This window comes from Pantoea dispersa, assembly GCF_019890955.1.
GTDB lineage: Bacteria > Pseudomonadota > Gammaproteobacteria > Enterobacterales > Enterobacteriaceae > Pantoea > Pantoea dispersa.
The window spans coordinates 972,375-1,030,045 of record NZ_CP082346.1; the positions used below are offsets into that span (position 1 = coordinate 972,375).

The 57,671-nt window shown below is 56.0% G+C and carries 49 protein-coding genes, 7 tRNA genes, 3 rRNA genes and 1 other annotated feature (2 of these 60 cut by a window edge); of the genes, 35 read left to right on the forward strand and 24 right to left on the reverse strand.

Annotation, left to right across the window (positions count from 1 at the left end; translation table 11 throughout):
• On the reverse strand, positions 1-814 hold the 5' portion of the coding sequence (gene mutS / locus K7H94_RS04400; protein ID WP_058759752.1) for a DNA mismatch repair protein MutS. Its footprint begins 1,730 nt before the window's first position; only the first 814 of its 2,544 coding nucleotides appear in the window; it begins with the start codon at positions 812-814; its stop codon lies off the left edge, out of view.
• A 472-nt stretch (positions 815-1,286) separates the two neighbouring features.
• Here mutS and mltB point away from each other — a divergent pair, with 472 nt between their 5' ends.
• The 17 genes from mltB (at position 1,287) to luxS (ending at position 14,272) form a co-directional block, all read left to right on the forward strand.
• Positions 1,287-2,369, forward strand: a complete 1,083-nt coding sequence (gene mltB, locus K7H94_RS04405) for a lytic murein transglycosylase B (RefSeq protein WP_031279678.1) — start codon at positions 1,287-1,289, stop codon at positions 2,367-2,369.
• A gap of 86 nt (positions 2,370-2,455) precedes the next feature.
• On the forward strand, positions 2,456-2,791 hold the full coding sequence (locus K7H94_RS04410) for a zinc ribbon domain-containing protein YjdM (protein ID WP_088516493.1): 336 nt from the start codon (positions 2,456-2,458) through the stop codon (positions 2,789-2,791).
• A 213-nt stretch (positions 2,792-3,004) separates the two neighbouring features.
• Positions 3,005-3,781: a trans-aconitate 2-methyltransferase gene (tam, locus tag K7H94_RS04415; RefSeq protein WP_222951714.1), complete on the forward strand. Its 777-nt coding sequence runs from the start codon at positions 3,005-3,007 to the stop codon at positions 3,779-3,781.
• Between the two features lie 102 nt (positions 3,782-3,883).
• Positions 3,884-4,378: a nicotinamide-nucleotide amidase gene (gene pncC / locus K7H94_RS04420; protein ID WP_010616727.1), complete on the forward strand. Its 495-nt coding sequence runs from the start codon at positions 3,884-3,886 to the stop codon at positions 4,376-4,378.
• 93 nt (positions 4,379-4,471) lie between these two features.
• On the forward strand, positions 4,472-5,542 hold the full coding sequence (gene recA, locus K7H94_RS04425) for a recombinase RecA (RefSeq protein ID WP_021507334.1): 1,071 nt from the start codon (positions 4,472-4,474) through the stop codon (positions 5,540-5,542).
• 107 nt (positions 5,543-5,649) lie between these two features.
• Positions 5,650-6,165: a regulatory protein RecX gene (locus K7H94_RS04430; protein WP_245001399.1), complete on the forward strand. Its 516-nt coding sequence runs from the start codon at positions 5,650-5,652 to the stop codon at positions 6,163-6,165.
• Positions 6,166-6,300: 135 nt separating this feature from the next.
• Positions 6,301-8,928 carry an alanine--tRNA ligase gene (alaS, locus tag K7H94_RS04435; protein WP_141496288.1) on the forward strand — a complete coding sequence of 876 codons (2,628 nt, stop codon included), beginning with the start codon at positions 6,301-6,303 and terminating at the stop codon, positions 8,926-8,928.
• A gap of 249 nt (positions 8,929-9,177) precedes the next feature.
• Entirely contained in the window at positions 9,178-9,363 is a 186-nt protein-coding gene (csrA, locus tag K7H94_RS04440; RefSeq protein WP_058759760.1) for a carbon storage regulator CsrA, read from the forward strand.
• Positions 9,364-9,670: 307 nt separating this feature from the next.
• A tRNA-Ser gene (locus K7H94_RS04445) sits at positions 9,671-9,763 on the forward strand.
• A 9-nt stretch (positions 9,764-9,772) separates the two neighbouring features.
• Positions 9,773-9,849, forward strand: a tRNA-Arg gene (locus K7H94_RS04450).
• 233 nt (positions 9,850-10,082) lie between these two features.
• A tRNA-Arg gene (locus K7H94_RS04455) sits at positions 10,083-10,159 on the forward strand.
• A 58-nt stretch (positions 10,160-10,217) separates the two neighbouring features.
• Positions 10,218-10,294 (forward strand) — tRNA-Arg (locus K7H94_RS04460).
• 192 nt (positions 10,295-10,486) lie between these two features.
• A tRNA-Arg gene (locus K7H94_RS04465) sits at positions 10,487-10,563 on the forward strand.
• Positions 10,564-10,978: 415 nt separating this feature from the next.
• Complete coding sequence (gene yqaB / locus K7H94_RS04470; protein WP_058771641.1) at positions 10,979-11,545, forward strand: fructose-1-phosphate/6-phosphogluconate phosphatase; 567 nt, start codon at positions 10,979-10,981, stop codon at positions 11,543-11,545.
• Positions 11,542-11,970 carry a YqaA family protein gene (locus K7H94_RS04475; protein WP_021507330.1) on the forward strand — a complete coding sequence of 143 codons (429 nt, stop codon included), beginning with the start codon at positions 11,542-11,544 and terminating at the stop codon, positions 11,968-11,970. The genes yqaB and K7H94_RS04475 overlap by 4 nt, the downstream gene beginning before the upstream one ends.
• 31 nt (positions 11,971-12,001) lie before the next feature.
• Entirely contained in the window at positions 12,002-13,606 is a 1,605-nt protein-coding gene (gene gshA, locus K7H94_RS04480; RefSeq protein WP_021507329.1) for a glutamate--cysteine ligase, read from the forward strand.
• Between the two features lie 150 nt (positions 13,607-13,756).
• Positions 13,757-14,272, forward strand: a complete 516-nt coding sequence (luxS, locus tag K7H94_RS04485) for an S-ribosylhomocysteine lyase (protein WP_010617126.1) — start codon at positions 13,757-13,759, stop codon at positions 14,270-14,272.
• A gap of 57 nt (positions 14,273-14,329) precedes the next feature.
• Here the strand turns inward: luxS and K7H94_RS04490 are convergent, their stop codons facing one another.
• Both K7H94_RS04490 and K7H94_RS04495 read right to left on the reverse strand, forming a co-directional pair.
• Positions 14,330-15,616 (reverse strand): HlyC/CorC family transporter, encoded by a 1,287-nt coding sequence (locus tag K7H94_RS04490; protein WP_222951715.1) that lies wholly within the window; start codon positions 15,614-15,616, stop codon positions 14,330-14,332.
• 13 nt (positions 15,617-15,629) lie between these two features.
• Entirely contained in the window at positions 15,630-16,424 is a 795-nt protein-coding gene (locus K7H94_RS04495; RefSeq protein WP_010617128.1) for a cytochrome C assembly family protein, read from the reverse strand.
• 166 nt (positions 16,425-16,590) lie between these two features.
• Here K7H94_RS04495 and ffh point away from each other — a divergent pair, with 166 nt between their 5' ends.
• The 5 genes from ffh to rplS all read left to right on the forward strand — a co-directional run bounded on the left by ffh (position 16,591) and on the right by rplS (position 20,103).
• Positions 16,591-17,952, forward strand: a complete 1,362-nt coding sequence (ffh, locus tag K7H94_RS04500; protein ID WP_021507327.1) for a signal recognition particle protein — start codon at positions 16,591-16,593, stop codon at positions 17,950-17,952.
• 142 nt (positions 17,953-18,094) lie between these two features.
• Positions 18,095-18,343 carry a 30S ribosomal protein S16 gene (gene rpsP / locus K7H94_RS04505; protein ID WP_007893313.1) on the forward strand — a complete coding sequence of 83 codons (249 nt, stop codon included), beginning with the start codon at positions 18,095-18,097 and terminating at the stop codon, positions 18,341-18,343.
• 18 nt (positions 18,344-18,361) lie between these two features.
• On the forward strand, positions 18,362-18,910 hold the full coding sequence (gene rimM, locus K7H94_RS04510) for a ribosome maturation factor RimM (protein WP_021507326.1): 549 nt from the start codon (positions 18,362-18,364) through the stop codon (positions 18,908-18,910).
• 35 nt (positions 18,911-18,945) lie between these two features.
• Positions 18,946-19,710, forward strand: a complete 765-nt coding sequence (gene trmD, locus K7H94_RS04515; protein WP_021507325.1) for a tRNA (guanosine(37)-N1)-methyltransferase TrmD — start codon at positions 18,946-18,948, stop codon at positions 19,708-19,710.
• A 42-nt stretch (positions 19,711-19,752) separates the two neighbouring features.
• The gene (gene rplS, locus K7H94_RS04520; protein WP_021507324.1) at positions 19,753-20,103 is read left to right on the forward strand and encodes a 50S ribosomal protein L19; all 351 of its coding nucleotides are present in this window, start codon (positions 19,753-19,755) and stop codon (positions 20,101-20,103) included.
• A gap of 57 nt (positions 20,104-20,160) precedes the next feature.
• Here rplS and K7H94_RS04525 read toward each other — a convergent pair whose 3' ends face one another.
• Positions 20,161-20,682 (reverse strand): GNAT family N-acetyltransferase, encoded by a 522-nt coding sequence (locus tag K7H94_RS04525; protein WP_127834475.1) that lies wholly within the window; start codon positions 20,680-20,682, stop codon positions 20,161-20,163.
• 303 nt (positions 20,683-20,985) lie between these two features.
• Here K7H94_RS04525 and K7H94_RS04530 point away from each other — a divergent pair, with 303 nt between their 5' ends.
• Positions 20,986-22,065 carry a 3-deoxy-7-phosphoheptulonate synthase gene (locus K7H94_RS04530; RefSeq protein ID WP_021507322.1) on the forward strand — a complete coding sequence of 360 codons (1,080 nt, stop codon included), beginning with the start codon at positions 20,986-20,988 and terminating at the stop codon, positions 22,063-22,065.
• Between the two features lie 6 nt (positions 22,066-22,071).
• Positions 22,072-23,193 (forward strand): bifunctional chorismate mutase/prephenate dehydrogenase, encoded by a 1,122-nt coding sequence (gene tyrA / locus K7H94_RS04535; protein ID WP_021507321.1) that lies wholly within the window; start codon positions 22,072-22,074, stop codon positions 23,191-23,193.
• Between the two features lie 33 nt (positions 23,194-23,226).
• On the opposite strand, the gene pheA is transcribed toward tyrA, so the two are convergent.
• The 4 genes from pheA to bamD all read right to left on the reverse strand — a co-directional run bounded on the left by pheA (position 23,227) and on the right by bamD (position 25,970).
• Positions 23,227-24,390, reverse strand: coding sequence for a bifunctional chorismate mutase/prephenate dehydratase (pheA, locus tag K7H94_RS04540; RefSeq protein ID WP_222951716.1), 1,164 nt, complete (start codon positions 24,388-24,390; stop codon positions 23,227-23,229).
• Between the two features lie 22 nt (positions 24,391-24,412).
• Positions 24,413-24,537: a sequence feature (Phe leader region), on the reverse strand.
• Positions 24,489-24,536 carry a pheA operon leader peptide PheL gene (gene pheL, locus K7H94_RS04545; protein WP_121497579.1) on the reverse strand — a complete coding sequence of 16 codons (48 nt, stop codon included), beginning with the start codon at positions 24,534-24,536 and terminating at the stop codon, positions 24,489-24,491. (Overlaps the previous feature by 48 nt.)
• Before the next feature lie 97 nt (positions 24,538-24,634).
• Positions 24,635-24,961 carry a ribosome-associated translation inhibitor RaiA gene (gene raiA / locus K7H94_RS04550; RefSeq protein WP_021507319.1) on the reverse strand — a complete coding sequence of 109 codons (327 nt, stop codon included), beginning with the start codon at positions 24,959-24,961 and terminating at the stop codon, positions 24,635-24,637.
• A 268-nt stretch (positions 24,962-25,229) separates the two neighbouring features.
• Complete coding sequence (bamD, locus tag K7H94_RS04555; RefSeq protein WP_058759616.1) at positions 25,230-25,970, reverse strand: outer membrane protein assembly factor BamD; 741 nt, start codon at positions 25,968-25,970, stop codon at positions 25,230-25,232.
• A gap of 129 nt (positions 25,971-26,099) precedes the next feature.
• Here bamD and rluD point away from each other — a divergent pair, with 129 nt between their 5' ends.
• The 9 genes from rluD to K7H94_RS04600 all read left to right on the forward strand — a co-directional run bounded on the left by rluD (position 26,100) and on the right by K7H94_RS04600 (position 37,799).
• On the forward strand, positions 26,100-27,080 hold the full coding sequence (gene rluD, locus K7H94_RS04560) for a 23S rRNA pseudouridine(1911/1915/1917) synthase RluD (RefSeq protein WP_021507316.1): 981 nt from the start codon (positions 26,100-26,102) through the stop codon (positions 27,078-27,080).
• Positions 27,077-27,805: a purine nucleoside phosphorylase YfiH gene (gene yfiH, locus K7H94_RS04565; protein ID WP_222951717.1), complete on the forward strand. Its 729-nt coding sequence runs from the start codon at positions 27,077-27,079 to the stop codon at positions 27,803-27,805. Before rluD ends, yfiH begins: the two co-directional genes overlap by 4 nt.
• 125 nt (positions 27,806-27,930) lie before the next feature.
• Positions 27,931-30,504, forward strand: coding sequence for an ATP-dependent chaperone ClpB (gene clpB / locus K7H94_RS04570; protein WP_088517859.1), 2,574 nt, complete (start codon positions 27,931-27,933; stop codon positions 30,502-30,504).
• Positions 30,505-30,976: 472 nt separating this feature from the next.
• Positions 30,977-32,518, forward strand: a 16S ribosomal RNA gene (locus K7H94_RS04575).
• 74 nt (positions 32,519-32,592) lie between these two features.
• Positions 32,593-32,669 (forward strand) — tRNA-Ile (locus K7H94_RS04580).
• A 116-nt stretch (positions 32,670-32,785) separates the two neighbouring features.
• A tRNA-Ala gene (locus K7H94_RS04585) sits at positions 32,786-32,861 on the forward strand.
• Between the two features lie 202 nt (positions 32,862-33,063).
• Positions 33,064-35,967: ribosomal RNA gene (locus tag K7H94_RS04590) — 23S ribosomal RNA — on the forward strand.
• A gap of 203 nt (positions 35,968-36,170) precedes the next feature.
• Positions 36,171-36,286 (forward strand): 5S ribosomal RNA (gene rrf, locus K7H94_RS04595).
• Together the 16S, 23S and 5S rRNA genes with 2 tRNA genes alongside form the textbook arrangement of a ribosomal RNA operon.
• A 211-nt stretch (positions 36,287-36,497) precedes the next feature.
• On the forward strand, positions 36,498-37,799 hold the full coding sequence (locus K7H94_RS04600; RefSeq protein WP_021506458.1) for an MFS family transporter: 1,302 nt from the start codon (positions 36,498-36,500) through the stop codon (positions 37,797-37,799).
• Here the strand turns inward: K7H94_RS04600 and K7H94_RS04605 are convergent, their stop codons facing one another.
• The 5 genes from K7H94_RS04605 to trxC all read right to left on the reverse strand — a co-directional run bounded on the left by K7H94_RS04605 (position 37,800) and on the right by trxC (position 43,528).
• Positions 37,800-38,120, reverse strand: a complete 321-nt coding sequence (locus tag K7H94_RS04605; protein ID WP_136547940.1) for a YfiM family lipoprotein — start codon at positions 38,118-38,120, stop codon at positions 37,800-37,802.
• A gap of 3 nt (positions 38,121-38,123) precedes the next feature.
• Positions 38,124-39,482, reverse strand: a complete 1,359-nt coding sequence (gene pssA, locus K7H94_RS04610; RefSeq protein ID WP_176428114.1) for a CDP-diacylglycerol--serine O-phosphatidyltransferase — start codon at positions 39,480-39,482, stop codon at positions 38,124-38,126.
• An 83-nt stretch (positions 39,483-39,565) separates the two neighbouring features.
• Positions 39,566-42,253 (reverse strand): bifunctional acetate--CoA ligase family protein/GNAT family N-acetyltransferase, encoded by a 2,688-nt coding sequence (locus K7H94_RS04620; RefSeq protein ID WP_222952022.1) that lies wholly within the window; start codon positions 42,251-42,253, stop codon positions 39,566-39,568.
• 86 nt (positions 42,254-42,339) lie between these two features.
• On the reverse strand, positions 42,340-43,032 hold the full coding sequence (locus K7H94_RS04625) for a tRNA-uridine aminocarboxypropyltransferase (protein WP_222951718.1): 693 nt from the start codon (positions 43,030-43,032) through the stop codon (positions 42,340-42,342).
• Between the two features lie 76 nt (positions 43,033-43,108).
• Entirely contained in the window at positions 43,109-43,528 is a 420-nt protein-coding gene (gene trxC, locus K7H94_RS04630; RefSeq protein ID WP_021313847.1) for a thioredoxin TrxC, read from the reverse strand.
• A gap of 156 nt (positions 43,529-43,684) precedes the next feature.
• Here trxC and K7H94_RS04635 point away from each other — a divergent pair, with 156 nt between their 5' ends.
• Positions 43,685-44,827, forward strand: a complete 1,143-nt coding sequence (locus K7H94_RS04635; RefSeq protein ID WP_222951719.1) for a tRNA/rRNA methyltransferase — start codon at positions 43,685-43,687, stop codon at positions 44,825-44,827.
• Positions 44,828-44,869: 42 nt separating this feature from the next.
• On the opposite strand, the gene emrB is transcribed toward K7H94_RS04635, so the two are convergent.
• The 11 genes from emrB to K7H94_RS04690 all read right to left on the reverse strand — a co-directional run bounded on the left by emrB (position 44,870) and on the right by K7H94_RS04690 (position 57,413).
• The gene (gene emrB / locus K7H94_RS04640) at positions 44,870-46,405 is read right to left on the reverse strand and encodes a multidrug efflux MFS transporter permease subunit EmrB (protein WP_021506464.1); all 1,536 of its coding nucleotides are present in this window, start codon (positions 46,403-46,405) and stop codon (positions 44,870-44,872) included.
• 17 nt (positions 46,406-46,422) lie between these two features.
• A complete protein-coding gene (gene emrA / locus K7H94_RS04645; protein ID WP_222951720.1) occupies positions 46,423-47,595 on the reverse strand; it encodes a multidrug efflux MFS transporter periplasmic adaptor subunit EmrA in 1,173 nt (390 codons plus the stop codon).
• Between the two features lie 149 nt (positions 47,596-47,744).
• Positions 47,745-48,275 (reverse strand): transcriptional repressor MprA, encoded by a 531-nt coding sequence (gene mprA, locus K7H94_RS04650; RefSeq protein ID WP_021506466.1) that lies wholly within the window; start codon positions 48,273-48,275, stop codon positions 47,745-47,747.
• Positions 48,276-48,988: 713 nt separating this feature from the next.
• The gene (gene proX, locus K7H94_RS04655) at positions 48,989-49,984 is read right to left on the reverse strand and encodes a glycine betaine/L-proline ABC transporter substrate-binding protein ProX (protein ID WP_222951721.1); all 996 of its coding nucleotides are present in this window, start codon (positions 49,982-49,984) and stop codon (positions 48,989-48,991) included.
• A gap of 63 nt (positions 49,985-50,047) precedes the next feature.
• Positions 50,048-51,226, reverse strand: coding sequence for a glycine betaine/L-proline ABC transporter permease ProW (gene proW / locus K7H94_RS04660; protein ID WP_222951722.1), 1,179 nt, complete (start codon positions 51,224-51,226; stop codon positions 50,048-50,050).
• The gene (proV, locus tag K7H94_RS04665) at positions 51,223-52,419 is read right to left on the reverse strand and encodes a glycine betaine/L-proline ABC transporter ATP-binding protein ProV (protein ID WP_021506469.1); all 1,197 of its coding nucleotides are present in this window, start codon (positions 52,417-52,419) and stop codon (positions 51,223-51,225) included. Before proV ends, proW begins: the two co-directional genes overlap by 4 nt.
• A gap of 596 nt (positions 52,420-53,015) precedes the next feature.
• Positions 53,016-53,975, reverse strand: coding sequence for a class 1b ribonucleoside-diphosphate reductase subunit beta (gene nrdF / locus K7H94_RS04670; protein ID WP_058758447.1), 960 nt, complete (start codon positions 53,973-53,975; stop codon positions 53,016-53,018).
• Positions 53,976-53,983: 8 nt separating this feature from the next.
• Complete coding sequence (gene nrdE, locus K7H94_RS04675; RefSeq protein ID WP_245001411.1) at positions 53,984-56,065, reverse strand: class 1b ribonucleoside-diphosphate reductase subunit alpha; 2,082 nt, start codon at positions 56,063-56,065, stop codon at positions 53,984-53,986.
• A gap of 35 nt (positions 56,066-56,100) precedes the next feature.
• Positions 56,101-56,505 carry a class Ib ribonucleoside-diphosphate reductase assembly flavoprotein NrdI gene (gene nrdI / locus K7H94_RS04680; RefSeq protein WP_021506472.1) on the reverse strand — a complete coding sequence of 135 codons (405 nt, stop codon included), beginning with the start codon at positions 56,503-56,505 and terminating at the stop codon, positions 56,101-56,103.
• Between the two features lie 4 nt (positions 56,506-56,509).
• Positions 56,510-56,752 (reverse strand): glutaredoxin-like protein NrdH, encoded by a 243-nt coding sequence (gene nrdH / locus K7H94_RS04685; RefSeq protein WP_021506473.1) that lies wholly within the window; start codon positions 56,750-56,752, stop codon positions 56,510-56,512.
• 343 nt (positions 56,753-57,095) lie between these two features.
• Positions 57,096-57,413, reverse strand: a complete 318-nt coding sequence (locus tag K7H94_RS04690; protein WP_021506474.1) for a DUF883 family protein — start codon at positions 57,411-57,413, stop codon at positions 57,096-57,098.
• A gap of 149 nt (positions 57,414-57,562) precedes the next feature.
• On the opposite strand from K7H94_RS04690, the gene K7H94_RS04695 reads away from it, so the two are divergent.
• Positions 57,563-57,671: the start of a DUF2002 family protein gene (locus tag K7H94_RS04695; protein WP_021506475.1), read on the forward strand. Its footprint extends 230 nt past the window's final position; 109 of the gene's 339 nt are visible here — the first part of the coding sequence; its start codon is at positions 57,563-57,565; its stop codon lies off the right edge, out of view.

Consider the following 57,671-nt stretch of genomic DNA (forward strand, 5'->3'; position numbering starts at 1 on the left):
TGCGCCGGGTAGCCGCATCCATAATGACGCTGTCCTGCTGGCGCTCCATACTCAGCGAACGAATATGCGGCAGCGAAGTGCGCTGCGTATCTTTGACATATTGCAGCAGACAGCCCGCCGCGCGCAGCGCCAGATGCGCCTGCTCGACGCCAAAGCCGCTGAGATCGCGCGTGCCAAACTGCAGGTTCAACTGCTGACGCGCGGTGTCGATTTCAAATTCCCACAGCGGACGCCGCCGCAGCCCGCGGCGCTGATCAATCAGCGTCATGGCCTGCAAATCCTCTGGATAGAGCAACTCTGCCGGATTGGTGCGCTGCAGTTCGGCCGCCATGGTCTCGACATCGCCCGGCTCGCTAAGGCGGAAACGCCCGGAGCTGATATCCAGCGTGGCATAGCCAAAACCGCGCTGGCTCTGGAAGATGGCTGCCAGCAGGTTATCCTGGCGCTCCTGCAGCAACGCTTCATCACTGATGGTGCCGGGCGTTACGATGCGCACCACTTTACGCTCAACCGGACCTTTGCTGAGTGCCGGATCGCCAATCTGTTCACAGATCGCCACCGATTCGCCCAGCTGCACCAGCTTCGCCAGATAGCCTTCAACGGCATGATAGGGCACGCCGGCCATCGGGATCGGTTCACCGGCGGACGCACCGCGTTTGGTCAGCGAGATCTCCAGCAGCTGCGATGCGCGTCTGGCATCGTCATAGAACAGCTCATAGAAATCGCCCATGCGATAAAACAGCAGGATGTCAGGATGATCGGCCTTCAGGCGCAGGTATTGCTGCATCATGGGGGTGTGGCCACTGAAGTCCATTTGCTCTGCTCCTTTCATCTCATTCTCACTCAGGATTCACTCTTTTGATTTCCGCTGGCTGGACAGGGGCAGCCGGGGATGGATGGTTATCACACTGGCGGATAACGAAAGGGCAGATGTTAGCATTTTTGCGCAGCCCGCTTCATCCGCCAGCCGATGTTTCTGGCTGGCGACCATATCAAATTGCGACAGGCGGTAAAAAGCAAATTTTACGCGGCGGGGAAAACTGTGGAGCCAGCGCGCAAATCCGGCGCTTAGCCGCGGCCGGGCGAGGCCGCTGCCGCGCTACATGTAAGTGTCAGTTCGGTCAGTGCACCCCTTACCTCAGCGGCGTTTTCATTACCTGGCCAGAGATATGGCTGGTCATAACTGCAGAATCACAACGGGCGTAAATTTACGACATTGCTCTGTAAGTCGCTTCGTTGAACGATTACCATGAGCATTCGTGTTTCATCTGGCTTATGGATATCCGATGCGTTTTAAGGTTGCTCTTCTTCCGCTTATTTGTTTGCTTGCTGCCTGCAGCAGTAAGCCTGCCCCCCAGCAGCAATCCGCCGTTGTGCCTGCACCGAAAGGGGGGTTTTTACTGGAACCTTCTCACGCCATTCAGCCGATGTTTGGCGACTTTGCCGGTAATCCGGCGGCGGAACAATTTATCGACCAGATGGTGGCGAAGCACGGCTTCAATCGCGACCAGCTGCATGCGGTCATTGGTCAGGCGAAGCGACTGGATTACGTGCTGCGCCTGATGGATCAACAGGCGCCGAGCTATACGCCGCCGAGCGGACCGAACGGCGCGTGGATTCGCTATCGCAATAAATTCATCACCCCGGATAACGTGCAGAACGGCGTCGCCTTCTGGAATCAGTATCAGGATGCGCTGCAGCGCGCCCAGCAGGTGTATGGCGTACCGCCGGAGATCATCGTCGGGATTATCGGGGTGGAAACACGCTGGGGTCGGGTAATGGGCAAAACCCGTCTGCTGGATGCGCTGGCGACGCTCTCGTTTAGCTATCCGCGCCGTGCCGCTTACTTCAGCAGCGAGCTGGAGACCTTCCTGCTGATGGCGCGCACCGAGCAGGACGATCCGCTGGATCTGCGCGGCTCTTTCGCCGGTGCCATGGGTTACGGCCAGTTTATGCCGTCCTCCTATAAGCAGTATGCGGTCGATTTTAATGGCGACGGCCATATCAATCTGTGGGATCCGGTGGATGCCATCGGCAGCGTTGCCAACTACTTCAAAGCGCACGGCTGGCGTTCCGGTGAAAACGTCGCCGTGCCCGCCAGCGGTCAGGCACCGGCGCTGGAGAACGGTTTCAAAACCTCTTATTCAGTGAATACGCTGGCGGCCAGCGGTCTGGCACCGCAGGGTTCGCTGGATGGCAACAGCCAGGTCAGCCTGCTGCGGCTGGATCTCGGCACCAGCTATCAATACTGGTACGGTCTGCCTAATTTCTACGTGATCACGCGCTACAACCACAGCACGCACTATGCCATGGCGGTATGGCAGCTGGGGCAGGCGGTCGCCCAGGCGCGTCAGGGCAACATGCTTTAATACTGTCCTTATAAAGTATGAGGGTATAAGATGGCGCCCGTTTTGCGGTGCCTTCTTCATCGCATACCGACCACTGAGGAATATGTATGACGACTTTACCTGCCTGCCCGGCCTGCCAGGCAGACTACACCTGGCAGGAGGGTGATAACCTGAACTGCCCCTCCTGCGGCCATATCTGGTCCGCCAGCGCGGATGACAGCAGCGAAGGGCTGGTAGTGCGCGATGCCAACGGTAACCTGCTGGCAGATGGCGATAGCGTAACCGTAGTGAAAGATCTCAAGGTGAAAGGCAGCTCTTCCACCCTGAAAATCGGCACTAAAGTGAAAAGCATCCGTCTGGTTGAAGGTGACCACAATATCGATTGCAAAATCGACGGCTTCGGTCCGATGAAACTCAAATCTGAGTTTGTGAAAAAGAACTAATTGCAGGACGGCGATGCGCCGTCCTGTTGCTTTTCCCCGCAGGATGCGGAAGTAATGACATCCGCGCCCGTGCGCGCTATCACCTCGCCTGAGCCTGCAGCACCTGACTCCGCTGCGCCATCCACACTTTTTCGGCAACCGCACTTTTCTCTTCGCACCTCGCGCAGCAAAACAGGTAGTGTGTGACTCTTCCACACAGACAGGAGCGTTGCTATGCAAGACTGGAATCCCCAGCTGTATCGTCAGTTTGAATCTGAGCGTACGCGTCCGGCACAGGAGTTGCTGGCGCGTATTCCCGTCAACGAGGTGCGCTTTGCTACGGACCTGGGATGTGGCCCGGGCAACAGCACGGAACTGCTGGCGCAGGCCTGGCCGCAGGCGCACATCACCGGCATCGATAGCTCTGAGGCGATGCTGGAACAGGCGCGGCAACGCCTGCCGGACTGTGATTTTCTTCAGGCCGATATCCGCAGCTGGCAGCCTGAGCAGCCGCAACAGGTCATTTATGCCAACGCGTCACTGCAATGGCTGACCGACCACGAAACCGTGTTGCCGCATCTGGTAAACCAGCTGGCACCGGGCGGTGCACTGGCGGTGCAAATGCCGGATAACCTGCAGGAGCCGTCGCATCGTCTGATGCGTGAGGTGGCCGCCAGCTCACGCTGGCAGGCGCATATTTCGCCTCAGGCGGCAGAGCGCAAACGCCTGCTGAGCAGCGATCGCTACTATGATTTATTAGGCGATGCAGGCTGTCAGGTCGATATCTGGCGCACCACTTACTATCATCCGATGGCGGATGCGCAGGCGATCATCAGCTGGCTGCGTGCCACCGGGTTGCGTCCGTTCCTTGCCGCGCTGGATGAGGCGCAGCAGGCGGACTTTTTACACGACTATCATCAGGCGCTGCTGCCCGCTTACCCGACGCGCAGTAATGGACAGGTTTTGCTGGCCTTTCCGCGTTTATTTATGGTGGCGGTGAAAACGCGCTGACCCTGCCGGAACGCAGCGCGCAAAATGCGACGGCGGCGGTTGAAAAGGGCTTGTTGCCGCACCATTTACTGCTAACGTGAAGCGCCACAACAGGAGAAGGCGATGAACGACGAACAACTTCAGCAGCTCAGCCGACGTATTGGCGAACAGCTCAGGCATCGTCAGGCGACGGTGACGGCGGCGGAGTCCTGTACCGGCGGCTGGATTGCCAAAGTGTTTACTGATATCAGCGGCAGTTCGGCGTGGTTTGAGCGCGGCTTCGTTACCTATAGCAATGAGGCCAAGCAGCAGATGGTTGGCGTGCAGGCGGCGACGCTGGCGCAGCACGGTGCCGTCAGTGAGCAAACGGTACGCGAAATGGTGACCGGTGCCTGTGCCGCAGCCGGTGCTGGCTATGGTATTGCGGTGAGCGGCATCGCCGGACCGGATGGCGGCACGGCAGAAAAGCCGGTCGGTACCGTCTGGTTTGCGCTGGCAGGTCCGGAGGGCCGCGTGCTGGCACAGCGCCAGCAGTTTACCGGCGATCGCGATGCTGTCCGGCGTCAGTCGGTCAGCTGGGCGCTGCAGGCGCTGCTGGATGAATTTCTGACAAATTAAACTTGATACTGTATGACTATACAGTATAATTAGCGGCAACAGAACGAGCAGGCATACACGGTGCCCGCTCACCCGGCATGATTAGGAGTGGAAATGGCGATTGACGAGAACAAACAGAAGGCTTTAGCTGCCGCGCTGGGCCAGATTGAGAAACAATTTGGTAAAGGCTCCATCATGCGCCTGGGTGAAGACCGCTCGATGGATGTTGAAACCATCTCTACCGGCTCCCTGTCGCTGGACATCGCGCTGGGCGCAGGTGGCCTGCCAATGGGCCGTATCGTTGAGATCTACGGACCTGAGTCCTCCGGTAAAACCACGCTGACCCTGCAGGTCATTGCTGCTGCGCAGCGTAAAGGCAAAACCTGTGCCTTTATCGATGCCGAGCACGCGCTGGATCCGGTATACGCCAAGAAACTGGGCGTCGACATTGATAACCTGCTGTGTTCGCAGCCGGATACCGGTGAGCAGGCGCTGGAGATCTGTGATGCGCTGGCCCGTTCGGGTGCGGTAGACGTGATCATCGTTGACTCCGTGGCGGCGCTGACGCCGAAAGCGGAAATCGAAGGTGAAATCGGTGATTCGCACATGGGTCTGGCTGCGCGTATGATGAGCCAGGCGATGCGTAAGCTGGCTGGTAACCTCAAGCAGTCCAACACGCTGCTGATCTTCATCAACCAGATTCGTATGAAGATTGGTGTGATGTTCGGTAACCCGGAAACCACCACCGGTGGTAACGCCCTGAAATTCTACGCCTCCGTGCGTCTGGATATCCGCCGTATCGGCGCCATTAAAGAGGGCGACGAAGTGGTGGGGAGCGAAACCCGCGTTAAAGTGGTGAAGAACAAAGTGGCAGCACCGTTTAAGCAGGCTGAGTTCCAGATCATGTACGGTGAAGGCATCAACACCTTCGGCGAGCTGGTTGACCTCGGCGTGAAGCACAAACTGGTGGAAAAAGCCGGTGCGTGGTACAGCTACAACGGCGATAAAATCGGCCAGGGTAAAGCGAACGCCACCAACTTCCTCAAAGAGAACCCGGCGATTGCCAATGAGCTCGACGTTAAGCTGCGTGACATGCTGCTGACCGGTGCAACGGCGGAAGCGGCGACAGCGGATAGCGCGGCTGATAAATACGAAGAGGCCAGCGAAACCAACGAAGATTTCTAACCATACTCACGGGAGCAGCAATGCTCCCGTTTTGCTTTTTCCCGCCCGTGCTTTTCCTCTCTGCCTTCTTGCTTTACCCTGCGCAACAGTCACAACAAGGTAATCCTATGTCATCGACCTCATCACAGGCTCCGGAGCCAACCTTTTCCCGGGTACTCGATCGTGCCATGCGTATTTTGTCGCAGCGCGACCATAGCCGCGACGAGCTGAAACGCAAACTGCAGCTGAACAATCAGCGTGCGGCCTGGCTGCAGCAAAAGGAGAGCCAGCCGATACCGGAAGCGCTGCTGGAGAAAGTGCTCGACTGGTGTCAGGAGAATGGCTGGCTCAACGACCAGCGTTTTACCGAACGCTTTATTCAGAGTCGCGCGCGCAAAGGCTATGGTCCACAGCGGGTGCGCATGGAGCTGCAGCAAAAAGGTATCGACCGCGATGAGATCAACCAGGCGCTATTCGATAGCGAGGTTGACTGGAGCCAGTGCGCGGCCGAGGTCGCTAAACGTAAATTCGGCGAACCGCTGCCGCAAAGCTGGGCGGAAAAAAGCAAAGTCCAGCGCTTTCTGATGTCGAAAGGCTTTATGATGGAAGACATTCAGGCGATTTTCAGAAATATTGACGACTGAAAGGCGATGGGATTTTACTTCCCATTGAAGAAAATTTATCTTATTCCCACTTTTTGTTCCTCAGTCAGTGGCGGGCCGGGCGCATGCGGTTTGCCAGCGAAAGGGAACGTTCGTTAGCGTGATTCCAGGAATTTTATGAGCAAGAGCACTGCTGAGATCCGTCAAGCGTTTCTCGACTTTTTTCATAGCAAGGGACATCAGGTTGTAGCCAGCAGCTCCCTCGTACCAAACAACGATCCGACGTTGCTGTTTACTAACGCCGGCATGGTGCAATTTAAAGACGTTTTCCTTGGTCAGGACAAGCGCGATTATTCGCGTGCCACCACGTCGCAGCGCTGCGTGCGTGCCGGCGGTAAGCACAATGACCTGGAAAACGTCGGCTACACCGCGCGTCACCACACCTTCTTTGAAATGCTGGGCAACTTCAGCTTTGGCGACTACTTCAAGAAAGAAGCCATTGCCTACGCCTGGGAACTGCTGACGGGCGAGCAGTGGTTTAAGCTGCCGAAAGAGCGTCTGTGGGTAACCGTATACGAAACCGATGACGAAGCCTTTGAAATCTGGGCTAATGACATCGGCGTACCGCGCGAACGTATTATCCGCATTGGCGATAATAAAGGCGGCGCTTACGCCTCTGACAACTTCTGGCAGATGGGTGACACCGGCCCTTGCGGTCCGTGCACCGAAATCTTCTACGATCACGGCGACCATATCTGGGGCGGCCCTCCGGGCAGTCCGGAAGAGGATGGCGATCGCTATATCGAAATCTGGAACATCGTGTTCATGCAGTTCAACCGTCAGGCCGACGGCACCATGCAGCCACTGCCGAAACCGTCGGTGGATACCGGTATGGGCCTTGAGCGTATCGCCGCGGTACTGCAGCATGTGAACTCCAACTATGAAATCGATCTGTTCGCGAAGCTGATTAACGCGGTGGCGCAGGTAACCGGTGCCACCGATCTGAATAACAAATCACTGCGCGTGATCGCCGACCACATCCGTTCATGTGCCTTCCTGATTGCTGATGGTGTTATCCCGTCGAATGAAAACCGTGGCTATGTGCTGCGTCGCATCATTCGTCGCGCGGTGCGTCACGGCAACATGCTGGGCGCGAAAGAAGCGTTCTTCTACAAACTGGTGGCTCCGCTGATCGAGGTGATGGGCGCAGCAGGTGAAGATCTCAAGCGTCAGCAGAAGCACGTTGAGAACGCCCTGAAAAATGAAGAAGAGCAGTTTGCTAAAACGCTGGAGCGCGGCCTGGCACTGCTGGACGACGAGCTGGCGAAGCTGAAAGGCGACACCCTCGACGGCGAAACGGTTTTCCGTCTGTATGACACCTTCGGCTTCCCGGCGGACCTGACTGCTGACGTATGCCGTGAGCGCAATCTGAAGATTGACGAAGCGGGCTTTGAAGCGGCGATGGAGCAGCAGCGTCAGCGTGCGCGTGAAGCCAGCGGCTTCGGTACCGATTACAACACGGTTATCCGCTTTGATACGCCGACTGAATTCAAAGGTTACGACCACCTGTCGCTTGAGGCGACGGTGCAGGCGCTGTTTGTGGACGGCCAGCAGGTTGAGCAGGTAGCTGCCGGGCAGGATGCGGTGGTGATTCTGGATCAGACTCCGTTCTACGGTGAGTCTGGCGGCCAGGTGGGCGATACCGGCGTTCTGACCGGGCAAAATGCTGAATTTAGCGTGCAGGATACGCAAAAATATGGCAAAGCCTTTGGTCATATCGGTAAGCTACGCCAGGGTCAGCTGCGGGTGGGCGATCGCCTGCAGGCGCAGGTCGATGAAGTGCGTCGTTCGCGCATCATCCTTAACCACTCCGCGACGCATCTGATGCACGAAGCGTTGCGCGAAGTGCTGGGCGATCACGTTGGCCAGAAAGGCTCGCTTAACAACGACAAGTACCTGCGTTTTGACTTCTCACACGGCGAAGCCATGAAGCCGCAGCAGATTCGTGCGGTTGAGGATATCGTTAACGCCCAGATTCGCCGCAACCTGCCTATCACCACTAACGTGATGGACCTGGAAGAGGCGAAAGCGCTGGGCGCCACCGCGCTGTTCGGTGAGAAGTACGATCAGCGTGTGCGCGTGGTCAGCATGGGCGAATACTCCATTGAGCTGTGTGGCGGTACGCACGCGGCCCGCACCGGTGACATCGGCCTGTTCCGCATTCAGGGCGAAGCCGGCACGGCGGCGGGTATTCGCCGTATCGAAGCGGTGACCGGTGAAGCGGCGATTGCACAACTGCACGCGCAGAGCGATCAGCTAACCGATATTGCTCAGGTGGTGAAAGCCAACCACAGTAATCTGAACGAGAAAGTGCGCGGACTGGTAGAAAACGTGCGTGCGCTGGAGAAAGAGCTGCAACAGCTACGCGATCAGCAAGCGGCGCAGGAAAGCGCTTCACTGAGTAGCAAAGCGGTTGAGGTGAAGGGCGCGAAACTGCTGGTAAGCGAACTCAGCAATGTCGAGCCAAAAATGCTGCGCACGATGGTGGACGATCTGAAAAATCAGCTTGGTTCTGCTGTCATCGTACTGGCAACCGTTGCAGAAGGTAAGGTGTCGCTGATTGCTGGCGTCACCAAAGATCTGACCGATCGGGTGAAGGCCGGTGAGCTGATTGGCGAACTGGCTGCGCAGGTCGGCGGTAAAGGCGGCGGGCGTCCGGACCTGGCGCAGGCTGGCGGAACCGACGCCCAGGCACTTTCTGGCGCGCTGGCTGGCGTGCCGGAGTGGGTGAGTAACCGGCTGTAACGAAATAAAATTAAGCATCGTGAAGAGCGCCAGGAACATCCGTTTCGGCGCTTTTTAACGCGGTGTGCACCAGGTAATGACAAAGTCCGGTTGATGTAGTGTATTTCGGCTAAACTAACTATCAGCAGAATGTATTGGCATGGCAGAACACAATGGTGTATTTGTCATAGGCATTGTTCAGCGTTATATGATGGATATGGCCGGGAGACCGAACAGGCCCGACTCTTTTAATCTTTCAAGGAGCAAAGAATGCTTATTCTAACTCGTCGAGTTGGTGAAACCCTCATGATTGGTGATGAGGTAACTGTAACGGTGCTGGGTGTTAAGGGTAACCAGGTCCGCATAGGCGTAAACGCGCCAAAAGAAGTGTCGGTTCACCGTGAAGAGATCTATCAGCGCATCCAGGCTGAAAAAACACAGATTACACCTCAATAACGTATTCAGTGCCTCGCTATGTGGCGAGGCGCTACCGCTTCTCTTCCTCCCGTCGTTGTTTTTATCCGTTCACGCTCTCCTGTTTTTTCCGCGAATTATGTCGGCTGCCGCACGCTTTTACTGTTGATAAATCACTCTTTTTGTCGGCAAAACATGCGGATTGCACGTCATTTGCGCAATCAAACCTGAATCGGTAAAAAGTCGGGAAAAATTGTTTGACTTATAAGTCCGGGAAAGTAATATGTGCGCCACGCAGTGCCGATGAGCGGAAACAAAGTTCAAAAGCACGGTTCGCAAGAACGCGTAAGGTGAGGTGGCCGAGAGGCTGAAGGCGCTCCCCTGCTAAGGGAGTATGCGGTCAAAAGCTGCATCCGGGGTTCGAATCCCCGCCTCACCGCCATTTTCCGATGCATCCATAGCTCAGCTGGATAGAGTACTCGGCTACGAACCGAGCGGTCGGAGGTTCGAATCCTCCTGGATGCACCATCTTTTTCGGGATGGAAAGTGCCTCAGTGTGTCATGAAGCGATGAGCTTTCAGGGTGTACTAAGGAGGATAACGTTGCTACAGCAACGGCCCGCAGGGTGAGGCGCAAGCCGAATAATCCTCCTGGATGCACAATCTTCGGATATGGTATTTACTTCAGAGTAGTAAGAGTGAACGAGCAGTTCCTTTCATGGTGAGTTGTTAGCACCCTGCGTTGTACAAGAATCATTTAATGCATCCATAGCTCAGCTGGATAGAGTACTCGGCTACGAACCGAGCGGTCGGAGGTTCGAATCCTCCTGGATGCACCATTCTTTGTATCATTCCCAGGTTGATTTCAGTTAGTCCATCGTAAGAAAATCTCTCAATGCATCCATAGCTCAGCTGGATAGAGTACTCGGCTACGAACCGAGCGGTCGGAGGTTCGAATCCTCCTGGATGCACCATCTTCTCCGAGATGGAAAGTGCCTCAGTGTGTCATGATGCGATAATCGTTCAGGACGTGCTAAGGAGGATAACGTTGCTTTAGCAACGGCCCGTAGGGTGAGGCGCAAGCCGAATAATCCTCCTGGATGCACCATTCTTTGTATCATTCCCGGATTGATTTCAGTTAGTCCATCGTAAGAAAATCTCTCAATGCATCCATAGCTCAGCTGGATAGAGTACTCGGCTACGAACCGAGCGGTCGGAGGTTCGAATCCTCCTGGATGCACCATCTTCTCCGATTTGGAAAGTGCCTCAGTGTGTCATGATGCGATAATCGTTCAGGACGTACTAAGGAGGATAACGTTGCTTCATCAACGGCCCGCAGGGTGAGGCGCCAGCCGAATCATCCTCCTGGATGCACCATCATCTAAAGATTAGATTTGTCATCAGCTCAGTTCTGACATCGCAACTCTTCATTCCTGACCCGATTCAACATCCGCATTCCGAAAGATTTTCTCACGCGCCGTCTCCATCAAAAAATCACTGCATTTACCGCCATTTATCGCCGGTCGCGCGCTCTGACCTTATTCTGAAAACGAAAATTGCTAATGCTTTCAAAGCATTTGCGGTTAAGCCTGCCTGGCGACAACCTGAGCGCATTACGCTAAAGTAATGGCTCATTTTGTGGTGTTAATGGAGACACAATGTACGACCACTATGACGCCCTGATTTTCGATATGGACGGCACCATTCTTGATACCGAGCCGACACATCGAAAAGCCTGGCAGCAGGTGCTGAGCCGCTATGGTTTCACCATGGACGAAGCAAAGATGGTGGCATTCAACGGGGCACCCACCTGGCAACTGGCCCGCTACATTCTGGAACAGAATCAGGCACAGCACGATCCGCATCAGCTGGCGGCAGAGAAAACGGCGGCATTGAAAGCGATGCTGCTGGAAGACGTGCGTCCGCTGCCGCTGATGCAGGTGGTCAAAGCCTATCATGGTCGCCGTCCGATGGCGGTTGGCACCGGCAGCGAACACAGCTTAGCCAAAGCGCTGCTGGAAGCGCTCAACGTTTATCATCTGTTTGATGCGGTAGTCGGTGCGGACGATGTCCAGCGTCATAAGCCGCAGCCTGATACCTTCTTACGCTGTGCAGAGCTGATGGGCGTTGCGCCTGCGCGCTGCGTGGTCTTCGAGGATGCTGACTTTGGCGTGCAGGCGGCTAAAGCGGCGGGCATGGATGTGGTTGATGTCCGTTTACTGTGAATGAATTTCTGACGTATGGATCGTTATTCGGCAGTAGCTTTCTGAGTGCAACGCTGCTTCCGGGCAGCTCAGAAGCGGTGCTGATTGCGTTATTGATCGCCCAGAAAGGGTCGGTCTATGGATTGTTACTGGCTGCATCAGTGGGAAACACGCTGGGCGGCCTGACCAACATTCTTCTTGGTCGCCTGATGCCAGCAACAGGGCAGGGGCGATGGCACGACACAGCAATGACGTGGCTACAACGATGGGGACCCGCAGCGCTGCTGTTTAGCTGGCTGCCAGTGGTGGGCGATTTACTCTGCGTGCTCGCAGGGTGGTTGCGCTTCTCCTGGCTGCCCTGCGTGCTGTTTCTCGCCCTGGGTAAAACGCTGCGTTATATCGTTATCGCGACCGCCACTTTACAAGGTATGCAATGGTGGCATTGATTCGCACAGATTCGAGGCTACGGTTAACATTATGCTGAACAAAAATAAATTATTCACACAGCGGGAGGTTAATGTGATCCCGGACGTATCAAAAGCGCTCTCCTGGCTGGAAGCGCATCCCGACGCGTTAAAGGGTATCGGCCGTGGCATTGAACGTGAAACACTTCGCGTCCAGCCGAATGGTCATCTGGCTACCACTGGCCACCCTGAATCGCTGGGTTCAGCGCTGAAGCACGACTGGATTACCACCGATTTTGCTGAAACGCTGCTGGAGTTCATCACCCCGGTGGATCAGAACATCGATCGCTCCCTGGCGTTTCTGCGTGACATCCACCGTCACGTGGCGCGCGAGCTGGGCGACGAGCGCATGTGGCCGTTCAGTATGCCGGGCTATGTTGAAGATGTGGACAACATTGAGCTGGCGCAGTACGGCAGCTCCAATATCGGCAAAATGAAAACCCTGTATCGTCAGGGGCTGAAAAACCGCTACAGCGCGCTGATGCAGATTATTTCTGGCGTGCACTATAACTTCTCGCTGCCGCTGTCGTTCTGGCAGGAGTGGGCGGATGTCAAAGACGCGGAGAGCGGCAAAGAGACCATCTCGGCGGGTTATCTGCGCCTGATTCGCAACTACTATCGCTACGGCTGGGTGATTCCTTACCTGTTTGGCGCTTCGCCAGCCATCTGCTCTTCCTTCCTGCAGGGACGGGAAAGTAAGCTGCCGTTCGAAACCAACGGCGAAGGAACATTGTGGCTGCCGTATGCCACGTCGCTGCGCCTGAGTGATTTGGGCTACACCAATAAATCACAAAGCGGGCTGGGCATTACCTTCAATTCGCTGGAAGGGTATGTCGCTGCGCTGAAAGCGGCGATCAAAACACCGTCTGCCGAATATGCGGCGATGGGCACCAAAGACGCGGAGGGCAACTGGCTGCAGCTCAATACCAACGTGCTGCAAATCGAGAACGAACTGTACGCACCGATTCGTCCAAAACGCGTGACCCGCTCGGGTGAGGCGCCGTCCGATGCGCTGCTGCGCGGCGGCATTGAGTACATTGAAGTGCGTTCGCTGGACATCAACCCGTTCTCTGCCATCGGTGTGGACGCCGATCAGGCGCGCTTCCTCGATCTGTTCCTGATTTGGTGTACGCTGGCCGATGCGCCGGAGATGAGCGCAGATGAGCTGCTGTGCAGCCGGAAAAACTGGAACCGCGTGGTGCTGGAAGGGCGCAAGCCGGGTCAGGTGATCGGCGTGGGCTGCAGTGATACGGAACATCTGCTGGTTGATGTCGGTAAAGCGCTGTTTGCCGATCTGCGCCGGGTGGCTGAAGTGCTGGATAGCAACGACGGCAGCACGCAATATCAACAGGTTTGCGATCAACTGGTAGCGTCGTTTGACGATCCTGAGCTAACCTATTCGGCGCGCATTCTGCAAGCCATTAAAGAGCAGGGGCTGACCGGAGCCGGCGTGGCGCTGGCCGAGCAGTATCGTCATCTGCTGTGCGAAGAGCCGCTGGAAATTCTCACCGAAGCCGATTTTAGCCGTCAGGCGCAGGAGTCAGTGCTGAAACAGCAGCAGCTGGAGCAGAGTGATACACTGGATTTTGCCAGCTATCTGGCAGGTCGCGAAGGCTAGAAAAGAAAATGGCCACATCACTGTGGCCTAAATTAACATCTCTGTTGTCAGGGATGATGATAACAAATGCGCGTCTTTCATATATTCAGACGTTGGGCGAACAGAAAAGTTTCATCGTTTTAAAAAAAATCTCAAAACAGGAGGTGACGTATGCCACTACTGGATAGTTTTACTGTTGATCACACCATCATGGGCGCGCCAGCGGTACGCGTGGCGAAGACCATGAACACTCCGCATGGCGATACCATCACCGTTTTCGATCTGCGTTTCTGCCGTCCGAATATCGACATCCTGACCGAACGCGGCATCCACACGCTGGAGCACCTGTTCGCGGGCTTCATGCGTAACCACCTCAACGGTGACGGCGTGGAAATCGTCGATATCTCACCGATGGGCTGCCGCACCGGCTTCTACATGAGCCTGATTGGTACGCCAGACGAGCAGCGCGTGGCAAAAGCGTGGAAAGGCGCGATGGAAGATGTGCTGAAGGTAAAAGATCAGAACCAGATTCCGGAACTGAACGAATACCAGTGCGGCAGCTACAAGCTGCACTCGCTGGACGAAGCGCAGCAGATTGCGCGCAACGTGCTGGCGCACGACATTGGCGTCAACCGTAACGAAGATCTGAAGCTGCCGGCTGAAAAGCTCAAAGAGCTGCAACTCTAGTTGCCGCTTCAGCCATAAAAAACGCCGCGATTATCGCGGCGTTTTGTTTTTATCGTCTCAGGAACCGATGGACGCTTTCAGCGGCTGATGCGGCGTGATGCGCACCTGCTTCACCATGTTGTCCTGCACATCAAGAATATCAATGTCGTAAGGGCCAACCTGTACTTGCGTGTCCATCTGCGGGATCTCTTCCAGCGCTTCCAGCAGCATACCGTTGATGGTGCGCGCTTCCTCTTCCGGCAGCGTCCAGTTGAAGGCCTTATTGATTTCCCGCACGTTGGCGCTGCCTTCAATCAGCACCGAACCGTCGTTTTGCGGCATCACTTCTTCGGCCAGTGACGGTGACATAGAGGTGGTAAAGTCGCCGACGATCTCTTCCAGAATATCTTCGATGGTAACCAGTCCTTTGATGTCGCCGTACTCATCGATCACCAGCCCCACTTTCTTCTTATTGCGCTGGAATTTTACCAGCTGCACGTTAAGAGGCGTACCTTCCGGCACGTAGTAGATTTCATCGGCAGCGCGCAGCAGTCGCTCTTTATTGAACTCTTTTTTCTCGGCCATCATGCGCCACGCTTCGCGCACGCGCAGCATGCCGACGCTATCGTCCAGTGAGTCGCGGAACAGCACAATACGGCCATGCGGTGAGTTGCTGAGCTGACGCTCGATCGACTTCCACTCATCGTTGATATTGATGCCGACGATCTCATTGCGCGGCACCATGATGTCGTCAACGTTGACCTTCTCAAGGTCCAGCACCGACAGCAGCATGTCCTGGTTGCGGCGCGACATCAGCGAGCGGGATTCATACACGATGGTGCGCAGCTCTTCTTTGCTGAGGGCGGAGTTAATCGACCCTTCGGTCTTAATGCCTACCATGCGCATCAGAATGCGGGTAATGGTATTGAGCAGCCACACCAGCGGCAGCATCACGTACTGCAGCGGCGCCAGCAGAAAACTGCTGGGGTACGCGACTTTTTCCGGATAGAGCGCCGCAACGGTTTTGGGCAGCACTTCGGCAAACACCAGCACCACGAAGGTCAGCACGCCGGTGGCGATGGCCACGCCGGCATCGCCGTACAGGCGCATACCGACAATGGTGCCGAGCGCCGAGGCGAGAATATTCACGAGGTTGTTACCGATCAGCACCAGGCTAATCAGACGGTCGGGGCGACGCAGCAGTTTCTCAACGCGACGCGCGCTGCGGTTGCCGCTTTTGGCTTTGTGGCGCAGTTTGTAGCGGTTGAGCGTCATCATGCCGGTCTCTGAACCCGAGAAGTAGGCCGAGACCAGCACCATAATGATCAGCGTGATAATGAGCGTGGTGGTTGAAACATGTTCCAACGCAAAAATTCCTTTAGTGAGAGGTGAGCAGGTGCTGCAGAACGCGGCTGCCGAAATAGGCCATGGTCAGCAGCAGCGCACCGCCGCAGTTGAACCACACCACACGGCGACCGCGCCAGCCTTCATGATAGTGGCCCCACAGCAGCACGATGTAGACAAACCAGGCGATAATCGACAGCACCGCTTTATCAATGTTTTCCGGGCTGAACAGATTATTCATAAAGAACAGGCCGGTACACAGCACCAGCGTCAGCAATACCACGCCAATCTGCGTGATGTGGAACATCTTACGCTCGATGCTGAGCAGCGGCGGCATATCCTGGGTAAACGTCAGCTTTTTGTTCTTTAACTGATAGTCGATCCACGCCAGCTGCAGCGCATACAGCGCCGCGATGATCAGCGTGGCATAGGCAAACAGCGACAGACCGATATGCACCATCATGCCAGGGGTGGTCTCAAGATGGGTGATAAAGGCGTTTGGCACAAAGGTGGCGAAGGCCAGATTGATCAGCGCAAAACTGTAAACAATTGGCAGCAGCAGCCAGCCGCGATTGCGCGACGCGACGATAGTCATGATGGCGCAGATGAGCAAACTGACCAGCGAACCAATATTCAGCAGGCTAAGATTTTGTCCATTATCGACGGCAAATATGCGTTGCTGCAGCGCTACCGCATGGGCAATCAGCGCCACGCAGGCGGATAACACGGCAAAACGCCGCCAGCCGCTATTGCGTTTCAGCAGGCTCGGAATGATCAATGCAAGACTGAGAGAGTAGGCGAACAGCGCCACGATCGCGAAAACGAACATAGATCCTTTCAGGTGTCGGTCAGATAAGGAAAAAAGCAGTATAGCGCCAGCGGCAGCAGGCTCCAAACGATCTCACGGTCAATTGCAGAGATCGGCCTGGCTTCGTGTTATAATCCGCCGCATTGTGTCGCCCTGGCGGCCTCGCTACGCTATTAAGTGAGAGAGCATGTTTGATAATTTAACCGATCGTTTGTCGCAAACCCTGCGCAATATCAGTGGCCGCGGAAGGCTGACCGAAGACAACATCAAAGATACGCTGCGCGAAGTGCGTATGGCGCTGCTGGAGGCCGACGTTGCGCTGCCGGTAGTGCGCGATTTCATCAACCGCGTGAAAGAAGCCGCGGTAGGTCAGGATGTAAACAAAAGCCTGACGCCGGGTCAGGAGTTTATCAAAATCGTGCGCAACGAACTGGTTGCGGCGATGGGGGCCGAAAATAACGCGCTGAACCTCAATGCTCAGCCGCCGGCCGTGGTGCTGATGGCGGGCCTGCAGGGTGCAGGTAAAACCACCAGCGTCGGTAAGCTCGGTAAATTCCTGCGCGAAAAGCACAAGAAAAAGGTGCTGGTGGTGTCTGCGGACGTCTACCGCCCGGCGGCGATCAAACAGCTGGAAACCCTGGCGCAGCAGGTCGGTGTGGATTTCTGTCCGTCCGACCTCAGCCAGAAGCCGGTGGATATCGTTAACAACGCGCTGAAAGAAGCGCGTCTGCAGTTCTATGACGTGCTGCTGGTGGATACCGCCGGTCGTCTGCACGTTGACGAAGCGATGATGGATGAGATCAAACAGGTGCACGCCGCGATCAATCCGGTTGAAACGCTGTTTGTTGTCGATGCCATGACCGGTCAGGATGCCGCCAATACCGCGAAAGCGTTCAACGAAGCGCTGCCGCTTACCGGTGTGATCCTGACCAAAGTTGACGGCGATGCGCGCGGCGGTGCGGCGCTGTCGATTCGTCACATCACCGGCAAGCCGATCAAATTTATGGGGATGGGCGAGAAGACCGATGCGCTGGAGGCTTTCTATCCGGACCGTATCGCATCGCGCATTCTCGGCATGGGCGACGTGCTGTCGCTGATTGAAGATATAGAGAGCAAAGTTGACCGCGAGCAGGCGGAAAAGCTGGCGAAGAAGCTGAAAACCGGCGACGGTTTCGATCTTAACGACTTCCTGGAGCAGCTTAAGCAGATGCGCAACATGGGCGGCATGGCTAGCCTGATGGGCAAACTGCCGGGCATGGGCCAGCTGCCGGATAACGTTAAATCGCAGATGGATGACAAAGTGCTGGTGCGCATGGAAGCCATCATCAATTCGATGACGCGCAAAGAGCGTGAGAAGCCAGAGATCATCAAAGGTTCGCGCAAGCGCCGTATCGCTACCGGTTCCGGTATGCAGGTGCAGGACGTCAACCGGCTGCTGAAGCAGTTTGATGATATGCAGCGCATGATGAAGAAAATGAAGAAGGGCGGCATGGCCAAAATGATGCGTGGCATGAAAGGCATGATGCCGCCAGGATTCCCCGGCCGCTAAGGCGACACAGCCCGAACCAGAAAAGTGAGACACTCAGGTTGCTTTTTGCGCCAAAATGAGTAAAATTTTCGGGCTTTTTATATTGCACCCGGGCCCCGTTCCTCGATGGGGCCCGGTTGTTTTATTAACTAAAGAGGATGTTATGGTAACCATTCGTTTGGCACGTCACGGCGCTAAAAAGCGTCCGTTCTATCAGGTCGTCGTCACTGACAGCCGCAATGCTCGCAACGGTCGTTTCATCGAGCGCGTAGGTTTCTTCAACCCGATCGCTTCTGGTCAGGCTGAAGGTCTGCGTCTGGATCTGGACCGTATTGAGCACTGGGTTGGCCAGGGCGCAACGCTTTCTGATCGCGTTAACGCGCTGATCAAAGAAGCAAAAAAAGCAGCTTAATCTGTCACGGTGGTGAGCATGAGCAGTAAACCTGCCGCACAGCCTCCCGTTAACCCAATCATTCTGGGCAAAATGGGTGCCGCTTACGGAATTCGGGGTTGGCTCAAAGTGTTTTCCTCCACTGAAGACGCTGAAAGCATCTTCGACTATCAACCCTGGTTTATCCAGCGCGCCGGTCAATGGCAGCAGGTCGAGCTTGAGGGTTGGAAGCACCACAATCAGGACCTGATCATCAAAGTCAAAGGCATTGACGATCGGGACGCTGCGGCACAGTTGACCAATTGCGAAATTACGGTTGACTCCACGCAGCTGCCGGCGCTGGAAGAGGGCGATTACTACTGGAAAGACCTGATGGGTTGCAAAGTGGTAAACCTCGACGGCTACGAGATGGGCAAAGTCATTGATTTGATGGAGACCGGCTCGAACGACGTTCTCGTCGTAAAGGCAAACCTGAAAGATGCATTCGGTGTACAGGAGCGGTTAATACCGTTTCTTGATGAACAGGTTATCAAGAAAGTCGATCTCGCTACTGGCACCATTGAAGTAGACTGGGATCCTGGTTTTTGATCTCCGGACAATCCGGTAACGTAACGGCGAACGCGATGTGGATTGGTGTTATTAGCCTGTTTCCAGAGATGTTTCGCGCTATTACCGAGTACGGGGTAACTGGCCGGGCAGTAAAAAATGGCCTGCTCAACATAGAGAGCTGGAGTCCACGTGACTTCACGCACGACCGGCACCGTACCGTGGACGATCGTCCTTACGGCGGCGGACCGGGTATGTTGATGATGGTGCAACCCTTACGGGATGCTATCCACGCAGCGAAAGCGGCGGCGGGAGAAGGCGCTAAGGTGATTTATCTTTCACCTCAGGGTCGCAAACTTGACCAGCAAGGCGTTTGCGAACTGGCGACCAGCCAGAAGTTAATTCTGGTTTGCGGTCGTTATGAAGGGATAGATGAGCGTGTGATTCACACTGAGATTGATGAAGAATGGTCAATCGGTGATTACGTGCTCAGTGGCGGTGAGCTGCCAGCAATGACGTTAATTGACTCGGTCGCCCGGTTTATTCCTGGCGTGCTGGGGAAACAGGCGTCAGCCGATGAGGATTCGTTCTCGGAAGGTTTGCTGGATTGCCCGCACTATACCCGACCTGAAGTGTTAGAAGGGATGGAGGTTCCGCCAGTTCTGCTGTCGGGCAACCATGCCGATATTCGCCGCTGGCGCCTGAAACAGTCGCTGGGCCGTACCTGGCTAAGAAGACCTGAACTTCTGGAAAACCTGGCTCTGACTGAAGAGCAAGCAAGGTTGCTAAGTGAGTTCCAGCGGGAACATCAGCAGCAACAAAACGATGAGGTGGAAGAGTAATCTTCCCTGACTATCAGTTTACCCAGGATAAGAGATTTAATTATGAGCAACATTATCAAGCAACTTGAACAAGAGCAGATGAAACAGGACGTACCTTCCTTCCGTCCGGGTGATTCCGTGGAAGTGAAAGTATGGGTCGTTGAAGGTTCTAAGAAACGTCTGCAGGCATTCGAGGGCGTGGTTATCGCTATTCGTAACCGCGGTCTGCACTCTGCATTCACTGTTCGCAAGATTTCTAACGGCGAAGGCGTTGAGCGTGTCTTCCAGACTCACTCTCCGGTAATTGACAGCATTACTGTCAAACGTCGTGGTGCTGTGCGTAAAGCCAAACTGTACTACCTGCGTGAGCGTACCGGTAAGTCAGCTCGTATCAAAGAGCGTCTTGGCGCGTAAGCGACATCCCAAAGTTAATAGCAAACAAGGGGTTGGCCATAAGGCCAGCCCCTTTTTTTATGGGCGTCTGAGGTGATAGATCGCCGTGTTGACCGGACCGCTCTCCAGCACAATCAACCCGTAGCGGTAATCCACAAACGAGAAGCCGCTGCGCAGGGCCACGGCGCGGCTGGCGTGATTCTCTTCTGCAGCAAGAATCTCCAGCACAGTAATGTGTGGCTGGGCGAACGCCAGATTCACCAGCTGTGCCACTGCCCGGCGGGCAACGCCCTGTTGCTGCGCCTCGCTGCGAACCCAGTAGCCCAGCGCACTGAACTCACCGGGCTGGCGCGCATAACGTAAGCCAGCACCGCCCAGCAATCGATCGTTGCCATCGACAATCGCGAACTCTTCAGCTTCACCCTTTTGACGCTGCAGATGGGTGAAATTGATCCAGCTCACGGCTTCATCGACGCTGTAATCTGTGTGTGCCCATACCATCCACGGCAGCAGGCTGTTCAGAGACTGATTAACGGCATGCGTAAACGCTTCAGCATCCTGCAGAATAAAAGGACGCAGGGCGACTTCAGGGATGGACATAGAGCGATCCTGAACTAATTAAATGGATAACAGCATGTTAGCGATATCGTAAGGAAAAAACATCTGGCCTGGCCAGATGGGTGTAATTATAAATTTACAGTGGTGTTTGGTGGATCTTACAGGCTCTAATGTTGTTAAGTTAATGATTTATATATTTTAATTAACTTGAATTTTGTGGTCTAAAAGGTAGTGGTAATAAAAGTGTACATGCATGGATTGCATGATTTACATGCTGTGGTAAAGTAAGCGTCATCCTCAGTGAGGATCGTAAAACCGCATAACGAGTGAAAAAGGATCGCCATCATGCAAAAAGACGCGCTGAACAATGTGCATATCGCCGACGAACAGATTTTAATCACGCCACAGGAACTGAAAGCGAAGTTCCCGCTGACTGCGGCGCAGGAAGCGCAAATTGCCGCTTCCCGCCAGACCATCGCGGATATCATCGCGGGTCGCGATCCGCGTCTGCTGGTGGTGTGCGGTCCCTGCTCGATCCACGATACCGAAGCCGCACTGGATTACGCTCGTCAGTTACAAACACTTTCTGCACAGTTGAAGGATCAGCTGTATATCGTTATGCGCGTCTATTTTGAAAAACCCCGTACCACCGTCGGCTGGAAAGGGTTAATCAACGATCCTTATATGAACAACTCATTTGATATGGAAGCCGGCCTGCACATTGCGCGTCAGCTGCTGGTCAATCTTGTGGAAATGGGCCTGCCGCTGGCCACCGAAGCGCTCGACCCCAATAGCCCGCAATACCTCGGCGATCTGTTTAGCTGGTCGGCGATTGGGGCGCGTACCACAGAATCGCAGACGCACCGTGAAATGGCGTCTGGCCTGTCGATGCCGGTGGGTTTCAAAAACGGCACCGATGGCAGCCTCGGCACCGCAATCAACGCCATGCGCGCCGCCGCGATGCCGCACCGCTTTGTCGGTATTAACCAGGCCGGTCAGGTATGCCTGCTGCAAACCCAGGGCAACCCGGATGGTCACGTGATTCTGCGCGGCGGTAAAGCGCCAAACTACGGCCCGGAAGATGTCGCGCAGTGCGAAAAAGAGATGCTGAAAGCGGGACTGCGTCCGGCCTTAATGATAGATTGCAGCCATGGCAATTCTAACAAAGACTATCGCCGTCAGCCTGGCGTAGCCGAATCGGCTATCGCGCAGATTAAAGATGGAAACCGCTCCATCATTGGCCTGATGCTGGAAAGTAATATTCACGAAGGCAACCAGTCTTCTGAGCAACCGCGTAGCGAGATGAAGTACGGGGTTTCCGTCACTGATGCCTGCATCAACTGGGAAACCACTGAAACTTTGCTGCGTGAAATCCATCGGGATCTGCAGGGAGTGCTGTCGGCGCGTCTGTCACACGAGGTGTAATGAGTCATGGTGGCTGAACTGACCGCGCTGCGCGATCAAATTGATGAAGTAGATAAAGCCCTGCTGGGGCTACTGGCGAAACGACTGGCGCTGGTGGCCGAAGTCGGCGAAGTCAAAAGCCGCTACGGTTTACCGATTTATGTGCCTGAGCGCGAGGCCAGTATGCTGGCGTCGCGTCGTCAGGAAGCGGAAGCGCTCGGCGTGTCGCCGGACCTGATCGAAGATGTACTGCGTCGTCTGATGCGTGAATCCTATGCGCATGAAAATGACAAAGGCTTCAAAACGCTGTGTCCTGAACTGCGTCCGGTGGTGATTGTCGGCGGCGGCGGTCAGATGGGACGTCTGTTCGAGAAGATGCTGACGCTCTCCGGCTATCAGGTGCGTATTCTTGATAAAGATGACTGGCCGCGCGCGGATGAACTGCTGCACGATGCGGGCATGGTGATCATCAGCGTGCCGATCCATCTGACCGAACAGATCATTGCCGATCTGCCAGCGCTGCCTGATGACTGCATTCTGGTGGATCTGGCGTCGGTGAAGAACCGTCCGCTACAGGCGATGCTGGCGGCGCACAGCGGCCCGGTACTGGGACTGCATCCGATGTTCGGTCCGGACAGCGGCAGCCTGGCGAAGCAGGTGGTGGTATGGTGCGATGGCCGTCAGCCGGAAGCCTATCAGTGGTTCCTGGAGCAGATTCAGGTGTGGGGCGCGCGCTTACACCGCATCAGTGCGGTTGAGCACGATCAGAACATGGCGTTCATTCAGGCGCTGCGCCACTTCGCCACGTTTGCTTACGGTTTGCATCTGGCGGAAGAGAACGTCAATCTGGATCAACTGCTGGCGCTGTCCTCGCCTATCTATCGCCTCGAACTGGCGATGGTGGGACGGCTGTTCGCGCAGGACCCGCAGCTGTACGCCGACATCATCATGTCGTCGGAAAGTAATCTGGCGCTGATTAAACGCTACTATCAGCGTTTTGGTGAAGCCATCACGCTGCTGGAGCAGGGCGATAAACAGGCGTTCATCAACAGCTTTGAGCGCGTGGAACACTGGTTTGGCGACTATGCGAAACGCTTCCTCGTCGAGAGCCGCAGTATGCTGCGCTCCGCCAACGACAGTCGCCAGTAATGATTAAGGCATCCGCGAGGATGCCTTTTTGTTTTACAGACGCGGCTCTACCGGTACCACGTTCTCACCCGGGTAACAGCCCAGCACCTTCAGTGAACGTGTGAGCGCGCGCAGTTCGTCCAGCGCCTGCTGCATGTTCTCTGACTGCAAATTGCCCTGCACATCAATGTAAAACATCTCTTCCCATGGGTTACCGTTGATTGGCCGGTTTTCCAGCTTGCTCATGATCAGGTTGTGATTACGCAACACCAGCAGTGCTTCAACCAGCGCGCCGGCCTGCTGGCCCGTCGCCATAATCAGCGTGGTTTTGGCCGGCACCTGGCTGGAGACTTCAATCGGTTTACGCGCGAGCACAATGAAGCGGGTATGGTTCTGCTGCTGATTCGCCAGGTTGCGCTCCAGCACTTGCAGACCATACAGCTCACCGCCGGCTTCACTGCCCAGCGCGGCCACGTGCGGCGAGTTCATCGCGGCTACTTTCTCCATCGCCGCCGCCGTGCTCTCGGTATATTCGATTTTCCACTGCGGGAAGCGGTTGATGAACTGGCTGCACTGCTGGAACGGCTGCGGATGGCTATACACGGTTTCAATCTGCTGCAAATCGGTATTACCGCTGACCAGCACGCAGTGTTCGATAGGAATGGTCAGCTCGCCGACGATCGACAGCGACGTTTGCTGCAGCAGATCGTATACATCATTGATCGAGCCGGAACTGGTGTTCTCAATCGGCATCACCGCGTAATCCGCCTGACCGCTTTCAACCTGCTGAATGATGTCGTGGAATTTCAGACACCCCATTTCCACCATCGAATCGAAGTGGCGCGTGGCGTATTTACGGGCGGCAAGGTGCGAATAGGAGCCTTTTGGGCCGAGGAAGGCGATGCGCGGCGCGTGCGCATGTGGATGATTCAGGTTTTTCTGCAGCAGCGCCTGCTGGGTCAGCACCGAATCCTCAATCACTAACTGAAACAGGCGCGTGATGTAGTGCGCATCCAGCTGATTTTTTTTACCCAGCGCGATGAGGTTTTCCAGCAGGGCGCGTTCGCGCTCGACGTCACGAATCGGGCGATGGGTGGCCAGCTTGGCCTGCGCTACCTCAACGGCCAGCGCGCGCCGTTCAGCCAGCAGCGTTAACAGCCTGGCATCGACGGCGCTGATCTTATCGCGTAACGCCAGCAGCGGATTCTCGGGATTCATAGGGCTCACCTGTAAAATGTCCAATAAAAAAGCCTCCCGGTTGGGAGGCTTTGTTGTTCGTCTTCGCATTCATTTTCACACGACGAATCGCCTCCCAATCAGGGGAAGGTAAAAAAGAATGCGAAGAAGAACGGCAGCAGTTTCATGATCAATTCCGGCAATAAAGTGGACTGAGAGTAACCGCACAGCTTAAAAGCTGTCAATAAAAAACGCGCCCGCAGGCGCGTTGCTGAAAAGCGATAAATTACCCGGCAGGGGTGAAATCTTTAACACTGCTGGTGGCGCGCCGTGCTTCAGGCTTGTGCTGTGCTTTATTTAGCTGGCGCTCCAGCTTGGCGATCAGGTCATTGATGGCCGTATACATATCATCGTGTTTCGCGCTGGCGACCAGCGTGCCGTTTGGCGTATTTATGGTGGCATCGGCCACAAATTCTTTCGGCTCTTTCGATAACACAATGTGCGGATTTATCAGGTGGGTTTGCCATTTTTCCAGCTTGGCGAGACGGTCTTCGACATGGTTGCGGATTGCCGCAGTGATTTCCATTTGTTTGCTGGTAATGTTCAGAATCATAGTTAAACCTCTCTGTCATTTCCGTCTGGGTAGGACCAGCATACCGCGCAAATCAGGAAAATATGTGATCTGTATCACATTGGAATGTCACTTTTTGTCAATGCCAGCGAATTGTGAGAAAGGCCGGGAAAAGGGCGAAAAAAGCTTGATGCACAGCGGGGATAGGGGCAAGATTGATGAGTTAACCGTAGCGGAAAAACCCGTTACAAACGGTTTTCTGACCAAAAAAAAAGCAGCCACAGCGGCTGCTTTTTTAATGGCACGAAAATCAGGACGCGCTGTTCGCCGCAATGATTTTCGCGACTTTGTCGGCTTCCGTCGTCAGCTGCAGCTGGCGATAGGCATTTTCCATCAACGGCAGCGCGTCACGCGTGGCCTGGGTGTCCGGATAATCGCGCATCATACCTTCAACCCGATTAACAACGGCGACATAGGCACCGCGCTTGGTATAGAATTGCGCCACGGAGAGCTCATACTTCGCCAGGCGATCTTTCAGGAACGTCAGACGTTTCTGCGCATCTGCCGCGTACTGGCTGTTCGGATAGCCGCGCAGTAGCTGAGAGAAGTCACGGAATGCATCACGCGCATGGGTAGGATCGCGGTCGGAACGATCGATCCCGAAGAAGCCCTGCAGCGCGGAATCATCCAGTGCCATGTCCGTCAGGCCCTTCATATAGATCACGTAATCAATGTTAGGGTGCGTCGGGTTCAGGCGCATAAAGCGGGAAATGGCGGCTTGCGCCAGTGGCAGATCGGCATTTTTGTAGTACGCGTAGATCAAATCCAGCTGCACTTGCTGCGAGTAAGGACCAAACGGATAACGGTTATCCAGCGCTTCCAGTTGCTTAATCGCCGCTTTAAAGTTACCGTCCTGCAGCTTTTGCTGCGCTGTGGCGTAAATTTCAGACGGCGGGCTGTCCGGGACCGGGTCCGATGAGCCGGAACAGCCCACCAGTGCCAGGCTCAGGCTCAGTGTGGCAGCAGCCACCAGATGTTTCATACGCGTCATGACGAAATGATTATCCTCAAAGTGTTATGGCGGAAGCTGTCCGTATAGCTCCCGGTAATGACCAGTACGATAGCACATTATATTAAACGGCATCGCCGTGAAAACCCAACGTTAACGAAGAAGCTGTATATGGCACAACAAGTTCAACTCACCGCAACGGTGTCCGAAGCACAGCTTGGACAACGCTTAGATCAGACTTTGGCGGAATTGTTCCCTGATTATTCACGTTCCCGCATAAAAGAGTGGATCCTTGAGCGTCGGGTCAGCGTCAACGGCACCATCATCGATAAACCGAAAGAGAAAGTACTCGGCGGTGAGCGGGTGGCGATTGATGCCGAGATCGAAGAGGAGCAGCGCTGGGAAGCGCAAAATATTCCGCTGGATATTGTTTATGAAGATGACCACATCCTGGTGATCAACAAACCGCGCGACTTAGTGGTCCACCCTGGCGCCGGTAATCCGGACGGCACGGTACTGAATGCGCTGCTTTATCACTATCCGGCGATTGCCGACGTGCCGCGCGCCGGCATCGTGCACCGTCTGGATAAAGACACCACCGGACTAATGGTGGTGGCCAAAACGGTACCAGCGCAGACGCATCTGGTTGAAACGCTGCAGCTGCGTGAAATCACCCGTGAATATGAAGCGGTGGCGATTGGCACCATGACCGCCGGCGGTACGGTGAATGAGCCGATGGCGCGTCACTCTACCAAGCGTACCCACATGGCGGTGCATCCGATGGGTAAACCGGCCACCACGCACTATCGCATCATGGAGCATTTCCGCGCCCATACGCGCTTACGCCTGCGCCTGGAAACCGGCCGTACTCACCAGATTCGCGTGCACATGGCGCACATTAATCATCCGCTGGTGGGCGATCCGCTGTACGGTGGTCGTCCGCGTCCGCCAAAGGGCGCTTCTGAGGCTTTTATCAGTACGCTGCGCGGTTTTGACCGCCAGGCGCTGCACGCCACTATGCTGCGTCTTTATCATCCGATCACCGGGATTGAGATGGAGTGGCACGCGCCATTGCCGCAGGACATGGTTGATCTGATTGAGGCACTGAAAGCCGATACCGACGAGTTCCGCGATCAGCTGGACTGGCTATGAGTGACTGGATCGTGCCGCAGTGGCCAGCGCCGGCGCGCGTGCAGGCTTATTCGACCACGCGGCACGGCGGCGTTAGCACTGCGCCATGGGATTCCCTCAACCTTGGCGCGCACGTCGGGGACGAGGCGGATTGCGTGATGCACAATCGTCAGCGCGTGGTCGAGCAACTGGCGCTACCGGCGATGCCGCAGTGGCTGGAGCAGGTACACGGCCAGACGGTGGCGCGTCTGCCGGCGGCTGCGTCCCTGCCGCGAGCCGATGCGGCGATAACGCGGGAAAGCGGCGTGGTGTGTGCAGTGATGACCGCCGACTGTCTGCCGGTGCTGTTTTGCAGCCATGATGGCAGCGAAGTTGCCGCGGCACATGCCGGCTGGCGCGGGTTGTGTCATGGGGTGCTGGAGCAGACGCTGGCACAGTTTCACTGCCCGGCGAGCGAGATTCATGCCTGGCTCGGTCCGGCGATTGGTCCGCAGGCATTTGAAGTGGGGGCCGAGGTGCGCAGTGCGTTCCTGGCGCAGGATGCCGCTGCCGATGCGGCTTTTCGCCCGGCCGGCGAGAAATATTTTGCCGATATCTGGCTGCTGGCAACCCAGCGTCTGCAGGCCGCTGGCGTGCGATCTGTCACGGCTGATGCGCGCTGCACCTATCAGGAAAGCGCCGATTTTTTCTCCTTCCGACGCGACGGAATCACCGGGCGTATGGCAACTTTGATTTGGCTGAGATAACCTTACGCCGCAAGACGATCCAGTAAGCGTATTTTTTGCTCACAACTCAGGTCATTAACCTTGAAAATTTGAGGGATGACCTCATTTAATCTCCAGTAGCATTTTGACCTGTAATGGGAGGAATCATGCGTCTGGATCGTCTTACCAATAAATTCCAGTTGGCCCTGGCCGATGCACAGTCCCTTGCTCTGGGACACGATAATCAATTCATCGAACCCCTGCACCTGATGAGCGCGCTGCTCAACCAGGAGGGTGGATCGGTACGTCCGCTGCTCAGTGCGGCGGGGGCGGATGTCGCTAGCCTGCGTACCAGCATCGAACAAGCCATCAATCGTTTGCCACAGGTCGAAGGGACCGACGGCGACGTTCAGCCATCAGCGGATTTGGTCCGGGTACTGAATCTGTGCGACAAGCTGGCGCAAAAGCGCGGCGACAACTTTATTTCATCTGAATTATTTGTTCTGGCGGCCCTCGAATCGCGCGGCTCGCTGGCGGACTTACTGAAGTCTGCCGGTGCCACGGCAGACAAACTCGCTAAGGCCATCGAGCAACTGCGGGGAGGGGAAAACGTGAACGATCAGGGGGCTGAAGATCAGCGCCAGGCTTTGAAAAAATACACCATCGATCTGACGGAGCGCGCTGAGCTCGGCAAGTTAGATCCGGTTATCGGGCGTGACGAAGAGATTCGCCGCACCATTCAGGTATTGCAGCGCCGTACCAAAAACAACCCGGTGCTTATCGGTGAACCGGGCGTCGGTAAAACCGCCATCGTTGAAGGGCTGGCGCAGCGCATCATTAACGGCGAAGTGCCGGAAGGGCTGAAAGGCCGGCGCGTACTGGCGCTGGATATGGGCGCGCTGGTGGCCGGCGCGAAATATCGCGGCGAGTTTGAAGAGCGCCTGAAAGGCGTACTGAACGACCTCGCCAAGCAGGAAGGCAACGTCATTCTGTTTATCGATGAGCTGCATACCATGGTCGGCGCAGGTAAAGCCGACGGCGCGATGGATGCCGGCAACATGCTGAAGCCGGCGCTGGCACGCGGTGAACTGCACTGCGTGGGTGCCACCACGCTGGATGAATATCGCCAGTACATTGAGAAAGATGCCGCGCTGGAGCGCCGTTTCCAGAAAGTGTTCGTCGCCGAACCGAGCGTGGAAGACACCATCGCCATTCTGCGTGGCCTGAAAGAGCGTTATGAGCTGCATCACCATGTGCAAATTACCGATCCGGCGATTGTCGCTGCGGCAACGTTGTCGCACCGCTATATTGCCGATCGCCAGTTGCCGGACAAAGCCATCGACCTGATTGATGAGGCGGCGTCGAGTATTCGTTTGCAGATTGACTCCAAGCCGGAACCGCTCGATCGTCTCGAACGGCGCATCATCCAGCTCAAACTGGAGCAGCAGGCGCTGAAGAAAGAATCGGATGACGCCAGCGTTAAGCGTCTGGAGATGCTGGAAAGCGAGCTGGATCAGAAAGAGCGCGAATATGCTGAGCTCGAAGAAGAGTGGAAAGCGGAAAAAGCCTCGCTGACCGGCACGCAAAACATCAAAGCCGAGCTGGAGCAGGCGCGTCTGGCTATGGAGCAGGCTCGGCGTGTGGGTGACCTTGGCCAGATGTCGGAACTGCAGTACGGCAAAATTCCGGAGCTGGAAAAACAGCTGGCAAGCGCCACGCAGGCTGAAGGTAAAACCATGAAGCTGTTACGCAACCGCGTAACGGATGTCGAGATCGCCGATGTGCTGGCGCGCTGGACCGGTATTCCGGTGGCCCGCATGATGGAAGGCGAGCGCGATAAACTGTTGCGGATGGAGCAGGAGCTGCATGCCCGGGTTATCGGCCAGGACGAAGCGGTTGAAGCAGTATCGAACGCCATTCGCCGTAGCCGCGCCGGTTTGTCTGACCCGAACCGGCCAATCGGATCGTTCCTGTTCCTTGGACCGACCGGTGTCGGTAAAACCGAGCTGTGTAAGGCGCTGGCTAATTTCCTGTTCGATAGCGACGACGCGATGGTGCGTATCGATATGTCGGAATTCATGGAGAAACATTCGGTGTCGCGTCTGGTCGGGGCACCTCCTGGCTACGTCGGTTATGAAGAGGGCGGTTACCTGACAGAGGCGGTGCGTCGTCGCCCTTACTCGGTGATTTTGCTGGATGAGGTGGAAAAAGCGCATCCGGATGTGTTCAACATTCTGCTGCAGGTGCTGGACGATGGGCGTCTGACCGATGGTCAGGGGCGCACCGTGGACTTCCGCAATACCGTGGTGATCATGACATCTAACCTCGGTTCGGATCTGATTCAGGAACGTTTCGGCGCGCTTGATTACGCGGAAATGAAAGATGTGGTGATGACGGTCGTCGGACACCATTTCCGTCCGGAGTTTATCAACCGTATTGATGAGGTGGTGGTATTCCATCCGCTGGGTGAAAAACATATTGCCTCGATTGCGCAGATTCAGCTGCAGCGGCTGTATCAGCGTCTGGAAGAGCGCGGTTATCAGCTGCACATTTCCGACGCGGCGCTGAAACTGCTGGGCGAAAATGGTTACGATCCGGTTTATGGCGCGCGGCCATTGAAACGGGCTATTCAGCAGCAGATTGAAAACCCGCTGGCGCAGAAGATTTTGTCTGGCGCGCTGGTTCCGGGAAAAACCATCGAAATGGATGTGCAGGACGATGCCATCGTCGCACATCAATAACGCAAGGTGACAAAAACGGGCCTCAGGGCCCGTTTTTTTATGCTGTTTCGCAAGAATCAGCTGGTTTTTGCAACGTGTTGCCTGGAAAGTGAGCGGTCGCGCAAAAACTGCAAATTAGCGCTTGTCAGGCGAAACGAAGTCCCTATAATGCGCCACCACTGAGACGGCAAAGCGGCAACGCAGACGGCTCAGCAGGGCGTGAAGCGATTCACCCCGCCGGAGAAAAACGCTGAAAAAAGTGTTTGACTCTGAAGGAGGAAAGCGTAATATACGCCACCTCGCGACAGCAGGCCGAACGCCGCGTCGCACCGCTCTTTAACAATTTATCAGACAATCTGTGTGGGCACTCGCAGGATTGATATCAGCGTCTCCGGACGTAAAAAATATCAAGTCTTTGCTGAGTGAACACGTAATTCATTACGAAGTTTAATTCACAGAGCATCGCTGCACTGGTTGCAGCAAATCAAACTTTAAATTGAAGAGTTTGATCATGGCTCAGATTGAACGCTGGCGGCAGGCCTAACACATGCAAGTCGAACGGCAGCACAGAAGAGCTTGCTCTTTGGGTGGCGAGTGGCGGACGGGTGAGTAATGTCTGGGAAACTGCCCGATGGAGGGGGATAACTACTGGAAACGGTAGCTAATACCGCATAACGTCGCGAGACCAAAGTGGGGGACCTTCGGGCCTCACACCATCGGATGTGCCCAGATGGGATTAGCTAGTAGGTGGGGTAATGGCTCACCTAGGCGACGATCCCTAGCTGGTCTGAGAGGATGACCAGCCACACTGGAACTGAGACACGGTCCAGACTCCTACGGGAGGCAGCAGTGGGGAATATTGCACAATGGGCGCAAGCCTGATGCAGCCATGCCGCGTGTATGAAGAAGGCCTTCGGGTTGTAAAGTACTTTCAGCGGGGAGGAAGGCGGTGAGGTTAATAACCTTGCCGATTGACGTTACCCGCAGAAGAAGCACCGGCTAACTCCGTGCCAGCAGCCGCGGTAATACGGAGGGTGCAAGCGTTAATCGGAATTACTGGGCGTAAAGCGCACGCAGGCGGTCTGTTAAGTCAGATGTGAAATCCCCGGGCTTAACCTGGGAACTGCATTTGAAACTGGCAGGCTTGAGTCTCGTAGAGGGGGGTAGAATTCCAGGTGTAGCGGTGAAATGCGTAGAGATCTGGAGGAATACCGGTGGCGAAGGCGGCCCCCTGGACGAAGACTGACGCTCAGGTGCGAAAGCGTGGGGAGCAAACAGGATTAGATACCCTGGTAGTCCACGCCGTAAACGATGTCGACTTGGAGGTTGTGCCCTTGAGGCGTGGCTTCCGGAGCTAACGCGTTAAGTCGACCGCCTGGGGAGTACGGCCGCAAGGTTAAAACTCAAATGAATTGACGGGGGCCCGCACAAGCGGTGGAGCATGTGGTTTAATTCGATGCAACGCGAAGAACCTTACCTGGCCTTGACATCCAGAGAACTTAGCAGAGATGCTTTGGTGCCTTCGGGAACTCTGAGACAGGTGCTGCATGGCTGTCGTCAGCTCGTGTTGTGAAATGTTGGGTTAAGTCCCGCAACGAGCGCAACCCTTATCCTTTGTTGCCAGCGGCTCGGCCGGGAACTCAAAGGAGACTGCCGGTGATAAACCGGAGGAAGGTGGGGATGACGTCAAGTCATCATGGCCCTTACGGCCAGGGCTACACACGTGCTACAATGGCGCATACAAAGAGAAGCGACCTCGCGAGAGCAAGCGGACCTCATAAAGTGCGTCGTAGTCCGGATTGGAGTCTGCAACTCGACTCCATGAAGTCGGAATCGCTAGTAATCGTAGATCAGAATGCTACGGTGAATACGTTCCCGGGCCTTGTACACACCGCCCGTCACACCATGGGAGTGGGTTGCAAAAGAAGTAGGTAGCTTAACCTTCGGGAGGGCGCTTACCACTTTGTGATTCATGACTGGGGTGAAGTCGTAACAAGGTAACCGTAGGGGAACCTGCGGTTGGATCACCTCCTTACCTGAAGATACCTTCCCGCGAAGTGCTCACACAGATTGTCTGATGAACTTTAGAGAAGAGCGTAAAACGCCTGCAGGCTTGTAGCTCAGGTGGTTAGAGCGCACCCCTGATAAGGGTGAGGTCGGTGGTTCAAGTCCACTCAGGCCTACCAAATCATTTCTCATGCTGCGTTACAGCGCCGCTCGCATAGAAGACTATGCGTCGCGACACTGCGCCTTGCCTGAAAAATGATTCTCCTTGGTACTCATGCGTTTTACAACACTCATCGGGGCTATAGCTCAGCTGGGAGAGCGCCTGCCTTGCACGCAGGAGGTCAGCGGTTCGATCCCGCTTAGCTCCACCATCAACGAACCCGCGTTGATACAACTTCAGAATGCATTTACTGAATGCATTGCGAAGTTATTGCTCTTTAACAATCCGGAACAAGCTGAAAATTGAAACGACACGTCGTGTTCATTCTCCGTAATAAGAATGAAATTTACGATGTGTTCGGGTCTCTCAAATGCTTGCAGTCCGCAGCGTTGCAAAACGCCTGTGGGTTGTGAGGTTAAGCGACTAAGCGTACACGGTGGATGCCCTGGCAGTCAGAGGCGATGAAGGACGTGCTAATCTGCGAAAAGCGACGGTAAGGTGATATGAACCGCTACAGCCGTCGATGTCCGAATGGGGAAACCCAGTGCACTTGTGCATTATCGTTAACTGAATACATAGGTTAACGAGGCGAACCGGGGGAACTGAAACATCTAAGTACCCCGAGGAAAAGAAATCAACCGAGATTCCCCCAGTAGCGGCGAGCGAACGGGGAGCAGCCCAGGACCTGAATCAGCTTGTGCATCAGTGGAAGCGTCTGGAAAGTCGCGCGATACCGGGTGACAGCCCCGTACACGAAGATGCATGAGTTGTGAGTCCGACGAGTAGGGCGGGACACGTGGTATCCTGTCTGAATATGGGGGGACCATCCTCCAAGGCTAAATACTCCTGACTGACCGATAGTGAACCAGTACCGTGAGGGAAAGGCGAAAAGAACCCCAGCGAGGGGAGTGAAACAGAACCTGAAACCGTGTACGTACAAGCAGTGGGAGCCTACTTGTTAGGTGACTGCGTACCTTTTGTATAATGGGTCAGCGACTTATATTCTGTAGCAAGGTTAACCGCATAGGGGAGCCGAAGGGAAACCGAGTCTTAATTGGGCGTTAAGTTGCAGGGTATAGACCCGAAACCCGGTGATCTAGCCATGGGCAGGTTGAAGGTTGGGTAACACTAACTGGAGGACCGAACCGACTAATGTTGAAAAATTAGCGGATGACTTGTGGCTGGGGGTGAAAGGCCAATCAAACCGGGAGATAGCTGGTTCTCCCCGAAAGCTATTTAGGTAGCGCCTCGTGAACTCATCTCCGGGGGTAGAGCACTGTTTCGGCTAGGGGGCCATCCCGGCTTACCAACCCGATGCAAACTGCGAATACCGGAGAATGTTATCACGGGAGACACACGGCGGGTGCTAACGTCCGTCGTGAAGAGGGAAACAACCCAGACCGCCAGCTAAGGTCCCAAAGTCATGGTTAAGTGGGAAACGATGTGGGAAGGCACAGACAGCCAGGATGTTGGCTTAGAAGCAGCCATCATTTAAAGAAAGCGTAATAGCTCACTGGTCGAGTCGGCCTGCGCGGAAGATGTAACGGGGCTAAACCATGCACCGAAGCTGCGGCAGCGACACTATGTGTTGTTGGGTAGGGGAGCGTTCTGTAAGCCGCTGAAGGTGTGCTGTGAGGCACGCTGGAGGTATCAGAAGTGCGAATGCTGACATAAGTAACGATAAAGCGGGTGAAAAGCCCGCTCGCCGGAAGACCAAGGGTTCCTGTCCAACGTTAATCGGGGCAGGGTGAGTCGACCCCTAAGGCGAGGCTGAAAAGCGTAGTCGATGGGAAACAGGTTAATATTCCTGTACTTGGTGTTACTGCGAAGGGGGGACGGAGAAGGCTAGGTTATCCGGGCGACGGTTGTCCCGGTTTAAGCGTGCAGGTGTGAAGACCAGGCAAATCCGGTCTTCTTTAACACTGAGGCGTGACGACGAGCCGCCACGGCGGTGAAGTAACTGATGCCCTGCTTCCAGGAAAAGCCTCTAAGCTCCAGGTAACACGAAATCGTACCCCAAACCGACACAGGTGGTCAGGTAGAGAATACCAAGGCGCTTGAGAGAACTCGGGTGAAGGAACTAGGCAAAATGGTGCCGTAACTTCGGGAGAAGGCACGCTGGCGCGTAGGTGAAGGGACTTGCTCCCGGAGCCGAGGCCAGTCGAAGATACCAGCTGGCTGCAACTGTTTATTAAAAACACAGCACTGTGCAAACACGAAAGTGGACGTATACGGTGTGACGCCTGCCCGGTGCCGGAAGGTTAATTGATGGGGTTATCCGCAAGGAGAAGCTCTTGATCGAAGCCCCGGTAAACGGCGGCCGTAACTATAACGGTCCTAAGGTAGCGAAATTCCTTGTCGGGTAAGTTCCGACCTGCACGAATGGCGTAATGATGGCCAGGCTGTCTCCACCCGAGACTCAGTGAAATTGAAATCGCTGTGAAGATGCAGTGTACCCGCGGCAAGACGGAAAGACCCCGTGAACCTTTACTATAGCTTGACACTGAACATTGAGCCTTGATGTGTAGGATAGGTGGGAGGCTTTGAAGCGCGGACGCCAGTCTGCGTGGAGCCAACCTTGAAATACCACCCTTTAATGTTTGATGTTCTAACGTAGGCCCGTTACCCGGGCTGCGGACAGTGTCTGGTGGGTAGTTTGACTGGGGCGGTCTCCTCCCAAAGCGTAACGGAGGAGCACGAAGGTTGGCTAATCCTGGTCGGACATCAGGAGGTTAGTGCAATGGCATAAGCCAGCTTGACTGCGAGAGTGACGGCTCGAGCAGGTGCGAAAGCAGGTCATAGTGATCCGGTGGTTCTGAATGGAAGGGCCATCGCTCAACGGATAAAAGGTACTCCGGGGATAACAGGCTGATACCGCCCAAGAGTTCATATCGACGGCGGTGTTTGGCACCTCGATGTCGGCTCATCACATCCTGGGGCTGAAGTAGGTCCCAAGGGTACGGCTGTTCGCCGTTTAAAGTGGTACGCGAGCTGGGTTTAGAACGTCGTGAGACAGTTCGGTCCCTATCTGCCGTGGGCGCTGGAGAATTGAGGGGGGTTGCTCCTAGTACGAGAGGACCGGAGTGAACGCACCGCTGGTGTTCGGGTTGTCATGCCAATGGCACTGCCCGGTAGCTAAGTGCGGAAGAGATAAGTGCTGAAAGCATCTAAGCACGAAACTTGCCCCGAGATGAGTTCTCCCTGACCCTTTAAGGGTCCTGAAGGGACGTTGAAGACGACGACGTTGATAGGCCGGGTGTGTAAGCGCAGCGATGCGTTGAGCTAACCGGTACTAATGACCCGTGAGGCTTAACCTTACAACGCCAGAGGCGTTTTGGTCTGAGAGACCGAAAGAATTTTCAGCTTGTGACGGAAAAATTAGCGGAAACGAAAGATTTTGCGCTGAGGCAAGGCGGCAGGGCGAAGGAAAGGAAGGAGCATACACGAGTATGTGACTGACTTTACGAGGGCGGCCAACGCGGCATCAGTGAAAAAGATTCGTTTCGCGCACCAGAATTTGCCTGGCGGCAACAGCGCGGTGGTCCCACCTGACCCCATGCCGAACTCAGAAGTGAAACGCCGTAGCGCCGATGGTAGTGTGGGGCCTCCCCATGCGAGAGTAGGGAACTGCCAGGCATCAAACCCGTAAAGAAGCCCCGGACGAGAGTCCGGGGCTTCTTTACGTCTGGCGATCGCCAAATCCACTTAATCCTCTGCAAAATCTCTCCTTAAAACTCCAGCTCTGTCACATTTTGTCATCCTGAACGGGCACCAATCCCCCCGCGCCGTCCTCAGATGCTTTACTCATTGCTTTAGCGATGTTCTTCGCAAGGAAATGAGGTAAAAGATGACAGACTTACAACAAAAATCGGCCCAGCCGGAAGCGGCAGCCGTCAGTAAACAACGCATCTGGGCCATTGTCGGCGCGTCGTCCGGCAATCTGGTCGAATGGTTTGATTTCTACGTCTACTCGTTCTTCTCGCTCTATTTTGCTCATGTATTTTTCCCGGCCGGCGACACCACTACCCAGCTGCTGCAAACGGCCGGCGTGTTTGCGGCGGGCTTCTTAATGCGCCCCATCGGTGGCTGGCTATTCGGCTACATCGCGGACCGTCACGGCCGAAAAAGTTCGATGCTGATCTCGGTATGCATGATGTGTTTTGGTTCGCTGGTCATCGCCTGTTTACCCGGCTATGGCGAAATCGGCATTGCGGCACCGGTGATTTTGTTGCTGGCGCGCATGTTTCAGGGCTTATCGGTGGGCGGTGAATATGGTACCAGTGCTACCTACATGAGTGAGGTGGCACTGGAAGGGCGCAAAGGCTTCTACGCGTCGTTCCAGTACGTCACACTGATTGGCGGTCAGCTGTTAGCCGTGCTGACGGTCGTGGTACTGCAACAAATTCTCAGTGATGAAGCGCTGCGCAGCTGGGGCTGGCGAATTCCGTTCTTTCTTGGCGCGGTTCTGGCCGTGGTCGCTCTGTGGTTGCGTCGCTCACTGAATGAAACCTCCGAGAAAAAGCACCGGGAACATCGCGATGCCGGTAGCATCCTTGGCCTGCTGCGTAACCATTCGCGCGCCTTCCTGATGGTGCTTGGCTTTACCGCCGGCGGATCGCTGAGCTTCTATACCTTCACAACCTACATGCAGAAATATCTGGTGAACACGGCGGGTATGGATGCGCGCAGCGCCAGTGCGTTGATGACCGGCGCGTTACTGGTATTCATGCTGATTCAGCCAATTGTGGGCGCGCTGTCAGATAAGATTGGCCGGCGGGCATCAATGATGATCTTCGGCGCTGGCGCGGCTATCTGTACCGTGCCGATTTTGATGTTGCTGCAGAATGTGCAAAGTAGCGGGCTGGCGTTCGTGCTGGTGATGCTGGCGCTGATTATTACCAGTTTCTACACCGCGATCAGCGGCATTCTTAAAGCGGAGATGTTCCCGCCGGAAGTGCGGGCGCTCGGCGTGGGGCTTTCCTATGCGGTAGCTAACGCTATCTTTGGCGGTTCGGCCGAGTACGTGGCGCTGTTACTGAAGAAGCACGGCATCGAAACCACTTTCTTCTGGTATGTCTCGGCAATGGGCGCGCTGGCATTTCTGGTATCGCTGATGCTGCACCGTAAAGGGAAGGGGATTGCGCTGTGATTACTGGCTCAGGTTCCACAGCGCAATGCCGCTGGCCGCACCGGCGACATCCCAGCTGAGATCTTTCCAGCTCCAGCCGCTCCCGGCAGGGCGGCTGTCCCAGGCTTCTTTAGCTACGCCGAAGCTCAGCGAAAAGAGCATGCCGAAGCGCAGATTTTGCCCGCGCCCCTGATGTTGATGCTGAGAGATCTCACTGCCGGCGGCAGCCAGAGCGGCAGAGGAGAAAAAGTGTTGTGCTTTATCCTGGCCGGTCCAGCTGTCCTGCGCCACATGCGCACATCCGCTACACAGTAATACCGCACAGAGGATGAGCGCACGCATCGGCTACAGCAGACGGCTAATAAGGCGGTCGATACGGATGCGACGCAGACGGCGAATCAGCTTACGCACCTTTGCCGGATAATCAGAGATGCTCTCCAGCTCGCGGAAATGTTTCACCACCGTGGTGTGCTGACGGATCAGCGCCAGTTCCTTATCGCGCTGCTCTGCCAGCTGGTTGAGCGGATCGTGAATCAGCACCGCATTTTCCAGATCGAGTCGCCAGGCGCGCGGATTGAGGTTATTACCGGTGATCATCATCCACTCGTCATCAACCCAGATGCCTTTCAGGTGATAGCTGTTGTCGCCATCTTTCCACAAACGTACCGTCAGCTGGCCGTTATTGACGTAATACTGCAACCGGCTGAGGAAGCGACGCAGGTTGATTTCATACAGATAGGGCAGCGCACCGATAATCTTGAACGGCTCGTGTGGCGGAATGTAGAAATCGTTGGCGGTTTTATCGCCAACGATGATCTCGACCTCTTTGCCCTGACGCAGCAGCTGGATCAGATTGCGCACCAGAATGGCCGGCAGGTTAAAGTACGGCGTGCACAGCGTGAGCTTACGCTCGGCGCAGGGCATTAAATGGAAGATGGTTTTGTTCAGCAGGCTACGTTTACCCAGCCCGACCAGCGGCGTGACGGCCAGTGATTCGTTGCCGGCATCACCGGTAAACTGATAGTTGAAGCTGCGCAGCTCCTGACGAAACTGGCGGGTTTCATTCTTGATTTCCGGGCTGGAGGGACGTTCGGCCTGGTCGAGACGGTTAACGGCCTCAGAATGTTTGAGATTCTCACCAATCCACTGAAACATGGTGTCCGCCAGCTGCGGATTACGGATCAGCTGATAACGGTCATAACGGTATTTGTCATGCTGATGCAGATAAACATCGTTCAGGCTGGCACCGCTGTAGAGCAGGGTATCGTCAATGATAAAGCCTTTCAGATGCAGCACACCGAGCGCTTCACGGGTGTTCACCGGAATGCCATACACCGGAATCGCGATATCGGGATGCTGCGCCGCCATTTCGCAATACCAGTCGGCGTTGGTCAGGCCGCGCGCGGCACCGATACGGCCGCGCTGCGCACGATGCCAGTCCACCAGAATGCTGACATCCAGTTCCGGGCGCGCCTGACGCGCTGCATACAGCGCCTGCATAATGCTGCGTCCGCCGTCATCATTTTCCAGATACAGCGCGGCGATGCAGATGCGTTTTTCTGCCGTAGCGATTTTCGTCAGCAGGGTTTCACGAAACTCGGCGGGCGAGTAAAGCGTGGTCACATCCGACACGGACTGTGACAGTTTAGGCAGCTGTGCGAGGTGTTGTTGGTGTTTATTGCGTTTGAATTTAGACAACATCACAGTGCACTTCTTCTCTGTTCATTGTATGGCCTTTTGCCATCAAATCATGATCCTAACGGTAAATAATAACATCAACCGGCCGGTTAAGGAGGATTTTTACCTTTCTCTACAGCCAGGTCGCCGGTGTCAGCCAGCGGTAAATTCAGGCTGACAATGCCATCATCCAGTTGAATATTCACACGAAAATTGAGTTTTCGCGCTAAGGTAATCATGCCGGTATTGTGCGGCATGGTGATACCGTTCAATTGTTGCAGGCCGTGATCGCGCGTATAGCGGATCATCTTTTCCAGCAGCCGCCGGCCCATGCCCAGACCCTTCAGGTCAGAACGCACCAATACCGAAAATTCTGCGTCGATATTGTCAGCATCGGAGATCGCGCGCGTCACGCCGATGATCTCATTAGCACCGTTATGCTGGCGTACTGCGACAATCGCCATCTCCCGGTCGTAATCGATCTGCGTCATGTTCGCCAAATCGTCGTGGGTAAACTCATTGATCTCACTGAAGTAGCGATAGTAAAGGTCTTCTTTGGTGACCTGGGCGATGAAGGCACGTAGCTGCGGTTCATCCTCCGGCAGAATCGGGCGAAACAGGCAGCGCTGGCCATCTTTAAGCTGCACCTGCTCTTCCAGATGGTGCGGATAGGGACGAATTGCCAGCCGCGCCTCACTGTCGCCATGAAACGGAGCCAGCTGCAGCGTCACGTCCAGCAGGGTAAAGGTATTGGCGGATGCCAGCAGCGGGTGAATATCCAGCCGCTGAATCTCCGGACAGTCGACCACCAGGTTTGATACCTGCACCAGCAGCTGACTCAGACCGGTGATGTCCAGCGGTCGCAGTGCACTGCGGCTGCGCACTTTGCCGCTCTTCAGTGCCTGAATCACCAGATAGCGCGCCAGCGTCATATTCAGCGGCGGCAACGCCACGGCGGCCTGCTTGTCCGGCTGCCATTCCACACCGCCTTCGCCCAGCATGATGATTGGGCCAAACAGCGGGTCATGCTCAACCACCACCCGCAACTCCTGTGCACCGGCGCGGTTCGCCATACTTTGCACCAGCAGGCCGTCAATGCGCGCCTGCGGATGCGTTTCACGCACGCGATCGAAGATGGCGTCTGCTGCCTGTTCAACTTCTGCCGCGCTGCGCAGATAGAGCATCACGCCCTGTACATCCGACTTATGTGCAATATCCGGCGAGCGCAGCTTGAGCGCCACCGGATAACCAATCTGGTCGGCAATCTTAGCGGCAGACTGGCTGTCGCTGGCGATCCACGTTGGCAGCGTTGCCAGCCCGTAAGCCTGAAGTATGGGCTGCACCTCGTGCGTATCCAGCGTGGTAATGCCGCTATCCAGTGCCTGTTGCAGCAGCTGATGTGCCTCGGCGCTGTTTTGCGTCAGGCCCAGCGGCAGCGCTGGCGTTTCGCGTAGCTGTTTCTGGTTACGCCGATACTCAACCTGGTGCATGAATGCCGTCACCGTGCCTTCTGGCGTGCGCCAGGTCGGAATGCCGGCCTGGGTGAATGCGCGGCGGGCTTCCTGCGAAGAGTGTTCGCCGCACCAGTTGGTCAGCAGCGTCACCTGCTTACCCCGCGGATGCGCGGCCACCGCCGCAATAATCTGCGTGGCGGTTTCACTGGCCGGAGAGACGGCGCTGGGTGAATGAATAATCATCAGCGCATCCAGTTCATGGCTGTCGAGCAGCTGTGTTACGCAGGCCACGTACAGCGCGGGGGTTGCATGATCTTTCAAATCCAGCGGATTACCGCGCCCGATGCCCTCCGGCAGCAGGGCCGCCAGCGCCTGCAGCGTGGGCTCATCCAGCGTCGCCAGCTTGCCGTTACGCGCATAGAGTTCATCCAGCGCCAGGGCTGCCGGAGCGGCGCCGTTGCTGATAATCATCAGGCGCTCACCGCGCAGCGGGCGCATGTGGCTGAGCGACTCCACGGCGGAAAACAGCTCATGCGTGTCCTGCACGCGCAGCAGACCGGCGCGCTGAATGGCGGCATCCCAGGCAGCATCCAGTCCGCTGGCGGTGCCGATCATCGCCTGAGCCTGGTGGCTGCGACCGCTTTTGATCACCAGAATCGGTTTATTACGCGCTGCGCTACGCGAGGCAGAAACGAAGCGCCGGGCATCGCTCAGGTGTTCCAGGTAGAGCAAAATGGCGCTGGTTTTGCCATCGCGTGCAAGAAAATCCAGCAGGTCGTCGACGTCAATATCCAGGCTGTCGCCTAAGGCGATAAACCACGAAAAGCCCAGGTTGCGCTGTTGCGCCCAGTCGAGAATGGTGTTGGACACCGCCGCCGATTGCGAAATAAAGGCGATGCGTCCTTTCGCAATCGGTACCGGTGAGAAGCTGGCATTCAGCCCCTGCCAGGGGGCTAACAGGCCCAGACTGTTGGGGCCCAGCAGGCGCATCTGCCACTGGCTGGCACAGGCTTTCAGCGCCTCCAGCTGGCTGGCCGGCGCGGAGAGAATGATGCAGGCTTTACAGCCTTTTTCTCCCAGCTGCTGTAAAAGTTCCAGATTGCGTCTGGCGTGGGTGCAGATAATCGCCAGATCGGGGGCGAAGGGCAGGCTGGCCACATCCGGCCAGGCCAGCACGCCGCTGACCGCCTTGTATTTGGGCGTGACCGGCAACACCGGACCGCCAAAGCCGCCCGCCAGCAGGTTGCGCATCATCAGATAGCCAGCGCGGCCCGGTTTTATCGACGCACCCAGCACCGCAATTGATTTCGGTCGTAACAGCGCTTCCAGTCCACGTTGGCTCATCATTCGCTCCTGCTCTCGGGATTGGCATGATTGTAAACGCTTTTACGCCGGTTGCCGATTTGTCGATGTCAGGCTGCGAGCCAGCTTCAGAAATTATCTGCTTGCGCGTGTATTGGATGATGGGGTTTACCGGCCAGATAGGCCTGACGAAAGCGTTCAAAGTGCTGCTGCAACGCCTGCGCCGCCGGGGCGTCACCTGCCTGTTCCAGCAGCGCGGCGGCCACTTCGGCGGTGCAGTGCTGGCCCGGCGCGTGGGCTTCGCGCAGCGTGTAGCGCGACGGCGTCGCCACATTCAGTGACATCACCGGAAAGCTATCCAGCCACGGACTTTTGCGGAACATTTTGCGCGCTTCGGTCCAGGTGCCGTCGAGCATAATAAACAGTGGGGGCTTGCCGTCGGTGGGCGGCGTGGTCAGCACCTGGCGATCGGCATCGGCGTAGGCACCGGGAAACACCACCATCGGCTCATAATCCGCCGTCTGCACCGCCGCCAGCAGCGCGGCGTCGGGCTCGGTGCGCGACCAGCCAAAGGCCTGGGTTTCCGGCAGAATGTCGGCAATCAGCCGGCCGGTATTACTGGGTTTCATTGGTTCAGTATCAAACATCACCAGACAAAACCGACTGCGCGCCTGTTGCGGCTGCAGGGTCGCGCACAGACAGTTTTTATGCGGCAGCAGGCAGCGCTGACAGCGCAGCACGCGGTTGCCTCGGGCAAGAAACGGGCGCGTGGCACGCGCTAAACGCTGCGCGCGCAGGCGCAGGACGGCATTTTCAGACATAGCATCGCGGACAGGGAAAAACGCCAGTGTAATAGAAGGGCAAAAACAAGGCCAGCGCGTGGCTGGCCCTGGGGGATTAGAGTGACTCGTCGAGCCATTCGTTGAACGGCGCTTTCGGCATCGCACCGTTCAGCATGTCCACCATCTCACCGTTTTTGAACAGCATAATGGTTGGGATGCTACGGATGCGAAAACGCGTGCTGAGCGCAGGTTCCGCCTCAGTGTTCACTTTCACGAAGCGCACTTTGCCGCGCCGCTCGTCAGCGACGTCTTTAAACACCGGCGCAAAGTTCACGCACGGGCCGCACCATGGCGCCCAGAAGTCGACCACGACCGGCAGATCGTCCTGCAGGTATTTATCCAGCGTGGCCGCCGTGGCATTCACCACTTCACCGCTAAATAGCGCATCGCCGCAGCGACCGCATTTGGCTCCGTCGGCCAGACGTTCCTCGGGAACGCGGTTAGTTGCCTGACAGGAGGCACATACAGTATTCATCGTCACCTCAAACCGGACCTGTAAATCTTAGGATTGGTGAACATTATGAAAAGGTTGAATGCTATGCTCAATCTGGATTAAGCAATAGGTTCAATAGTTGATAGCTAAGCGCCGGCACATCAGGTAATCTTCGCGCTCTCAATGCTGGAGGAATAGATGAACGACGAATTTAAAGGCAAAAGCGGCAAGGTAAAAGTGATGTACGTACGTGATGAGGAGGGCGGTCAGAAGCCAAATCCCCGTACCGGCAAAGGCGGCCGTCCTGCTGCGCGCCAGGAAGATAATCGTCGCTCTGGTCCTCGCAGCACCCGTAATAATGAAGAGAGCGGTCGTCCGCGCACCGCCCGTGGCGATGATGCCGGGCGTTCGCGTGGTCCACGTGACGATGCTGGCCGTTCGCGCGGTCCGCGTGACGATAGCGCGCGCGGTCGTCGCAGCGATCGGGACGATCGCGGCTTCAGTGATTCACCGTGGCGCACCGTGTCACGTCCGCCAGTCGCCGCTGAAGCGGATGCGGGTGACGAAGCGGCCAGCAGCAAGCCGGTTATCGACCCGGAACTGATTCGCCGTCAGCGTCAGGAAGAGACGCGCGTATACGGCGAAAACGCCTGCCAGGCGCTGTTCCAGAGCCGTCCCGAAAGCATCGTCCGTGCCTGGTTCGTGCAAAGCGTCACGCCGCGCTTCCGCGAAACCCTGCGCTGGCTGGCAGCAAACCGCAAAGCCTATCACGTGGTGGACGACGCCGAGCTGGCGAAAGCGTCCGGAACTGAACACCACGGTGGCGTGTGCTTCATTATTAAGAAGCGCATGGGCATGCCGGTGGCGAAATGGCTGCAGCAGGCGCAGAGCAAAGACTGCGTACTGGCGCTGGAAGATGTCAGCAACCCGCACAACCTTGGCGGTATCATGCGCAGCTGCGCGCACTTTGGCGTCAAAGGTTTGCTGGTCAATGATGCCTCGCTGCTGGAGTCGGGTGCCGCAGTCCGCACGGCTGAAGGTGGTGCAGAGCACGTTCAGGCGATCAGCGGTGAAAGCTTTGCTGCGGGTCTGGAAGCATTCCGCAAAGCCGGTTACACCATCGTGACCACATCCAGCCATACCGGTACGCCACTGGCGCAGGCGGCGCTGCCAGCCAAAATGGTACTGGTGCTGGGTCAGGAACGTGAAGGTCTGTCAGACAGCGCATTCCAGCAGGGCGATATCAGCCTGTCGATTGGCGGTACCGGCAACGTTGAAAGCCTCAACGTCTCGGTCGCGACCGGTATCCTGCTCGCCGAGTGGTGGCGTCAGAACGCATAAATAAAAAAACGGGCCGCTGTGGCCCGTTTTTGTTTTTGTCACTCAGTGCGCGCCACCGCCGCCACCGCCCGCGCCAAACGGCGGACGGGCAAACCACACCAGAACCAGCAGGACCAAAAACACCCCCGCCGATGCCCAGAAGATCTCGTTAGCCGAGATAATCAGGCCCTGATTAGTAATTTGCTGGGCGATATAAGCCGACGCCTGCTGCTGCGTCATACCCATGCTTTGCAGCTGGTCATACATTTGCTGCGAATTCGGATTGAATGGATTAACCGATTCCGACAGGTAGCTGTGGTGCATCGATTCGCGGTCTGTCCACATGGTGGTGGTGATCGACGTTCCGATTGAACCCGCCAGCGTACGCACAAAGTTCGACAGGCTGGAGGCCGCCGCCATACGCTCTGGCGGCAAGCCGGACAGCGTAATGGTGGTCAGTGGCATAAAGAAGCAGGCTACCGCGAACCCCTGGATAAACTGCGGCCACGCGGAGGCACCGAAATCCATCCCCGGCTCAAACGTATACGCACGCCAGTAGAAGCACACCGCGTACATGATAAAACTAAAGGTTACCAGCCGCCGCATGTCCAGCTTATGGGCGAAGCGGCCAATGATCGGCGACAGAATCACCGGAATGATCCCCACCGGCGCCGATGCCAGCCCTGCCCAGGTGGCGGTATAGCCATATACCTCCTGGAGCAGCTGCGGCAGCAGGACGATCGATCCGAAGTACAGCATGTAAGCCAGACTGATCGACAGACAGCCGATGGTGAAATTTCGCTTCTTAAACAGCGACAAATCGACAATCGGGTGATCGTCGGTCAGCTCCCACACCAGCAGCACGGCCAGCGATACCACCGCGACCACCGTCAGCACGATGATTTCGGTTGAGCCAAACCAGTCGAGTTCTTTACCGCGGTCAAGCATCACCTGCAGAGAACCAATCCCCACCACCAGCAGCACCAGACCGACCATATCGATCGGGCGGATCTCAGTTTTGGTTTCGCGCCCGCGCAGGGTTTGCAGCGTCAGCATCACCACCACCACGCCAATCGGCACGTTGATGAAGAAGATCCAGCCCCAGTGATAGTTGTCGCTGATCCAGCCACCGAGAATCGGACCGCAGATCGGCGCAACGATCACCGTCATCGCCCACAGCGACAGCGCCACGCTGCGCTTGGCCGGCGGGTAGTTGTTCAGCAGCAAACTTTGCGACAGCGGAATCAGCGGACCGGCCACTACGCCCTGAATCACGCGGAAGAAGATCAGCATTTCCAGGCTTTCGGACATGCCGCACGCCCATGAGGCCAGCGCGAACAGAATGGTCGACCAGGTGAACAGCTTCACTTCACCGACGCGCTTTGCCAGCCAGCCGGTGATCGGGATCGAGATGGCATTCGCCACCCCGAACGAGGTGATCACCCAGGTGCCCTGCGAGTTGGACGCCCCGAGGTTACCGGCGATGGTCGGGATCGCCACGTTAGCGATGGTGGAGTCGAGTACCTGCATGAACGTCGCCAGCGACAGGGCGATGGTCATCAGGACTAACGGCGCACCTTCAAGCGGCTTTTGTGCCATAACAGCCTCCCGCGAGGTTATTGCGCGTTGGCACGGACAATGTCAGCGATCAGCTGGTTAACCGGCGCAAGGTCGATTGCCAGCGCGTTACTTTCATACGCGGCCTGGGTGCGGACATTGCTGGCCAGCGCGGCGCCATCTTTGTTCTGGGTATCTACTTTCACCAGCGTGGACAGGCCGATACGCAGCGGATGTTGCGCCACTTGCTGCGGATCGAGTTCGATACGCACCGGCAGGCGCTGTACCACTTTGATCCAGTTACCGGTGGCGTTCTGCGCTGGCAGCAGCGAGAAGGCGCTACCGGTGCCCATATCCAGACCAACCACTTTGCCGTGATACTCCACATCATCGCCGTAGATATCACTGATGACCGTGGCGGGCTGACCGATGCGCACGCCTGCCAGCTGCGTCTCTTTAAAGTTGGCGTCAACCCACAGGTTGGTGGCCGGCACCACCGCCAGCAGCGGTGTGCTGGTGGAGATCTGTGAACCGACCTGCACGCTGCGACGCGAGACATAGCCGTCCATCGGACTGCGGATGTCGGTGCGCTGCAGCGCCAGCCAGGCATCGCGCAGCTCAGCGGCGCTCTGTTTTACCGCCGGCTGGTTTTCGAGGTCGGTATTCAGGATCATCGCCTGGTTCGCGTTGTACTGCTGAATCGCCACGTCCAGCTGGGCTTTCGCCGTGGCCACGGCATCACGCGCGTGCTGCAGCTCTTCGCGACCAATCAGGTTGGCGGCACCGAGCGGCTCACGACGTTTCAGGTCGGATTCAGCCTGATCCAGCGCGGTCTGTTGCAGCTTGATGCTGGCCTGATACTGTTTGCCGTTGATCATCAGCTGGTGCGTCTGGCGCACGCTGGTGGCCAGCGCGGTCTGCGCTTTCTCGAATGCCTGCTGCGCATCGGTTTTATCCAGCGACACCAGAATGTCGCCTTTTTTCACCCGATCCGTATCCTCGAACCACACTTTATTCACGCTGCCGGAAACCTGGGCCATCACCTGCACCTGGTTGCCTGCCACGTAGGCGTCATCGGTTTCCTGGAAGTGGCGCAGCACCAGATACCAGTAAGCCAGATAACCCACACCAATCACGATAAACACGATAGCCAGCAGGATCAGCGCACCTTTGCGCTTCTTCTTTTTGTTCGCGGGCTGTTGCGGGCTTTGAGCTTCCGCTGTCGCACTCATGTCGTTCTCCACGTTTGCCATTTAGTCGGGATGTGTTGATCCATCAACACGGTCGCCCGAGTCGAAAAAGCCAGCGTTTGCAACGCTGGCCGGATAAAAGGGGATTAAAATAGCGATTTCGGGGGGTGATTGTGTCGCAGTTCTTGCTATTAACGCGACAGGGAAGCGATAACCTGATCTTCGTCCATTTTATCGAGACGGTTAAGCAACTTACGCGTGATGGCTTCCAGTTGCTCCTGCTCGGTATCGGTCAGCGAAGACCACAGATACTGCAGGCTCTGATGCTGTGGTGGCAGCAGCTGACGTAAGAATTCGTTACCTTTTTCCGTCAGGTGCAGGTGCAGGCAACGGCGATCGTTGTCGCTCTCACGACGCTCGATCCAGCCGCGCTTTTCCAGTTCATCAGCGATGCGCGTCGCGTTGGTGCGGGAAGAACCCAGCGCCGAGCTCAGCTCAGAAGGCTGAATGCTCTGGTTTTCCTGCGCGTCCAGCGTAATCAGCGCCATGAATAAAGTTTCGTTAATTCCCTGCGCCTTCAACATTTTGTTGCGATTATCCAGCAGCTTACCCTGCATGTGCATGCACAGACGGGTCAGGATGATCTCCTGCAGCGGAAAATCTTTGTGGCGATTAGCACGGATGTTTAGCATCTGCTCAATGGGAGTAAACGAGCTTTCCATTAAAAACCTCTTAGTTGCAACAAATATAATAATGAGGGTGACAGATTAAGCGTAGTCATATTTTCCGCCTGTGATTGTTTGCACCGTCACACTGTCAGCACCTGGCGTTCCAGGTCGGTCCATAACCCTGGGCTCTGCGCCCTGACCAGCCGCTTTGCAGACAAAGCCGCCATTGTCATCAATTCGCTAAGCGAAACCTTCAGTGGATTGAATAATTTCGCGAGTAAAAATAACTTAGGTGAATAACTGTGAGGCTAACCATAACAAAGCCAATCATTAATGAACAGTATCGCTCACCACTTTGCATTGATCTTTACGTTTTCTAAACACTTTTCCCGGCCAGCTTTGCTGGAGTAAATCAATGGGTTAATCGACAAGGCACCGGTTAGTCCGGGTAACGCGCCAGCATCAGCGGCGTGATGAATTCCGTTCGTCGTCTGCCGTATAACCGGCACGTGGCAGGGTGAATGCCATCGATAACGCAGACTCATCCTGGCGCGACAGACCCGATGCGGGCGGCGGAAAGGAGACATAGCTGGTGGGAAAAGCGGGTAAATAATCATATGTGGGTAATAGTAACCCAAAAAATTATTTCAATGTTGTGTTAATTAACAGGACGTACCAGTGCGCTATAGCGCACGCTTCGCTTACTGACGGGGCGGGAGGGCGGAAAATGGCGGCACCACGTGGCTGAGATGAGGTGCCGCGTGGGCTTATTTCGCCGCCGCCATGGCGTCGCTGACCCATTTATCAAATTCCGCCTGATGAGCTTTGATCCAGCCGTCAACGTGGCCGTTGATGTCCGCTTCTGAGGTGTGCCCGGCATGCATCGCGGCGTTCTCGGCATTGATGTCGCCAATCGGCAGCTTCATTTCAGCAAACAGTTTTGCCGCCGCCGGATTCTTCTCCGCCCAGGCTTTGTTGGCCACGATATGCATGGTGTTCACCGGGAAGCCATAGTTGGCGCCGTTGGCCAGTCTGGTATCCACTTTGCTCTGCGCGCCTGGCAGTGAGGAGAACGGTACCTGTAACCACACCACATCTTTGCCTGGCTTCAGCACGTCGCTGACCCAGTATGGCGTCCAGGTGTAATAGAGAATCGGTTTACCCTGTTTGAAGCGCGTAATGGTGTCGGCAATCATCGCCGAGTAGTTACCCTGGTTGTGTACCACGGTATCGCTCAGTTTGTAGGCCTCGATCTGATGGTTAATCACCGCTTCACAGCCCCAGCCAGGCGTACAGCCGGTCAGGTCTGCTTTGCCATCGCCATTGGTATCAAACAGTTTGGCCAGCTTTGGATCCTTCAGCTGCTCAATATTGGTGATGTGGTACTGATCGGCGGTTTTCTTGTCGATCAGATAACCCTGCGCGGCACCGCTGACGTAGGTGCCCTGGCGATAAAATTTATTATCACCGCCGGCGGCTTTATACATGTCGTCATGCAGCGGTTGCCAGTTGGTGGCGATAAACGTGGCATCACCGCCGGCAATGGTGGTGTAAGCCACGTTGTAATCCACTTCACTCGGCTTCTCAACGGTGTAGCCCAGCTTCTCCAGCGCGCGGCTCACCAGCAGCGTCTGGAAGGTCTCTTCGGAAATGGTACTCTGAGCCGGTTTAACGGTAATGCCTTTGCCCGGAAGGTCGGCGGCGGACACGTGCGTCGCGGCAACCGTGGTCAGGACGGCGGCGAATAGAGCTGTCTTGCGCATAGTCATTCCTTATTTTACGTGTGACGTCGGAGACGGGCGACCACAGCGGGCCGCCCAAAGAAATCAGGCTTTTTTACTGAATGGACGCAGCAACAAACCCAGCGGCCCGCTGCTGTACCAGTGGCGGCTGCCACGGCTGCGGCTGTCGCGACCTACCGACTGCGTCAGGCGGTCAAGAATGATGGCGAGGATCACGATACCGACGCCGCCCACGCTGGCGAGACCCATATCGAGACGGCCGATACCGCGCAGCACCATCTGGCCCAGACCGCCAACGGCAATCATCGAGGCGATGACCACCATCGACAGCGCCAGCATCAGCGTCTGATTGACGCCAGCCATAATGGTCGGCATCGCAAGCGGCAGCTGGACCTTGAACAGCATCTGGCGCGGGCTGGCACCGAAAGATTCACTGGCTTCGATCAGGTCAGCCGGCACCTGCTTAATACCGAGTATGGTGAGACGCACCACCGGCGGCAGGGCAAAGATAATCGTCACCACCACGCCCGGCACGTTGCCGATACCAAACAGCATGACGATGGGCACCAGATAGACGAACGCCGGCGTGGTTTGCATTGCATCCAGCAGGGGCCGCACGATGCGCGCCGCGCGCTCACTGCGCGCCAGCCAGATGCCAAGCGGCAGGCCAATCAGTACGCAGAACAGCAGGGCGGTGAGCACCAGCGCCAGCGTCACCATCGCCTGGGACCAGGCACCGATCATGCCAATCAGCACCAGCGATATTAGCGTGGCGAGGCCCATCGCCGGGCTGGCAATCTGCCAGGCAATCAGTGCGAACACGATGATCGCTACCGGCGCAGGCAGCCCCATCAGCAGTTGCTGGAAGGCGCTGAGGATATAATCCACCGGCACGCGAATGCCCTGAAATAGCGGACGGAAATGGGTAACCACCCAGTCGATGCCTTCGGTGACCCAGCGATCCAGCGGAATCAGCGTGGTGTGGAACGGATCCAGCAAACTGAAGTGCTCCGGTGCTGCGGCCGGTGCGCTGCTCAGCCAGTCGCTGCTGCTGACGGCATTGTGTCCACCACTGCTGGCAGCATCCGATGTACTGCCGGCGGCGTTGCCCCAGGCATCGGCGGCGCTGGCGCTGCTGTCAGCCGGTGTGCTGCTGCCTGTCGCGGACCACGGATCGCTGCTGGCTGCGGCGGCGTTGCTGGTGGCGGGTGGTGCGCTGGTCTGGCTGGCGTTTTCCCATGGATTGGCGTTTTGTGCACTCATGGCTGGGCTCCTTCACGATCTAAAGCGCGTAACAGCGTGCTTTTGGAAATGATACCGACGTACTGCTGATCTTCGCCGATCACCGGCACCGCACAGGGCGCCTGCGCGACGTGAGAGAGCAAATCGTTAAGCGAGGTATCGGCAGGAACCGCCAGCGGTGCGTCGAGCAGCGCGTTATCCAGCCCTTCACCTGCGGCGAGTGCCGCTTTCAGCGAGTCAGTGGAGACGACGCCGATGAATTTCTGTTTCTCCAGCACGTAGCCATATTCGCGGTCTTCATCCTGCAGCAGTTTGATCGCCGACCGCGGACCGAAACCGGCGGCCTTACGAATCAGCGCGCCGGCACTGCGGCGGGCGATATCTTTGGCGCTGAAGACGTGACTGATATCCACGCCGCGGAAGAAGGTGCGCACATAATCGTTGGCCGGATTATTGAGGATTTCATCCGGCGTGCCGACCTGCACCACTTCGCCGCCTTGCATGATGGCGATGCGGTCGCCAATACGCATGGCTTCATCCAGATCGTGGGAAATAAAGACGATGGTGCGCTGATGTTTCGCCTGCAGTTTTACCAGTTCATCCTGCATTTCCGTGCGAATTAATGGATCAAGTGCGGAAAAGGCTTCGTCCATTAGCAATATATCCGGATTAATCGCCAGTGCGCGGGCTAATCCAACACGCTGACGCATTCCGCCGGAGAGTTCATCGGGCCAGGCATGAGCATAATTTTCCAGTCCAACCTGACGCAGCGCGTCGAGCGCTTTTTCCTGCCGCTCCTGCAGCGCCACGCCAGCTAATTCCATGCCGAACGCGGTATTATTTAGCACCGTCATGTGCGGCATCAGTGCGAATGACTGGAATACCATGCTGATTTTATTTCTGCGCACATCACGCAATTCTGCGTCGGATATTTTGGCAATATCGACGCCATCAATAATCACCTGGCCGCGTGTCGGCTCGATCAGACGATTGAGAAGGCGAACCATAGTGGACTTGCCGGAGCCGGACAGCCCCATGATGACAAAGATCTCGCCTTCTTCAATGGCCAGACTGGCATTTTTGACGCCGAGTGAGAGGCCGGTTTTCGCCAGAATACTCTCTTTACTCTCGCCTTTTTCAATCAGCTTAAATGCCTTTTCGGGATGATCGCCAAATACCTTATATAAATTCTTTACTTCGAGTTTAATTGCCATGCAGTAATGAAATTCCTGGTTAAATGTCTGACTATTTCTTGTTGTACCCTGCGTAAATTTAAGCGCCTATACCGTAGCATAGTGAGATTATCTGACAACCCTTGACGGAAATATCTGGCGTGACAGGTATGGCGCGACAGTGGCTAATTCCAGTGCCTGCAAGGGATGAGACGGGATAAATTTTTTCTGGATTTTTTGTGAAATTAAACCGGTTTCGGCCAGAATTATCACTGGAAGGCGGATAAATCACGTTTAGTCAGGCGAAATATTCCGGCGATGAATGGCGCTAAATAGGTAAAATAATCACGCGCGGAATTAACGTTATTTCGGGGGGGACGGCGGGAATGCAGGAGAGGAAAATGAATGATCAGATCGTGGTGGGATCAGCATGAAATTAACCTGGTCGGCATAAATGCCGACCCTGTGGATGCATCATCAATATTACCGCTGGGGGCGCGTTCCGGTCGGCATGAATGCCGACCCTACAGATGCATCAACATAACTGCCGTAGGGCATGATTAACCCAACCGTAGGGTGCGCATTGATGCGCACCGCTTACGGTGCAATGCGCACCCTTTACCGCGCACCGCACGCGACTAAAAATTCCAGTCCTCGTCCTCGGTTTCAACCGCTTTGCCCATCACATAGGATGAACCGGAACCCGAAAAGAAATCGTGGTTTTCATCGGCGTTGGGCGACAGCGCCGACAGAATCGCCGGATTCACCGCCGTCAGCTCCGCCGGGAATAGCGCTTCGTAACCCAGGTTCATCAGCGCCTTGTTGGCATTGTAATGCAGGAAGGTTTTCACCTCTTCAGCCCAGCCCACGTCGGCATACAGCGCTTCGGTGTACACCACCTCGTTTTCATACAGCGCCAGCAATAAATCGATGGCGAACTGCTGCAGCTCAGCGCGGCGCGCGTCGTCAACGGTTTCCAGCGCTTTCTGGTACTTATAGCCGATGTAATAACCGTGCACCGCTTCATCACGGATAATCAGCCGAATCAGATCGGCGGTATTGGTCAGCTTGCCGCGGCTTGACCAGTACATCGGCAGCCAGAAGCCGGAGTAAAACAGGAACGACTCCAGAAAGACGCTGGCGATTTTCTTCTTCAGCGGATCGCTGGCGCGGTAGTGCTCCAGCACGATCTTTGCCTTGTTCTGCAGGGCGGCATTCTCCTCACTCCAGCGGTAGGCGGCATCCACGTCGGCGGTGTTACACAGCGTGGAAAAGATCGAACTGTAAGAGCGCGCGTGAACCGCTTCCATAAAGCTGATGTTCGACAGCACCGCCTCTTCATGCGGCGTCAGCGCATCTTCCATCAGCCCCGGTGCGCCAATGACGTTCTGAATGGTGTCGAGCAGCGTCAGACCGGTAAACACCCGAATCGTAAGCTGCTGCTGCTGCGGGTCGAGCGACTGCCATGCCGGCAGATCGTTGGACAGCGGCACCTTCTCCGGCAGCCAGAAGTTGCTGGTAAGACGGTTCCACACTTCGAGATCTTTCTCGTCCTGGATGCGGTTCCAGTTAATCGCCTGAATTTGTTTAAGTTGCATAGTCATCATCACAGTGCACAGGAAACGCAGCCCTGTACCTCCGTGCCTTGTAGCGCCATCTGACGCAGTCGAATGTAATAGAGGGTTTTGATGCCTTTCTTCCAGGCGTAGATCTGCGCTTTGTTGATATCGCGCGTCGTGACGTCATCGCGGAAAAACAGCGTTAGCGACAGGCCCTGATCGACGTGCCGGGTGGCTTCGGCGTAAGTATCAATAATCGCTTCGGGACCAATCTGGTAGGCATCCTGATACAGCTCAAGGTTGTCATTGGTCATAAACGGAGCCGGGTAATAGACGCGGCCGGTCTTGCCCTCTTTACGGATCTCAATGCGCGACACAATCGGGTGGATGCTCGACGTGGCGTGGTTGATGTAAGAGATGGAACCGGTCGGCGGAATCGCCTGCAGGTTCTGGTTATACAAACCGTGCTGCATCACCGACGCACGCAGCGCCTGCCAGTCCGCCTGGTCGGGCAGGGCGATGCCGGCATCGGCAAAAATCTGCGCCACCCGGGCAGTACGCGGCTGCCAGCTGTGTTGGGTATATTTGTCGAAATAGGCACCGCTGGCGTACTGCGACTGCGCAAAGCCGTCAAAACTCGTGCCGCGCTCCTGCGCCAGCAGGTTGGAGGTACGCAGGGCGTGATACGTCACGCAGTAGAAATAGAGGTTGGTGAAATCCAGCGCCTCTGGCGAACCGTAAGCCATACCCTCACGCGCCAGATAGCCGTGCAGGTTCATCTGCCCGAGACCGATAGCGTGCGAACGGCGATTGCCTTCCGCCACCGACGGCACGGAGGTGATGTCACTCATCTCGGAGACCGCCGTCAGCGCGCGCACCGCCACTTCCACGGTTTGCGCCAGGTTACGCGAGTCCATGGCGTGGGCGATATTCAGGGAGCCGAGGTTACAGGAGATATCTTTGCCGACGCGGCGATAGCTCAGGTCGTCGTGATACTCGCTGGCGCTGTTAACCTGCAGGATCTCCGAACACAGATTACTCATGTTGATGCGACCGGCAATCGGGTTGCTGCGGTTCACGCTGTCCTCATACATGATGTAGGGATAGCCGGACTCAAACTGAATTTCCGCCAGCGTCTGGAAGAAGTCGCGCGGCTTGATGAAGGTTTTGCGGATGCGATCGTCGGCCAGCATCGCCTCGTAGTGCTCGCTGATGCTGATATCAGCAAACGCCTTGCCGTAAATACGCTCAACGTCGTAAGGCGAAAACAGCGCCATATCGCGGTTCTCTTTGGCCAGCTGGAAGGTGATATCGGGAATCACCACGCCGAGCGACAGCGTTTTGATGCGGATCTTCTCGTCAGCGTTTTCACGTTTGGTATCGAGGAAGCGCAGGATATCCGGATGGTGCGCATTCAGCCACACCGCGCCCGCGCCCTGACGCGCACCAAGCTGATTGGCGTAGGAGAACGCATCTTCCAGCATCTTCATCACCGGAATTACGCCCGACGACTGATTTTCAATGCGCTTGATCGGCGCGCCGGATTCACGCAGGTTGGAGAGCAGAAACGCCACGCCGCCACCGCGCTTCGACAGCTGCAGCGCCGAATTCACCGCGCGGCCAATCGACTCCATATTGTCTTCAATGCGCAGCAGGAAGCAGGAGACCAGCTCGCCGCGCTGCTGTTTACCGCAGTTTAGGAACGTGGGCGTAGCCGGCTGGAAGCGACCGCTCAGCATCTCGGCCAGCACTTCCCGCGCCAGCGTTTCATTGCCGCGCGCCAGCGTCAGCGCCACCATGCAGGCGCGCTGCTCAAAGGTTTCCAGATAGCGTTTGCCGTCGAAGGTTTTCAGCGTATAGCTGGTATAAAACTTCCACGCACCGAGGAAGGTGTGAAAACGGAAGCCCCAGGCGTCAGCCTCTTCGTGCAGCTGGCACAGGAAGGCGAAATCGTACTGGTTCAGTACCCCGGCTTCATAATAGCCTTCGGCCACCAGATAGCGCAGACGCTCGCCGTGCGAGTCGAATGGCACGCTGTTGGGCTGCACGTGCTGCAGGAAAAACTGGCGTGTGGCTTCATGATCTTTGCTGAACTGGATGCGGCCATCGGCGTCATACAGGTTCAGCATCGCGTTGAGCGCGTGGTAGTCCAGCTGTGTGCTGTTCAGGGTGTCTGTCGTTGCCAAAATTGGGTCACTCCCGCTTTAACATGGGCAATATCGTCGGCGGTTCCCATCAGCTCAAAGCGGTAGAGATAAGGAACCTGACATTTCTGCGCAATGATGTCGCCGGCCAGGCAGAAGCCCGCGCCAAAGTTGCGATTGCCTGCAGCAATCACACCGCGAATACCGCGCCGGTTGGCGTCATCATTAAGGAACTGAATCACCTGTTTCGGCACTGCTCCACGCGCGCTGCCGCCGCCGTAGCTCGGCACCACTAAAATGTAGGGCTGGTCGATGTGCAGGCGCTGCGTGGCGTCGAGCGGAATACGCCGCGCAGGCAGGCCGAGACGGGTGATAAACCGGTGCGTGTTTTCCGACTGGCTGGAAAAATAGACCAGTGGAAACATCGCTTTATCCCCCGACGGCAGCGAGCTGGCGCAGGCCGGCGATTTTGTCGGGACGGAAGCCGCTCCAGTGGTCGTTGTGCGTCATTACGACAGGCACCTGGCGATAGCCGAGCGATTTGAGCTGATCGATGGCTTCCGGTTGGCTATCGAGGTTAATCAGCTGGTAGTCGATGCCACTGCGATCCATGGCATTTTTGGTGGCGTCACACTGGACACACTGGCTTTTAGTGTAAATAATAATGCGCATGATTCGTATTTCCCTCTGGTTGTGGTCAGGTTGCGAGATACGAAGCAAAAACCCTTTTGCTGCGAACGTCGTCCCTGCTGACATCTGGTAGCGAGTTGATGTGTTGAATACTAGATGTAGTGGTATTGGTGGTCAAGCCCACCAGATATAGGGTTTTGTGATTTAAGCAGTCGGATTAGGGCGAATGCCAGCGATGGTGCGCCCTGGCGCAGGGAAAAAATTTTTGTAAAGGGTTTTGCGGCAATTTTAACCAGCCTGACAGCAGCCGGATCGGCGCGCTAATGCGGAGTGACGCGCAAAAAAAAGCCCCGCATACGCGAGGCTCCTGATGATTTTTAGCGATTTAGCGGCGTGACATCAGCAGCGCGCCCAGCACCAGACCCACGGCGGCACCGACACCCACGCCGTACCACGGTTTGTCATGCACGTAGGCATCCACCTGATAACCCGCATCGCGCGCGGCCTGAGTCACGCGGTTGCCACTGCCGTTCAGTTTAGCGCGCGTCTGTTTCAGCAGGGCCTGCGCCTGGCTGCGTGCGCTATCCACTTCATCTTTGGCTTCGCTGCCGTAAGATTTCAGTAAGGCTTCCAGCGAATCGGCCAGTTCGTTTACATCCTGATTGATATCAATGTCATCGTTTTTGCTGGTTCGATTAAACATTTTTCGCTCCCTTTGACTTAAAACGTAATACTAAGTGTAGACGAAACGTGACTAAACGCAGCCGTGTGCCAGGCTTTAGGGAAATTCCGAATGTCCTGTGCTGTCGTGCTGATGTAAGGTTGCGGGGCTGTGAGAAGAGAGGAGCAAGCATGTATTTACGTCCGGATGAGGTAGCGCGCGTACTGGAAAAAGCAGGATTCGAAATGGACGTCCTGACACCCAAAACTTATGGTTATCGCCGTGGCGAAAACTACGTCT

What these genes read in the sequence shown, in the direction of transcription:
- bamD (WP_058759616.1), bottom strand. Translation starts at nt 25,970, where the DNA reads ATGACGCGTATGAAACATCTGGTGGCTGCTGCCACACTGAGCCTGAGC.
- rpsP (WP_007893313.1), top strand. Translation starts at nt 18,095, where the DNA reads ATGGTAACCATTCGTTTGGCACGTCACGGCGCTAAAAAGCGTCCGTTC.
- csrA (WP_058759760.1), top strand. Translation starts at nt 9,178, where the DNA reads ATGCTTATTCTAACTCGTCGAGTTGGTGAAACCCTCATGATTGGTGAT.
- proW (WP_222951722.1), bottom strand. Translation starts at nt 51,226, where the DNA reads ATGAGTGCACAAAACGCCAATCCATGGGAAAACGCCAGCCAGACCAGC.
- rimM (WP_021507326.1), top strand. Translation starts at nt 18,362, where the DNA reads ATGAGCAGTAAACCTGCCGCACAGCCTCCCGTTAACCCAATCATTCTG.
- yfiH (WP_222951717.1), top strand. Translation starts at nt 27,077, where the DNA reads ATGAGTGACTGGATCGTGCCGCAGTGGCCAGCGCCGGCGCGCGTGCAG.
- pheA (WP_222951716.1), bottom strand. Translation starts at nt 24,390, where the DNA reads ATGAATCCCGAGAATCCGCTGCTGGCGTTACGCGATAAGATCAGCGCC.
- K7H94_RS04430 (WP_245001399.1), top strand. Translation starts at nt 5,650, where the DNA reads ATGTCATCGACCTCATCACAGGCTCCGGAGCCAACCTTTTCCCGGGTA.
- K7H94_RS04525 (WP_127834475.1), bottom strand. Translation starts at nt 20,682, where the DNA reads ATGTCCATCCCTGAAGTCGCCCTGCGTCCTTTTATTCTGCAGGATGCT.
- tam (WP_222951714.1), top strand. Translation starts at nt 3,005, where the DNA reads ATGCAAGACTGGAATCCCCAGCTGTATCGTCAGTTTGAATCTGAGCGT.
- K7H94_RS04690 (WP_021506474.1), bottom strand. Translation starts at nt 57,413, where the DNA reads ATGTTTAATCGAACCAGCAAAAACGATGACATTGATATCAATCAGGAT.
- nrdE (WP_245001411.1), bottom strand. Translation starts at nt 56,065, where the DNA reads ATGCTGAACCTGTATGACGCCGATGGCCGCATCCAGTTCAGCAAAGAT.
- K7H94_RS04410 (WP_088516493.1), top strand. Translation starts at nt 2,456, where the DNA reads ATGACGACTTTACCTGCCTGCCCGGCCTGCCAGGCAGACTACACCTGG.
- gshA (WP_021507329.1), top strand. Translation starts at nt 12,002, where the DNA reads ATGCTGAACAAAAATAAATTATTCACACAGCGGGAGGTTAATGTGATC.
- K7H94_RS04495 (WP_010617128.1), bottom strand. Translation starts at nt 16,424, where the DNA reads ATGTTCGTTTTCGCGATCGTGGCGCTGTTCGCCTACTCTCTCAGTCTT.
- emrA (WP_222951720.1), bottom strand. Translation starts at nt 47,595, where the DNA reads ATGAGTGCGACAGCGGAAGCTCAAAGCCCGCAACAGCCCGCGAACAAA.
- nrdI (WP_021506472.1), bottom strand. Translation starts at nt 56,505, where the DNA reads ATGTTTCCACTGGTCTATTTTTCCAGCCAGTCGGAAAACACGCACCGG.
- mprA (WP_021506466.1), bottom strand. Translation starts at nt 48,275, where the DNA reads ATGGAAAGCTCGTTTACTCCCATTGAGCAGATGCTAAACATCCGTGCT.
- K7H94_RS04605 (WP_136547940.1), bottom strand. Translation starts at nt 38,120, where the DNA reads ATGCGTGCGCTCATCCTCTGTGCGGTATTACTGTGTAGCGGATGTGCG.
- nrdH (WP_021506473.1), bottom strand. Translation starts at nt 56,752, where the DNA reads ATGCGCATTATTATTTACACTAAAAGCCAGTGTGTCCAGTGTGACGCC.
- recA (WP_021507334.1), top strand. Translation starts at nt 4,472, where the DNA reads ATGGCGATTGACGAGAACAAACAGAAGGCTTTAGCTGCCGCGCTGGGC.
- nrdF (WP_058758447.1), bottom strand. Translation starts at nt 53,975, where the DNA reads ATGCAACTTAAACAAATTCAGGCGATTAACTGGAACCGCATCCAGGAC.
- trxC (WP_021313847.1), bottom strand. Translation starts at nt 43,528, where the DNA reads ATGAATACTGTATGTGCCTCCTGTCAGGCAACTAACCGCGTTCCCGAG.
- K7H94_RS04530 (WP_021507322.1), top strand. Translation starts at nt 20,986, where the DNA reads ATGCAAAAAGACGCGCTGAACAATGTGCATATCGCCGACGAACAGATT.
- trmD (WP_021507325.1), top strand. Translation starts at nt 18,946, where the DNA reads ATGTGGATTGGTGTTATTAGCCTGTTTCCAGAGATGTTTCGCGCTATT.
- luxS (WP_010617126.1), top strand. Translation starts at nt 13,757, where the DNA reads ATGCCACTACTGGATAGTTTTACTGTTGATCACACCATCATGGGCGCG.
- K7H94_RS04600 (WP_021506458.1), top strand. Translation starts at nt 36,498, where the DNA reads ATGACAGACTTACAACAAAAATCGGCCCAGCCGGAAGCGGCAGCCGTC.
- proX (WP_222951721.1), bottom strand. Translation starts at nt 49,984, where the DNA reads ATGCGCAAGACAGCTCTATTCGCCGCCGTCCTGACCACGGTTGCCGCG.
- K7H94_RS04625 (WP_222951718.1), bottom strand. Translation starts at nt 43,032, where the DNA reads ATGTCTGAAAATGCCGTCCTGCGCCTGCGCGCGCAGCGTTTAGCGCGT.
- proV (WP_021506469.1), bottom strand. Translation starts at nt 52,419, where the DNA reads ATGGCAATTAAACTCGAAGTAAAGAATTTATATAAGGTATTTGGCGAT.
- K7H94_RS04620 (WP_222952022.1), bottom strand. Translation starts at nt 42,253, where the DNA reads ATGAGCCAACGTGGACTGGAAGCGCTGTTACGACCGAAATCAATTGCG.
- raiA (WP_021507319.1), bottom strand. Translation starts at nt 24,961, where the DNA reads ATGATTCTGAACATTACCAGCAAACAAATGGAAATCACTGCGGCAATC.
- emrB (WP_021506464.1), bottom strand. Translation starts at nt 46,405, where the DNA reads ATGGCACAAAAGCCGCTTGAAGGTGCGCCGTTAGTCCTGATGACCATC.
- rplS (WP_021507324.1), top strand. Translation starts at nt 19,753, where the DNA reads ATGAGCAACATTATCAAGCAACTTGAACAAGAGCAGATGAAACAGGAC.
- mltB (WP_031279678.1), top strand. Translation starts at nt 1,287, where the DNA reads ATGCGTTTTAAGGTTGCTCTTCTTCCGCTTATTTGTTTGCTTGCTGCC.
- clpB (WP_088517859.1), top strand. Translation starts at nt 27,931, where the DNA reads ATGCGTCTGGATCGTCTTACCAATAAATTCCAGTTGGCCCTGGCCGAT.
- K7H94_RS04635 (WP_222951719.1), top strand. Translation starts at nt 43,685, where the DNA reads ATGAACGACGAATTTAAAGGCAAAAGCGGCAAGGTAAAAGTGATGTAC.
- yqaB (WP_058771641.1), top strand. Translation starts at nt 10,979, where the DNA reads ATGTACGACCACTATGACGCCCTGATTTTCGATATGGACGGCACCATT.
- ffh (WP_021507327.1), top strand. Translation starts at nt 16,591, where the DNA reads ATGTTTGATAATTTAACCGATCGTTTGTCGCAAACCCTGCGCAATATC.
- alaS (WP_141496288.1), top strand. Translation starts at nt 6,301, where the DNA reads ATGAGCAAGAGCACTGCTGAGATCCGTCAAGCGTTTCTCGACTTTTTT.
- rluD (WP_021507316.1), top strand. Translation starts at nt 26,100, where the DNA reads ATGGCACAACAAGTTCAACTCACCGCAACGGTGTCCGAAGCACAGCTT.
- pncC (WP_010616727.1), top strand. Translation starts at nt 3,884, where the DNA reads ATGAACGACGAACAACTTCAGCAGCTCAGCCGACGTATTGGCGAACAG.
- tyrA (WP_021507321.1), top strand. Translation starts at nt 22,072, where the DNA reads ATGGTGGCTGAACTGACCGCGCTGCGCGATCAAATTGATGAAGTAGAT.